At 63.4% G+C, this 57,531-nt stretch carries 52 protein-coding genes, 2 tRNA genes and 1 other RNA gene (1 of these 55 cut by a window edge); 42 read left to right on the top strand and 13 right to left on the bottom strand.

All coding sequences use genetic code 11. The features are described 5' to 3' along the window. From gltX to V6X73_RS00950, 4 genes are all read left to right on the top strand, one after another. A protein-coding gene (gene gltX / locus V6X73_RS00965; protein WP_367958194.1) for a glutamate--tRNA ligase crosses the window boundary here: on the top strand, positions 1–440 show its 3' end. 991 nt of this gene lie to the left of the window's left edge; 440 of the gene's 1,431 nt are visible here — the last part of the coding sequence; its start codon lies off the left edge, out of view; it ends in the stop codon at positions 438–440. Between the two features lie 42 nt (positions 441–482). After that, a tRNA-Ala gene (locus V6X73_RS00960) sits at positions 483–558 on the top strand. Between the two features lie 90 nt (positions 559–648). Further along, a tRNA-Glu gene (locus V6X73_RS00955) sits at positions 649–725 on the top strand. A gap of 71 nt (positions 726–796) precedes the next feature. Beyond that, entirely contained in the window at positions 797–1,111 is a 315-nt protein-coding gene (locus tag V6X73_RS00950; RefSeq protein WP_367958195.1) for a hypothetical protein, read from the top strand. On the opposite strand, the gene V6X73_RS00945 is transcribed toward V6X73_RS00950, so the two are convergent. Continuing rightward, positions 1,108–2,466, bottom strand: a complete 1,359-nt coding sequence (locus V6X73_RS00945; RefSeq protein WP_367958196.1) for a TrpB-like pyridoxal phosphate-dependent enzyme — start codon at positions 2,464–2,466, stop codon at positions 1,108–1,110. The genes V6X73_RS00950 and V6X73_RS00945 overlap by 4 nt on opposite strands. Before the next feature lie 74 nt (positions 2,467–2,540). Continuing rightward, complete coding sequence (locus V6X73_RS00940) at positions 2,541–3,917, bottom strand: 8-oxoguanine deaminase (protein ID WP_367958197.1); 1,377 nt, start codon at positions 3,915–3,917, stop codon at positions 2,541–2,543. A 120-nt stretch (positions 3,918–4,037) separates the two neighbouring features. Here V6X73_RS00940 and lon point away from each other — a divergent pair, with 120 nt between their 5' ends. Then, the gene (lon, locus tag V6X73_RS00935) at positions 4,038–6,479 is read left to right on the top strand and encodes an endopeptidase La (protein ID WP_367958198.1); all 2,442 of its coding nucleotides are present in this window, start codon (positions 4,038–4,040) and stop codon (positions 6,477–6,479) included. A gap of 34 nt (positions 6,480–6,513) precedes the next feature. Here lon and mdoH read toward each other — a convergent pair whose 3' ends face one another. After that, the gene (gene mdoH, locus V6X73_RS00930) at positions 6,514–8,328 is read right to left on the bottom strand and encodes a glucans biosynthesis glucosyltransferase MdoH (RefSeq protein WP_367958199.1); all 1,815 of its coding nucleotides are present in this window, start codon (positions 8,326–8,328) and stop codon (positions 6,514–6,516) included. A 45-nt stretch (positions 8,329–8,373) separates the two neighbouring features. Between mdoH and V6X73_RS00925 the strand changes: the two genes are divergently transcribed. Beyond that, positions 8,374–10,014, top strand: a complete 1,641-nt coding sequence (locus V6X73_RS00925; protein ID WP_367958200.1) for a sulfatase — start codon at positions 8,374–8,376, stop codon at positions 10,012–10,014. Positions 10,015–10,019: 5 nt separating this feature from the next. After that, entirely contained in the window at positions 10,020–11,198 is a 1,179-nt protein-coding gene (locus V6X73_RS00920; protein WP_367958201.1) for an FAD-dependent monooxygenase, read from the top strand. A gap of 7 nt (positions 11,199–11,205) precedes the next feature. Here V6X73_RS00920 and chrA read toward each other — a convergent pair whose 3' ends face one another. Next, positions 11,206–12,387, bottom strand: coding sequence for a chromate efflux transporter (chrA, locus tag V6X73_RS00915; protein ID WP_367958202.1), 1,182 nt, complete (start codon positions 12,385–12,387; stop codon positions 11,206–11,208). Between the two features lie 59 nt (positions 12,388–12,446). On the opposite strand from chrA, the gene ffs reads away from it, so the two are divergent. From ffs to V6X73_RS00885, 6 genes are all read left to right on the top strand, one after another. Beyond that, positions 12,447–12,543, top strand: an RNA gene (gene ffs, locus V6X73_RS00910) — signal recognition particle sRNA small type. Between the two features lie 47 nt (positions 12,544–12,590). Continuing rightward, a complete protein-coding gene (gene dnaX / locus V6X73_RS00905; RefSeq protein ID WP_367958203.1) occupies positions 12,591–14,243 on the top strand; it encodes a DNA polymerase III subunit gamma/tau in 1,653 nt (550 codons plus the stop codon). A gap of 9 nt (positions 14,244–14,252) precedes the next feature. Then, positions 14,253–14,573: a YbaB/EbfC family nucleoid-associated protein gene (locus tag V6X73_RS00900; RefSeq protein ID WP_367958204.1), complete on the top strand. Its 321-nt coding sequence runs from the start codon at positions 14,253–14,255 to the stop codon at positions 14,571–14,573. 10 nt (positions 14,574–14,583) lie between these two features. Beyond that, positions 14,584–15,183 carry a recombination mediator RecR gene (gene recR, locus V6X73_RS00895; RefSeq protein ID WP_367958205.1) on the top strand — a complete coding sequence of 200 codons (600 nt, stop codon included), beginning with the start codon at positions 14,584–14,586 and terminating at the stop codon, positions 15,181–15,183. Between the two features lie 206 nt (positions 15,184–15,389). Next, positions 15,390–15,821 (top strand): universal stress protein, encoded by a 432-nt coding sequence (locus V6X73_RS00890; RefSeq protein ID WP_367958206.1) that lies wholly within the window; start codon positions 15,390–15,392, stop codon positions 15,819–15,821. A gap of 21 nt (positions 15,822–15,842) precedes the next feature. Then, positions 15,843–17,501, top strand: coding sequence for a BCCT family transporter (locus tag V6X73_RS00885; RefSeq protein ID WP_367958207.1), 1,659 nt, complete (start codon positions 15,843–15,845; stop codon positions 17,499–17,501). Here the strand turns inward: V6X73_RS00885 and V6X73_RS00880 are convergent. From V6X73_RS00880 to V6X73_RS00865, 4 genes are all read right to left on the bottom strand, one after another. Beyond that, positions 17,498–18,214 (bottom strand): 3'-5' exonuclease, encoded by a 717-nt coding sequence (locus V6X73_RS00880; RefSeq protein ID WP_367958208.1) that lies wholly within the window; start codon positions 18,212–18,214, stop codon positions 17,498–17,500. The two genes, V6X73_RS00885 and V6X73_RS00880, sit on opposite strands and share 4 nt — an antisense overlap. Then, on the bottom strand, positions 18,211–20,133 hold the full coding sequence (locus V6X73_RS00875; protein WP_367958209.1) for a DUF294 nucleotidyltransferase-like domain-containing protein: 1,923 nt from the start codon (positions 20,131–20,133) through the stop codon (positions 18,211–18,213). Before V6X73_RS00875 ends, V6X73_RS00880 begins: the two co-directional genes overlap by 4 nt. After that, on the bottom strand, positions 20,134–21,117 hold the full coding sequence (gene cysB, locus V6X73_RS00870; RefSeq protein ID WP_367958210.1) for an HTH-type transcriptional regulator CysB: 984 nt from the start codon (positions 21,115–21,117) through the stop codon (positions 20,134–20,136). It lies immediately after the preceding gene. 106 nt (positions 21,118–21,223) lie between these two features. Then, positions 21,224–21,907, bottom strand: coding sequence for a Bax inhibitor-1/YccA family protein (locus V6X73_RS00865; RefSeq protein WP_367958211.1), 684 nt, complete (start codon positions 21,905–21,907; stop codon positions 21,224–21,226). Positions 21,908–22,054: 147 nt separating this feature from the next. Between V6X73_RS00865 and thrH the strand changes: the two genes are divergently transcribed. The 5 genes from thrH to lysS all read left to right on the top strand — a co-directional run bounded on the left by thrH (position 22,055) and on the right by lysS (position 29,650). After that, complete coding sequence (thrH, locus tag V6X73_RS00860) at positions 22,055–22,663, top strand: bifunctional phosphoserine phosphatase/homoserine phosphotransferase ThrH (RefSeq protein ID WP_367958212.1); 609 nt, start codon at positions 22,055–22,057, stop codon at positions 22,661–22,663. Continuing rightward, on the top strand, positions 22,660–23,247 hold the full coding sequence (locus tag V6X73_RS00855; protein ID WP_367958213.1) for a metallophosphoesterase family protein: 588 nt from the start codon (positions 22,660–22,662) through the stop codon (positions 23,245–23,247). The genes thrH and V6X73_RS00855 overlap by 4 nt, the downstream gene beginning before the upstream one ends. Beyond that, a complete protein-coding gene (gene hrpA / locus V6X73_RS00850; protein ID WP_367958214.1) occupies positions 23,240–26,995 on the top strand; it encodes an ATP-dependent RNA helicase HrpA in 3,756 nt (1,251 codons plus the stop codon). Before V6X73_RS00855 ends, hrpA begins: the two co-directional genes overlap by 8 nt. Positions 26,996–27,030: 35 nt before the next feature. Further along, a protein-coding gene (prfB, locus tag V6X73_RS00845) for a peptide chain release factor 2 (protein ID WP_367958215.1) occupies positions 27,031–28,126 on the top strand; the annotation gives its coding sequence in 2 pieces (ribosomal slippage) (positions 27,031–27,102 and positions 27,104–28,126; 1,095 coding nt in all). Between the two features lie 36 nt (positions 28,127–28,162). Then, entirely contained in the window at positions 28,163–29,650 is a 1,488-nt protein-coding gene (lysS, locus tag V6X73_RS00840; RefSeq protein WP_367958216.1) for a lysine--tRNA ligase, read from the top strand. Here the strand turns inward: lysS and ygfZ are convergent. Next, the gene (ygfZ, locus tag V6X73_RS00835) at positions 29,647–30,678 is read right to left on the bottom strand and encodes a CAF17-like 4Fe-4S cluster assembly/insertion protein YgfZ (protein WP_367958217.1); all 1,032 of its coding nucleotides are present in this window, start codon (positions 30,676–30,678) and stop codon (positions 29,647–29,649) included. The two genes, lysS and ygfZ, sit on opposite strands and share 4 nt — an antisense overlap. An 87-nt stretch (positions 30,679–30,765) precedes the next feature. On the opposite strand from ygfZ, the gene V6X73_RS00830 reads away from it, so the two are divergent. The 18 genes from V6X73_RS00830 to acpS all read left to right on the top strand — a co-directional run bounded on the left by V6X73_RS00830 (position 30,766) and on the right by acpS (position 45,144). Beyond that, complete coding sequence (locus V6X73_RS00830; protein ID WP_367958218.1) at positions 30,766–31,002, top strand: DUF1674 domain-containing protein; 237 nt, start codon at positions 30,766–30,768, stop codon at positions 31,000–31,002. A gap of 138 nt (positions 31,003–31,140) precedes the next feature. Continuing rightward, the gene (sdhC, locus tag V6X73_RS00825) at positions 31,141–31,521 is read left to right on the top strand and encodes a succinate dehydrogenase, cytochrome b556 subunit (protein ID WP_367958219.1); all 381 of its coding nucleotides are present in this window, start codon (positions 31,141–31,143) and stop codon (positions 31,519–31,521) included. A gap of 12 nt (positions 31,522–31,533) precedes the next feature. Further along, a complete protein-coding gene (gene sdhD / locus V6X73_RS00820) occupies positions 31,534–31,938 on the top strand; it encodes a succinate dehydrogenase, hydrophobic membrane anchor protein (RefSeq protein WP_367958220.1) in 405 nt (134 codons plus the stop codon). 4 nt (positions 31,939–31,942) lie between these two features. Then, positions 31,943–33,730 carry a succinate dehydrogenase flavoprotein subunit gene (sdhA, locus tag V6X73_RS00815; protein WP_367958221.1) on the top strand — a complete coding sequence of 596 codons (1,788 nt, stop codon included), beginning with the start codon at positions 31,943–31,945 and terminating at the stop codon, positions 33,728–33,730. A gap of 17 nt (positions 33,731–33,747) precedes the next feature. Continuing rightward, entirely contained in the window at positions 33,748–34,527 is a 780-nt protein-coding gene (locus tag V6X73_RS00810) for a succinate dehydrogenase iron-sulfur subunit (RefSeq protein ID WP_367958222.1), read from the top strand. 1 nt (position 34,528) lies between these two features. Further along, on the top strand, positions 34,529–34,795 hold the full coding sequence (locus tag V6X73_RS00805) for an FAD assembly factor SdhE (protein WP_367958223.1): 267 nt from the start codon (positions 34,529–34,531) through the stop codon (positions 34,793–34,795). Continuing rightward, positions 34,752–35,231: a protein YgfX gene (locus V6X73_RS00800; protein WP_367958224.1), complete on the top strand. Its 480-nt coding sequence runs from the start codon at positions 34,752–34,754 to the stop codon at positions 35,229–35,231. The genes V6X73_RS00805 and V6X73_RS00800 overlap by 44 nt, the downstream gene beginning before the upstream one ends. A 73-nt stretch (positions 35,232–35,304) precedes the next feature. Continuing rightward, complete coding sequence (gene rpoE / locus V6X73_RS00795) at positions 35,305–35,892, top strand: RNA polymerase sigma factor RpoE (protein WP_367958225.1); 588 nt, start codon at positions 35,305–35,307, stop codon at positions 35,890–35,892. A 5-nt stretch (positions 35,893–35,897) separates the two neighbouring features. Beyond that, positions 35,898–36,503 (top strand): sigma-E factor negative regulatory protein, encoded by a 606-nt coding sequence (locus V6X73_RS00790; RefSeq protein WP_367958226.1) that lies wholly within the window; start codon positions 35,898–35,900, stop codon positions 36,501–36,503. Then, entirely contained in the window at positions 36,487–37,533 is a 1,047-nt protein-coding gene (locus V6X73_RS00785; protein WP_367958227.1) for a MucB/RseB C-terminal domain-containing protein, read from the top strand. Before V6X73_RS00790 ends, V6X73_RS00785 begins: the two co-directional genes overlap by 17 nt. A 56-nt stretch (positions 37,534–37,589) precedes the next feature. Continuing rightward, positions 37,590–38,981, top strand: a complete 1,392-nt coding sequence (locus V6X73_RS00780; RefSeq protein ID WP_367958228.1) for a DegQ family serine endoprotease — start codon at positions 37,590–37,592, stop codon at positions 38,979–38,981. Between the two features lie 114 nt (positions 38,982–39,095). Next, the gene (gene lepA, locus V6X73_RS00775) at positions 39,096–40,892 is read left to right on the top strand and encodes a translation elongation factor 4 (protein ID WP_367958229.1); all 1,797 of its coding nucleotides are present in this window, start codon (positions 39,096–39,098) and stop codon (positions 40,890–40,892) included. 14 nt (positions 40,893–40,906) lie between these two features. Further along, a complete protein-coding gene (gene lepB, locus V6X73_RS00770; RefSeq protein ID WP_367958230.1) occupies positions 40,907–41,644 on the top strand; it encodes a signal peptidase I in 738 nt (245 codons plus the stop codon). A 19-nt stretch (positions 41,645–41,663) separates the two neighbouring features. After that, positions 41,664–42,368 (top strand): ribonuclease III, encoded by a 705-nt coding sequence (rnc, locus tag V6X73_RS00765; RefSeq protein ID WP_367958382.1) that lies wholly within the window; start codon positions 41,664–41,666, stop codon positions 42,366–42,368. Then, positions 42,365–43,273 carry a GTPase Era gene (gene era, locus V6X73_RS00760; protein ID WP_367958231.1) on the top strand — a complete coding sequence of 303 codons (909 nt, stop codon included), beginning with the start codon at positions 42,365–42,367 and terminating at the stop codon, positions 43,271–43,273. Before rnc ends, era begins: the two co-directional genes overlap by 4 nt. Further along, positions 43,270–44,022 carry a DNA repair protein RecO gene (gene recO, locus V6X73_RS00755; RefSeq protein ID WP_367958232.1) on the top strand — a complete coding sequence of 251 codons (753 nt, stop codon included), beginning with the start codon at positions 43,270–43,272 and terminating at the stop codon, positions 44,020–44,022. The genes era and recO overlap by 4 nt, the downstream gene beginning before the upstream one ends. Further along, positions 43,997–44,746 (top strand): pyridoxine 5'-phosphate synthase, encoded by a 750-nt coding sequence (gene pdxJ / locus V6X73_RS00750; RefSeq protein WP_367958233.1) that lies wholly within the window; start codon positions 43,997–43,999, stop codon positions 44,744–44,746. The genes recO and pdxJ overlap by 26 nt, the downstream gene beginning before the upstream one ends. Continuing rightward, positions 44,743–45,144, top strand: coding sequence for a holo-ACP synthase (gene acpS / locus V6X73_RS00745; protein ID WP_367958234.1), 402 nt, complete (start codon positions 44,743–44,745; stop codon positions 45,142–45,144). The genes pdxJ and acpS overlap by 4 nt, the downstream gene beginning before the upstream one ends. Here acpS and V6X73_RS00740 read toward each other — a convergent pair. Both V6X73_RS00740 and xseA read right to left on the bottom strand, forming a co-directional pair. Then, positions 45,141–48,626, bottom strand: coding sequence for an FAD-dependent oxidoreductase (locus V6X73_RS00740; protein ID WP_367958235.1), 3,486 nt, complete (start codon positions 48,624–48,626; stop codon positions 45,141–45,143). The genes acpS and V6X73_RS00740 overlap by 4 nt on opposite strands. Positions 48,627–48,713: 87 nt before the next feature. Then, entirely contained in the window at positions 48,714–50,072 is a 1,359-nt protein-coding gene (gene xseA, locus V6X73_RS00735; protein ID WP_367958236.1) for an exodeoxyribonuclease VII large subunit, read from the bottom strand. Between the two features lie 67 nt (positions 50,073–50,139). On the opposite strand from xseA, the gene guaB reads away from it, so the two are divergent. The 3 genes from guaB (at position 50,140) to V6X73_RS00720 (ending at position 54,756) form a co-directional block, all read left to right on the top strand. Then, on the top strand, positions 50,140–51,606 hold the full coding sequence (gene guaB / locus V6X73_RS00730) for an IMP dehydrogenase (protein WP_367958237.1): 1,467 nt from the start codon (positions 50,140–50,142) through the stop codon (positions 51,604–51,606). A gap of 4 nt (positions 51,607–51,610) precedes the next feature. Then, the gene (guaA, locus tag V6X73_RS00725; protein ID WP_367958238.1) at positions 51,611–53,194 is read left to right on the top strand and encodes a glutamine-hydrolyzing GMP synthase; all 1,584 of its coding nucleotides are present in this window, start codon (positions 51,611–51,613) and stop codon (positions 53,192–53,194) included. Between the two features lie 158 nt (positions 53,195–53,352). Continuing rightward, positions 53,353–54,756 carry a tyrosine-type recombinase/integrase gene (locus V6X73_RS00720; RefSeq protein WP_367958239.1) on the top strand — a complete coding sequence of 468 codons (1,404 nt, stop codon included), beginning with the start codon at positions 53,353–53,355 and terminating at the stop codon, positions 54,754–54,756. Between the two features lie 39 nt (positions 54,757–54,795). Here V6X73_RS00720 and V6X73_RS00715 read toward each other — a convergent pair whose 3' ends face one another. Both V6X73_RS00715 and V6X73_RS00710 read right to left on the bottom strand, forming a co-directional pair. Further along, positions 54,796–55,365 carry a tyrosine-type recombinase/integrase gene (locus V6X73_RS00715; RefSeq protein ID WP_367958240.1) on the bottom strand — a complete coding sequence of 190 codons (570 nt, stop codon included), beginning with the start codon at positions 55,363–55,365 and terminating at the stop codon, positions 54,796–54,798. 303 nt (positions 55,366–55,668) lie between these two features. Then, positions 55,669–56,208, bottom strand: a complete 540-nt coding sequence (locus tag V6X73_RS00710; protein WP_367958241.1) for a hypothetical protein — start codon at positions 56,206–56,208, stop codon at positions 55,669–55,671. Between the two features lie 62 nt (positions 56,209–56,270). On the opposite strand from V6X73_RS00710, the gene V6X73_RS00705 reads away from it, so the two are divergent. From V6X73_RS00705 to V6X73_RS09555, 3 genes are all read left to right on the top strand, one after another. Next, the gene (locus V6X73_RS00705; protein ID WP_367981190.1) at positions 56,271–56,642 is read left to right on the top strand and encodes a DUF6626 family protein; all 372 of its coding nucleotides are present in this window, start codon (positions 56,271–56,273) and stop codon (positions 56,640–56,642) included. After that, a complete protein-coding gene (locus V6X73_RS00700) occupies positions 56,635–57,207 on the top strand; it encodes a hypothetical protein (RefSeq protein WP_367958243.1) in 573 nt (190 codons plus the stop codon). Before V6X73_RS00705 ends, V6X73_RS00700 begins: the two co-directional genes overlap by 8 nt. A gap of 156 nt (positions 57,208–57,363) precedes the next feature. Then, a partial coding sequence (locus V6X73_RS09555; RefSeq protein ID WP_407826503.1) for a DUF1153 domain-containing protein occupies positions 57,364–57,531 on the top strand: 168 nt, incomplete at its 3' end.

Below are 57,531 nucleotides of genomic sequence, written 5' to 3'. Positions count from 1 at the left end.
TGGACATCGACCCGGCCGAGCCCGGCGCACCGGATATCGAGTTGGTCATCGAAGCTCAGGCCGAGCGCTGCAAGACACTCGTCGAAATGGCCCGCAACAGCCGATTTTTCTATCGGGAGCCGCAGGAATACGACGAGAAGGCGGCGCGAAAACATCTCCAGCCCTCGGGCGAGGTACTGCGCGGTTTGCGCGAGCGCCTTGCCATCATCGACGCGTGGGGTGGCGAGGCGGCCCATGAGGTGGTGGTCGCCGTGGCCGAGGCGATGGGCCTTAAAATGGGCAAGGTCGCCCAGCCGCTCCGGGTGGCCGTGGCCGGCGGACCGGTCTCGCCGCCCATCGACACCACGCTGGCGCTGCTTGGCCGTGAGCGCACGCTAGAGCGCCTGGATCGGGCCATTCAGTGGGTCGACGACCAGCGTGATCCGCCCACGACGGCTTGACACCAGGCCGGGGCGTTTCTAGACTCCCGTTTCTCGTTTGACGGGGCCATAGCTCAGCTGGGAGAGCGCCTGCATGGCATGCAGGAGGTCGGCGGTTCGATCCCGCCTGGCTCCACCAACCCAACCTCGCGTCAACCACCGACCACGCTCGATTACCTTGACGGCGTCACCCGGGCTGCCTATTATTCGCGGCGTCCGCAACGGCAGCGTCCCCATCGTCTAGCCGGCCTAGGACACCACCCTTTCAAGGTGGCGACACGGGTTCGAATCCCGTTGGGGACGCCATTCCACCCCCGGGTTCACATTTCTGTCATCGATGACCGGCACACTCCGGCAAAAGAATACAGGAGTGTGTCATGGGTGCGGAGGCCGAAAATCTCGAAATGGCGCTGCGCGGCGCCGATTTCCACCGTCTGGTGAGCGACGATAGCCGACTGAAAGTGCTCATGAGCCTTCGCGATGGCGGAGAGCTCGAGGCCGAGGAGCTGGCCATCGCCCTGATGCAGGATGTCCCTGATACCCGTCGCCGGTTGAGCGAACTCGCCGAAGCCGGGCTGCTGGCGGAGCGGCGCGAGCGCTTCCGGGTCCACTACCGCCTGGCCGACGGCCTGCCGGCATGGGTGAGCATCGCGCTGGGCGCCGCCGCCGATCCGGTTGTCGACCGCCGCTAGATGGTTGGCAACCCGGCAAGGGCCATGGACTGCTCGGCAGCACTTGGCGCTTCTTCCTTGAGGTTGCCGGCCAGGTAATCCGTGTAGGCCTGCATGTCAAAATGCCCATGGCCGCAGAGGTTGAACAACAGCGCCTTCGACTCGCCGGATTCCCGGCATGCCAGGGCCGCGTCGATCGTCGCCTTGACCGCATGATTGGCCTCAGGCGCCGGGATGATGCCCTCGGCCCGGGCAAACGTCAGTCCGGCGTCGAAACACTCGAGCTGACCATAGGCCCGTGGATGAATATATCCCAGTTCGGTCAGGTGGCTGATCTGCGGCGCCATGCCGTGGTAGCGCAGCCCGCCGGCGTGAAAACCCGGTGGGACAAAGCCTGACCCAAGGGTATGCATTTTGGTCAGCGGTGTCAGGTGACTGGTATCACCCCAGTCATAGGCAAAACGGCCCTTGGTCAGCGTTGGGCATGAGGCCGGCTCCACGGCGATAAACTCCGTGGCCGGCCCGCCGCGCAGCCGTTCGCCCAGAAACGGGAAGGCAAGGCCGGCGAAGTTGGAACCACCGCCGGTACAGCCGATGATCTTGTCGGGGTAGTCATCGAGTTGCTCGAGCTGCCGCATGGTCTCAAGCCCTGAGACGGTCTGGTGCAGCAGGACATGGTTGAGCACACTGCCAAGGGCATATTTGGTGTCATCCCGCTGGGCGGCCAGCTCGACCGCTTCGCTGATGGCAATACCCAGGCTGCCGGTGGACTCCGGGTCCTGCGCCAGCACGGCACGGCCGGCCTCGGTCACGTTGCTGGGGCTGGCCACGCAGCTGGCGCCGAAGCTCTCCATGAATGCCCGGCGATAGGGCTTTTGATTGAAACTGACCTTGACCATGAAGACTTCGATATCGAGCTCGAACATGGCGCCGGCCAGCGCCAGGGACGAGCCCCATTGCCCGGCCCCGGTTTCGGTGGTGATCCGCTTGACCCCCTCGGCTTTGTTATAGAACGCCTGCGCCACCGCGGTGTTGGGCTTGTGACTGCCCGCCGGACTGACGCCTTCGTATTTGTAGTAAATGCGCGCCGGGGTCCCCAGGGCTTTTTCAAGGCGCCGGGCCCGGTAGAGCGGTGATGGCCGCCACTGCCGGTAGGCATCGCGGACCGGTTCGGGAATCTCGACCTCCCGCTCGGTACTCATCTCTTGCTCGATGACCGCCTGCGGAAAAAGCGGCGCCAGATCCGAAGGGCCCACCGGCTGATGGGTGACCGGATGCAGTACCGGTGCCATCGGCTCGGGCAGATCGGCGTTGATGTTGTACCAATGTCTCGGGATCTCGGATTCGGGCAGGACGGTCTTGATCGATTCGCTCATTGGGTTCGCTCACCTTGTGCCGGAGGGATGACCGGCATTAACCATAGCATCCTGTCAGCGATCGTGGCGTGTACTCAGCCGAGACCGGCACGGGCCACCAGCGCGGTCGCCGCCTGGTTGTGGGCTGCCGCCAGCGCACCCAGATCGCTTCCCAGGACCTCGCCGCCGCGAATGGCCGGGCGGCCATTGATGACCACCAGATCGGCGCGCGGCGGCGGACAGAAGACCAGCGCCCCGACCGGGTCGTGCACCGCCGCCCCGCTCAACTCCAGGGCGTCCAGGCGAAAGCCGGCAATATCCGCGGCCATTCCCACCTCGAGACGGCCGATGTCGTCACGCCCCAGCACCTGTGCGCCACCCACCGTGGCCAGCGCCAGCGCCTGATGGGCGGTCATGGCGTCGGCGCCGGCGTTGACACGCTGCAGCAACATGGCCTGTCGTGATTCTGCCAGAAGGTCGGCCGCGTCGTTCGACGCGCCACCATCAACGCCCAGGCCGACAGCGATGCCGTGCTTGAGGTAATCGCCGATGGGTGCGATCCCGTTACCCAGCCGCATGTTCGAGCAAGGGCAATGGGCCACCCCGCAGCCGCTTGCGGCAAGGCGGGGGAGGTCACTGCTGCCCGGGTGGATGAGATGGGCGAACCAGACATCCTCGCCCAGCCAATCGAGTGCCTCGGCATGCAGCACCGGCGAGTGGCCATGGCGGCTGCGGCAAAACGCCACCTCTTCGCGGCTTTCCGCCAGATGGGTATGCAGCCGCACGCCGTGGCGCCGCGCCAGCGCAGCGGTCTCGCGCATCAGCGCTGCCGAGACCGAGTAGGGCGAACAGGGCGCCAGCGCCACCTGCTGCATGCTGCCCGGTTGCGGGTCATGCCAGCGCTGGATCACCCGCTCGCTGTCGGCGAGGATGTGGGCCTCGTCCTCGGCCACCGCGTCCGGGGCAACGCCGCCGTTGGATTGGCCAAGCGAGACCGAGCCCCGGGCCACATGAAAGCGCATGCCCAATCCGGCCATGACCTCGATCTGATCCTCGGCGCGGCAGGTGTTCGGCCAGAGATAATTGTGGTCGAAGACCGTTGTACAGCCCGATCGCATCAGTTCCACCGCCGCCTGGCGGGTGGCCACGCGCAGATCCTCGGGGCGGGCCTCGGCCCAGATCGGGTCATGCCAGGCGAGCCAATCCATCAACCCCGCGTTCTGGGCCTGGGGCATGGCCCGGGTGAGGCTCTCGAGGAAATGCTCATGGGTGTTGATCAGTCCCGGGATGAGGACCAGCCCCCGGGCGTCCACCGTCTCGGTGGCTTCGATGCGCAACGCCTCATCCGGTTCGATGGCCACGATCCAGCCATCGCGAATGGCGATGCTGTGATGAGCAAGCACCGGGCCACCTTCGGGGTTGGCCACGCGATCGGCGTTGCGGATCAACAAATCGGCAGGGGGTTGGCTCATGACAATGCTCCCGGTCACCGCGGGCCAGCCTAGGGCAGATCGCCGGGCACTTGAACCCGTCGGCTGTTGCCTCCACATCCACAAGAGCATGCGGGCGATCCAACCAGCCTGGAGGAATCAATGACGGAATCCGAATATCAAGATGGCACCCAGATCCCGGCAGCCGGCGGCGAGCCCGAGGCGCAGGCCGAAGTCTCGCCCTCGCGCAGCCTGGTGATCCCGCGGCTGCCTGACGATGCCCTGGTGCTGCTGCCGGTGCGCAATATGGTGCTTTTCCCGCACATGCTGGTGCCGGTGGGTGTGGGTCGGCCGAAATCCATTCTGGCCGCCCGGCAGGCCATACAGAACGAACAACCCATGGGTGTGTTGCTACAACGCGATGCCGAGGTGGAGGACCCGGGCCCGGATGATCTCTACCGGGTCGGGGCGGTCGCCAATGCCATGCGCTTTGTCTCCGGCCGCGAAGGCCACCATCATCTGGTACTACAGGGGGTTGAGCGCTTTCGCGTGGTCGAGTTCATCGAGGGCTACCCGTTTCCGGTCGCGCGGGTCGAGCGCATTGTCGAGGAACAGCCCAGCGGCCCCGAGATTGACGCCCGGATGCTGGCGTTGCGGGACAAGGCACTCGAGGCGCTGGAGCTTTTGCCCCAGGCACCCCAGGAGCTGGCCGGGGCCATCAGCAGTATCCAGGAGCCCGGCGTGCTGGCCGACTCGGTCGCCGGCTATCTGGACCTCGCCAGTGAAGAGCGCCAGGAGCTGCTCGAGACACTGGATATCGCCCAGCGGCTCGAGCGTGTGCTCTCGCTGGTGGACTACCGGGTCGAGGTGCTCAAGCTCTCGCAGAAAATCAGCGAACGCACCCACGAGACCATGTCCGAGCGTCAGCGCGAGGCGCTGCTGCGCGAGCAGCTGCGTTCGATCCAGCAAGAGCTTGGTGAATCCGATCAGAAGGGAGAAGAAATCCGAGAGCTCGAGGCGCGCATCGACGAAGCCGAGATGCCCGAGGCCGTGGACGCGCAGGCTCGCAAGGAGCTGCGGCGACTTGAGCGCATGCCCGAGGGCGCCGGCGAGTACTCGATGCTTCGCACCTACCTGGACTGGCTGTTGGAGCTGCCCTGGAATGTCACCCGCACCGAAGCCATCGACATCGACGAGGCCCGGGGCATCCTGGATGCGGATCACTACGGCCTCGAGCGGGTGAAAAAACGCATCCTCGAGACCCTTGCCGTGCGCAAGCTCAACCCCGAGGGCCGCAGCCCCATCCTCTGCTTTGTCGGCCCGCCGGGCGTGGGCAAGACATCCCTTGGTCAGAGCATCGCCCGGGCCACCGGCCGGGACTTCATGCGTGCCAGCCTGGGGGGTGTTCACGACGAGGCCGAAATCCGCGGCCATCGACGCACCTATCTGGGCGCGTTGCCCGGCAAGATCATCCAGAGCATCCACAAGGCCGGATCCCGCAACCCGGTAATGATGCTCGACGAGATGGACAAACTCGGCGGCGGGATTCAGGGCGATCCCTCGGCGGCGCTGCTCGAGGTGCTTGATCCGGCCCAGAACGGGACGTTTCAGGACAACTACCTGGGTGTGCCATTCGATCTCAGTGATGTCTTTTTTATTGCCACCGCCAATGTGCCCGATCAAATTCCCGGGCCGCTTCGCGACCGGATGGAAATCATTGAATTACCCGGCTATACCCAGGAGGAAAAAGTCGAAATCGCCCGTCGTTATCTGCTCGATCGTCAGCGCGAGTCGGCAGGCCTTGCAGCATCGCAGCTCGAACTCACTGATGCGGCACTCAACCGAATCGTGGCCGACTACACCCGCGAGGCGGGTTGCCGTCAGCTCGAGCGCGAGCTGGGTGCCGTGGCCCGCAATGTGGCGGTTCGAGTGGCCGAGGGCGGGATCGAATCCGCCCGGGTCGATGCGGGCGACCTGGCCGATATCCTGGGCGCTCCGCGATACGAGAACGAGGCGGCCATGCGAACGAGTGTGCCCGGGGTGGCCACCGGTCTCGCCTGGACCCCGGTGGGGGGCGATATCCTTTTCATCGAGGCCAACCGATCCCGCGGCAGTGGACGGCTTGTCCTGACCGGACAGCTGGGGGATGTCATGAAAGAGAGCGCCCAGACCGCCCTTAGCCTGATCAAATCACGGGCCGAGGCACTGGGTGTGGATACCGAGGCCCTGCAAGCCGATGACATCCATGTTCATGTGCCGGCCGGCGCCATTCCCAAGGATGGCCCCAGCGCCGGTGTCGCCATGTACAACGCGCTGGTCTCGCTACTGACCGATCGCTGTGTCAGGCCGGATGTGGCAATGACCGGCGAGGTGACCCTGCGCGGTCTGGTCCTGCCGGTGGGCGGCATCAAGGAGAAGGTGCTAGCCGCTCGGCGGGCCGGTATACAGACCGTCCTGCTGCCGGCCCGTAACCGCAAGGACTACGAGGATATCCCCGAATCGGCCCGCTCGGATATGGAATTTCACTGGATTGAGCATGTCGAGGAGGCCGCCGATATCGCCCTGGGGCTCGCCACCCCAAGCGGGCAAGCGGCCTCTGCCTAGCCACCGGCCGATCCGGTATGGTCGAGCGTTGGGCTCAGAGCGGTTGCAGCGGCATGGGCCGGTGACACTCTAGCGGCATGGGATCGGCGACGGGGGTTTTTGCGGCCGGTTGCTGCGCGACAGGCTGATGGTTGATGGGCACCAGCCCCCCCTGCTCGGCGGGGGTGGCCGGCAGCCAGGCCGGGGCGATGGCGCTGCTGGCTAAGATCAATACCGGGTAGAGCAGCGGGCCGGCGAGTGCCGGCAAGAGCCAGGGCAGCAAACCCGGTTCGGCAAGGGCGAGCGCTGCGGCGATGGCGAGCCCGGCGACGGTCATGGGCCAGCCCGCCTGCCAGGCCTGGCTGGTTGAGATACGGCGATGGACCCGGATGCCGGTGTCCCAGCCGGCGGGCTGACCGGCGAGCATGCGCAGGATGAATACCGTGTAGAGGACCATCATCACCGGGCCGCGGAGGATGCCAAAACCCAGGGCCAGCAGTCCGCCGCGCAGCATCGCCAGCCGTCGCTTGGGCTTTGCTGTGGCGGCTGCCATGAAAACGCCAATGAGTTGCGGGCCCAGGATGACCGCAAGGCTCAGGCCGACCAGGGTGGGCACGACCCCCTCGCCGGCGCCGGCGGCGGTCAACCAGCGACCGCTCTCCGGCGAGGCAACGGCATCACCCACGCCGAAGGCAATCATGAGTATCCATAACGGCGCGTTGACATAGGCGAGCCCGCCCAGCAGAAAGTTGATGCGGGTGACCGGTCGCCAGCCCCGACCGCCGAGCAGGCGCAGATGCTGCAGATTGCCCTGGCACCATCGGCGCTCGCGTTTGAGATCGTCCAGAAAATTTCCCGGCATGCCCTCGAAGCTGCCGCCGATTTCGGGCAATACATACACCCCGCGAGCGTGGCGGCGCATCAGCCCGGCCTCGACAAAATCATGGCTCATGATATCGCCACCCAGCGGTGGCCGGCCCGGTAGCGGTGACAGCCCGCAGTAACGTTGAAAGTCATCAATCCGGATAATGGCGTTATGGCCCCAGTAGTTGGTGCTGTTGCCCTGCCAGAATGCCAGTCCGGTGGCGATGTTGCGGGCATGGATGCCCGCGGCAAGCTGCTGGAGACGGCCCAGTACCGTGCGCTGCCCCACCGGCAGCGGCACTGTCTGGATGATGCCTGCCTGCGGGTTGGCCTGCATGCGCCGGACCAGTGTGATCAGTGCCTCGGCGGTCATGCGACTGTCGGCGTCCAGCACGATCATGTAGCGATAATGACCGCCCCAACGCTGGCAGAAATCACGGATATTGCCGGGTTTGCGGCCAGTGTTGCTGGAGCGGGCCCGATAGTAGAGCCGCAGCCCGGGGCCGAATCGCTGGCGAAGGCGGGCGACGGCGGTGCGTTCACGCTCGCGCTGCGCTGGCGCTGTGCTGTCACTGAGCAGAAAAAAGTCGAAGTACTGGCGCTCGTCGTGGGCGCGCAGTGACTGCCAGGTCGCGGTCAGGCAGTGGGCGACACCGGCCATATCCTCGTTGTAAGCGGGCATGACAATCGCCGTCGGGGCCATTGTCGGCGCTTGTGTCGCCGGCGGCGGGGCAAGGCCCAGTGTCACCGGATGGCGTCCACTGAGCTGCAGTAGAATGCCCACGGTCATGGTCCAGAAAGCCATGCACGAAGTCGTGAATGTCACCGCAAAAAGCCCCAGGACCATCCACTCCATCGGCGCGATTCCGCCCGGTGCAAGCAAGCGCGCGAAGGTCGCGACACCTGCCACGGCGGTCGCCGCCACGAGCACGGCCATGAGCAAGCGCCGCCAGGCCAGTGCCGGTGTGGTCAGCCGCCAGTCGGAATCACTCGGGTTATCCTGCATGCAGAAGTCGACAGCCCGGTGAGGTTGAAGTTGCAGCCACTAAAGATGATTGCGCGCGGATTGCCGGCTGTGCTGCTGGTCAATCTGTTGGTGGTCGGGCCCGAGTGGTTGATGCCCTATGCCGCGTTTCCCCATCCCTGGCTGGCGGCCGAGGCCTTGCTGGTTGCCGGTGTCATGCTGCTTGTCCCTCGGCCCTGGGCATGGATAGCGGCGGTGGTGCTGTCGCTGGCGGTGATGGTGTCGGTGGGGCTCGCGCTGTCGGATCTGGGCACCGGTTTGGCACTGGGCCGGCCCATGAATCTGCTAATCGACCTGCCGCTGGCGGCATCGGTGGAGCATCTTCTGCGCGGCGCCGTCGGGGGGCCGGCCGCCTGGGCCATCCTGGCAGCCGGGCTGGCCGCCGTCGGCTACGCGCTCTACGGATTGTCCCGCCTTTTGTACCGCATGGCGCCGGGGCAAGCCGGCATGGCGTCGGTGCTGGTGGGCGTGGCGATGGTCGGTGCCGGGCTTTTGCTGCAACACCACCGGGATGCGTGGCCCATCGGCCGGGCGGTGGATGCGCCGGCACTCATCCGCTATACCGACCAGGCAGATCGCGTCCTGCGCACGGCCGCCGAGCGACGGGCATTCGCCGATGCCCTCGCCGTACCCCAACAGCCGATACAACGGCGGATGGCCAGTTTACAGGGACGGGATGTCATCCTTGGGTTCATCGAATCCTATGGCGTGAGCTTTTTGCGTGACGCGCGCTACCGGGTCACGGGTCAGGCCGCGCTCGAGCACCTGGCCGGCGAGCTGGAGGCCGCCGGACTGCAGGCAGTGACGACATCGATGCGCTCGCCGGTCCAGGGCGGGCAGTCGTGGTTGGCCCACGGCAGTGTATTGAGCGGCCGCTGGATCAGTAACCAGATCCGCTATGATCTTTTTCTGGATACGCCCCGGCCTTCACTGATCCGCGATTTCCACCAGGCAGGCTACGAGACCGCCGCGGTGATGCCCGCCATCACCCGGACCTGGCCGGCGGGCAGGCAATGGGGCTACGACCAGATTCATGATCATGCCCGCATTGAATATGCCGGTCCGCCGCTCAACTGGGTGACGATGCCCGATCAATACACCTGGCATTACTTCCAGCGCGCCATCCGAGCGCCAAGCGCATCGCCGGTTTTTGCCGAGCTCGCGCTGATCAGCAGTCATGCACCGTGGACCCCGGTGCTGCCAACCATTGACTGGTCCCGGGTGGGGGATGGATCGGTGTTTCACCGCTGGGCGGAGGCGGGGCCGGCGCCCGGCGTGGTCTGGGCCGATCGCGACCGGGTCCGGCGGCACTATGCGCGGGCGGTGGACTATGCCCTGCGCACCGCCGGCGAATGGGCGGCGCGCGATCTGGGCGATGGGATCTTGATTCTTTTGGGGGATCATCAACCCGCGCCGCTGGTCACCGGCGAGGGCGCCTCCCGGGCGGTCCCTGTGCATATCATCGCTCGCGACAGGACACTGCTCGAGGCTTTCGTGGCGCGGGGCTTTCGCCGCGGTGTGATGCCACCGGCAAAGGCCCTTGGAACACTCGCTGATCTGCGCAGTCACCTGTTGGCCGTATTTGATGGTGAGCCAACGGCTGGCGCTGCCGTACCTGCCGCGGCCTCGGGTGCTGTGGCACCATCGCCGGAGGAGATAAAGGAGTAGCCGCGATGGACAACGAGGGCATTGTGATTGTCGGCGGTGGCATGGTGGGGGCTGCACTGGCGGTGGATCTGGGCCAGCGGGGCATTCCGGTGCGACTGCTCGAGGCCCGGCCGCCGCAGATGCCCACGGCTGATGAGCCGCCCAGACTCCGTGTCTCGGCACTCAATCAACGCTCCATAGAGTATCTGCAAAAGCTCACCGCCTGGCCGGCATTGCAAAGCGGCCGTGTCGCCGATTTCGACGAAGTTTTGACCTGGGATGTCAGCGGCAGCGGCCGGCTTCGCTTTACCGCCCTCGAGCTGGGGCTCGAGCGGCTGGGCGTTTTTCTGGAAAACGATCACCTGCAGGCCACCCTGTTGGAGATTGCCCGAACGCTGTCAGCGGTCCGGGTGGATGCGCCGGTCGAAGGCCTGGAGATCGAGTCCACCGAAGATGGGCCCCGGCTTGTGATCGATGGCGAGGGGCCACTCGATCCCGCCCTGATCGTCGCCGCCGACGGGGGTGGATCGCCCTTGCGCGAAGCGGCGGGAATCGGCAGCTGGCAGGGGGACTACCATCAACACGCGGTAGTGGCCAGTGTCCGTACGAATCCCCCGGCGGCGACCTGTACCTGGCAGCGGTTTACCCCGACGGGGCCGCAGGCCCTGCTGCCGTTGGCCGGTGGTGATGCCTCACTGGTGTGGTATGTCGACCCGGCGCGGGCCGAGTCGTTGGCGCAACTCGATGCCGATGCTTTTGTGCGCGAGCTCGAGACGGCCTTCCCCGAAGCGCTGGGCCTGGTCGAGACCCTCCACGGTCGGGCCCACTTCCCGATCCGCCGGCGCCATGCCCGTCGCTACTGGCAAGGCAATCTGGTGCTTGTGGGCGATTCGGCCCATGTCATTCATCCACTGGCGGGGCAGGGGGTCAATCTGGGTCTGCGGGATGCCCGGGACCTCGCCGGTCGCATCGCCGAGGCCCACCGCCTTGGCCTGCCGTCCTCGCATCCGCCACTGCTTGCCGCCTATGAGCGGGCAAGACGGCCGGACAATCAGCTCATGCAATCGACCATGACCGCCTTCCATTATGGATTTACAACGCCATTGGGTCCGCTGGCCGGTCTCCGCAGCGTGGGGCTTCGGCTGGCCGGGCATGGCGGCTGGGTCAAGCGCCGGGTGCTGCGTTATGCCCTTGAGGGGCGGTAGCGCCGCCCTAGATGCCAAGCGCCGGATAGATCCGCTGGGCAAGCCCACCGGCGATGGCGCAGCCGGCGACAACCCAGTAGACCGGCACCCGGGTTCGGGCGAGCATCACCAGGGCGACGGTGGCAATGATGGCATCCCCCGGCCCTTGCACCGCACGGGTGAGGATGGGGTCATAGAGCACGGCGGCGATCAGCCCGACCACCGCGGCGTTGACCCCCAGCAACGTCTGGCGCATGGCTCGATACTGCCCCAGGGTCTGCCAGAATGGCAGCAGGCCGGCGACCAGAAGCAGTCCGGGTGCGAAAAGCAGCACCACCGCCAGCAGTCCGGCCATCAATGGGGTTTGCGGCATGACCTGAGCGCCAAGAAAGCCGCTGAACGAAAAAACAGGGCCGGGGATTGCCTGGGCGGCTCCGTAACCGGCCAGAAAACGCTCCGAGTCGATCAACCCGGGGGCCACCAGGCCCGACTCCAGCAGCGGCAGCACCACATGGCCGCCGCCGAACACCAGCGAGCCGCTGCGGTAGAGCACCCCCCAAAGCGGTGACTGGCCGAGTGCCGAGAGACTGAAAACCGCCAGCCCCAGGCCGAAGATCAGCAGCAGCCCGGCACCCTGGCGGCGGCTGATGGGGACATTCAGCGTGGTCGGCGGCGTTGCCGGCGGTGAGAGAAAAAAACCGGCCAGTACGCCACCGGCCACGATCATGGTCAGTTGGCCGTAAACACCGGGTATCAGCAACGCCCCGGCGGCCGCGAACGCAGCAATGCCGGCCCTTCGGGCATCCGGGCAGAGTTGGTGGGCCATGCCGATCAACGCGTTGGCCACCACGGCGACGGCGCCGAGCTTCAGCCCATCGATCCAGCCGCCCCCTTGCCAGGCCTCGAGGCTTGTCAGCCCCATCCCGAGTGCGATCATCAGTGCTGCCCCGGGGAGGGTGAAGCCGAGCCAGGCGGCGATCCCGCCGATCAGTCCGCCGCGGTGGATGCCAATGGCAAAGCCGGTCTGGCTGCTCGAGGGCCCCGGCAGCATCTGGCATAGCGCAAGCGTCTGGGTGTAAGCCTCGTCGGTGAGCCAGCGGCGTTCTTCCACCAGCCATCGGCGATAAAACGCCAGATGCGCCACCGGACCGCCAAATGCCACGCATCCAAGGCGGAGGAAGACCCAGAAAATTCGCGCCGCCTCGGGCATGTTGTCATCGCTCCTCTCGTCGGCGAGCCGGACAAGCTGCTATCATTCGCCTGCGGTGGCGCTGGTCCCCTCGCGACGATAAACCGTCAACCCCGTCAGGCCCGGAAGGGAGCAGCGGTAGCGGTGGACTCGGGCGCCGGGGTGTGGCTGGCGCCCCGCCTTTTCCCATCCTCGTCGGTGCGCTCGATGCTATACTGCTGGGCATGAGTTATCAGGTGCTTGCCCGCAAATGGCGCCCGCGGACGTTCGCGGAAATGGTCGGACAGCGCCACGTCCTCCAGGCGTTGAGTAACGGGCTTGCCAACGGGCGGCTGCATCACGCCTACCTGTTCTCGGGGACGCGCGGCGTTGGCAAAACCACCGTGGCGCGCATCCTGGCAAAATGCCTCAACTGCGAGCGCGATGGTGTCACGGATACGCCCTGCGGGGAATGCGCTGCCTGTACCGAGATCGACGAGGGACGATTTGTCGATCTCATCGAGGTGGACGCCGCCTCGCGCACTAAGGTCGAGGATACCCGGGAGCTGCTGGATAACGTCCAGTACGCCCCCAGCCGAGGGCGGTTCAAGATCTATCTGGTGGACGAAGTGCATATGCTCTCCACCCATAGTTTCAATGCCCTGCTCAAAACCCTCGAAGAACCACCGCCGCATATCAAGTTCCTGCTGGCGACCACCGACCCGCAAAAGCTCCCGGTGACGGTGCTCTCGCGCTGTCTGCAGTTCAATCTCAAGCCATTGTTGCCGGGATTGATGACCGGACAGTTGCAGCATATCGCCGAGGCCGAGGGGATCGATGCCGAGCCCGCGGCGCTGGATCTACTGGCCCGTGCCGCCGATGGCAGCATGCGGGACGCCCTCAGCCTCATGGATCAGGCGCTTGCGTTTGGCAGCGGCCAGCTTCGGGCCGAGGCCGTTGGCGAGATGCTGGGGACGTTGTCGAGCGGTCTGCTTTTTGATCTGCTCGAGCGACTCCTCGACGGTGACGGCCATGCAATGCTGGCGGTCATCGATCAGATGGCCGGCACGGCACCGGATTTTGCCGATGCGCTGGCAAGGCTGTTGGATATCCTCCATCGCCTGGCGCTTTATCAGATGACACCCGAGGTCATCGACCAGTCCGACCCCGACGCCGAACGCCTCATCGCGTTGGCCGGTCGGCTGGACAGCGCCACCGTGCAGTTGCTTTATCAAATCGCGCTGCATGTCCGCCGGGATCTGCCCCTGGCACCGGACCCGCGCAGCGGGTTCGAAATGGGGATGATGCGCATGCTCGCCTTCTGGCCCGAGCCCGCCCCCTCGGCGGAGACGCCGTCGGCGGCGGCATCATCCGCGGGCGCGCCATCGCCAGCCGTGTCGCCGCCATCACCATCGGCATCGGGGGGTGGGTCACCGCTTCCAGCGGATGCGCCAGAGACCGCCGCCGGCCCCACACAACCCGCGCCGCCACAGCCATCGGCACAGCCACAGGATATCGATGCGCTGGACTGGCATCATCTGGCCGCTACGCTGCCGTTGAGCGGGATGGCCCAGGCACTGGCGGATCACTGCCAGTGGGGTGGCCGTGAGGGTGATCGGGTGACGTTGCATATCGACACCGCGCACCAGCACCTTGTCAACGAAACCGTCACCGGGCGACTGGCCGATGCGCTGTCCCGCCATTTTGGCACCCCATTCAAAGTCCAGGTGCGCGTCGCTCGCGTTGAGGGCGACACGCCGGCGGATACCGCCGCGCGGGCCGAGAACGAGCGTATGGCCGCCGCCCGCGAGGCGATCGAGCAAGACCCCAATATTGCAGCGCTGCAGGAAACCTTTGGCGCTGAAGTAATCGAAGATTCCATACGGCCACGGGACTAGGAGCGGCGAATGAAAGGCGGACTCGGCAACATGATGAAGCAGGCCCAGCGCATGCAGGAAGAGATGCAAAAAGCGCAGGCCGAACTGGCAGAAATGGAGGTGACCGGACAGGCCGGTGGCGGAATGGTCAGTGTAATCATGACCGGGCGCCATGAGGTGCGGCGAGTCAGCATCGACGAGAGTGTCTACGACGATCGGGAAATGGTCGAGGACCTGGTGGCCGCGGCCTGCAATGACGCCGTCCAGAAGCTTGAGCAGGTCACCCAGGAGCGGATGTCCGGATTGACCGACGGGCTCAATCTGCCCCCGGGCATGAAGATGCCGTTCTAGGCCCGGCGCTGTGTCCTACTCGCCCCTGGTTCAGCAGTTGATGGAGGCCTTTCGCTGTCTGCCCGGCGTAGGGCCCAAGTCGGCGCAACGCATGACTTTTTCGCTGCTGCAGCACGACCGACAGGGCGCCCGTTCTCTGGCCGCGGCGCTGCAGCAGGCCGCCGAGGCGGTGGGGGAGTGCCGATTGTGCCGTAACCTCACCGAGGCCGAGGTCTGCCCGCTTTGCCAGAGCGAGCGCCGGGATGGCCAGGTGCTGTGCATCGTAGAAAACCCCTCGGATGTTCAGGCGCTCGAGGAGGCGACCGACTTTCGGGGGCGATATTTTGTGCTCAAAGGCCGACTCTCGCCACTGGATGGGGTGGGGCCTGCAGAGCTTGGCCTGGATGTCCTCGAGCAGCGCCTCGCCGATGGCGAGGTGACCGAGCTGATCCTTGCCATCAGCCCCACGGTGGAGGGCGAGGCCACGGCTCAATACGTCGGCGAAATGGCGCGTCAGGCGGGGGTCGGGGTTAGCCGGATCGCCCACGGCGTGCCGCTTGGCGGCGACCTCGAGTATGTCGATGCGGGTACGCTTTCCCATGCATTCGCCGGGCGCACCAGTGTTGGCTGACCGCCGCCGTCCGCACAGGATCAATCCAATGGCCGGTTGACGGCCGGGGATGCTCTACCGCAGCCTGTAGAACGATTATTGATGGTGACGCGGGCGGTCGGGTTTAACACGCCCCAACGCGACACCGGTCCTTTTGCCTGACCGGCAGACCCTGACTTTCTCAAAACCGCCTGCTCACTCGTTTTTGAACGCAGGGAGCATGTGGAATGTTCAAAAAAATCCTCGTCCCGGTGGATCTGGCACATCTCGAGGCCATCGGTCGTTCGCTGACCGCCAGTGCTGACCTGGCACGCCACTACGGCAGTGAGGTCTGCTACCTGGGGGTGACGACCAGCACCCCGGGCAGTGCTGCCCGCAGCCCCGAAGAGTATGAGCAGCGGCTTCGCGAGTTTGCCGAGCAGCAGGCCAAGGTCCATGGCCAGGCGGTGCGTGTCCACTGTGTCAATTCGCCCGACCCGGTGGCCGATCTGGATGAAGTGCTGCTCAAAGCCATCAAAGAGACCGATACGGACCTCGTTGTCATGTCCACCCACCTACCCAAGCATCTGGACGCCGTGATTCCGGCCCACGGCGGCAAAGTCGCCGCGCATACCGATGTGTCGGTGTTTCTTGTCCGTCCTGAGGATCACTCGGCGTAAGGCAGCAAGGGAGCGAGCAAAGTGAGCGAATCGAATAACGAACTCGAAGAAAACCCCGCTGTGGGTGTCCCGGCCCCCGAAGGACCGTCGGATCTGATTGATACCGACTATGTCATCGGCCAGGACAATGTCACCGCCACCAAGTTCGGGATGGATCTGGACCTGCATGGCAAGGTGTTCACCATCTCGGCGCTGGTGATTCTTTTTTTCGTCATTCTTACCCTCGCGCTGCAAGACTCGGTTGCTCCGGTCTTTGATGGCATGCGCGTGTGGCTGACCAGCAACATGGCCTGGTTTTTCCTGCTTTCTGCCAACATCTTTGTGTTGCTGGCGGTGGCACTGATCTTCACGCCCCTGGGCCGCGTCCGCATTGGCGGCGCCCACGCCAGCCCCGACTTCAGCTACGGCGGCTGGTTCGCCATGCTCTTTGCCGCCGGCATGGGCATTGGTCTGATGTTCTATGGCGTCTCCGAGCCCATTACCCATTTCGGCACCGCGCTGGGTGGCACGACCGTGGAAGATGGCGTGCGCACCGACTGGGCGCCGCTTGGCGCAGCCGGTGGCGACGAACAGGCCGCGGTGTCGCTGGGCATGGCCGCCACCATTTTCCACTGGGGACTGCACCCATGGGGTATTTACGCGGTGGTCGCCCTGGCGCTGGCACTTTTCTCGTTCAACAAAGGGCTACCGCTGACTATGCGTTCGGTCTTCTATCCGCTGCTGGGCGAGCGGGTATGGGGCTGGCCCGGTCATGTCATCGACATTCTGGCGGTGTTCGCCACCCTCTTCGGTCTGGCCACCTCGCTGGGGCTCGGGGCTCAGCAGGCCACCGCCGGGCTGGAATATCTCTTTGGCATACCCGCTGGCGATACCACGATGGTTCTGCTCATTATGGGCATTACCGCGGTGGCGCTCTTATCGGTGATGCTTGGCGTGGACAAGGGCGTGCAGCGGCTCTCGCAGCTCAACATGAGCCTGGCCTTTCTGCTGCTGGCCTTCGTGGTGGTGGTCGGGCCGACGCTGCTGATCGCCACCGGATTTTTCGAATATCTTCTCGCCTATGTCACCCATCTGCCGGCGCTGTCCAACCCGTTCGGGCGTGAGGATGCCAACTTCACTCAGGGCTGGACGGCCTTTTACTGGGCATGGTGGATCTCCTGGTCGCCCTTTGTCGGGATGTTCATCGCCCGGGTCAGTCGTGGCCGCACAGTACGGGAGTTCCTCATTGCCGTGCTGGTGATCCCGACCCTGATCTCGGTGCTGTGGATGACGGCGCTGGGCGGCACCGCCATTGAGCAGTTCCTCGGCCAGGGCTTCAGCGGCGTGCGGGAGGCCGCCCTTGAGCTCAAGCTCTTTGTGATGCTGGGCGAGCTGCCGCTCACGGCGATCACTTCGTTTGTGGGCATCTTCCTGGTGATTGTGTTCTTTGTCACCTCGTCCGACTCCGGGTCGTTGGTGATCGATTCGATCACCGCTGGTGGCAAGGTGGATGCGCCCAAACCGCAGCGGATGTTCTGGGCCATCATCGAGGGGGCCATTGCCATCGCCCTGCTGCTGGGTGGTGGACTGGGGGCGCTCCAGGCCGCCGCCATATCCACCGGGCTGCCCTTTACGCTGGTGTTGCTGGTGGCCTGCTACGCGGTGATCCGCGGGTTGATGTCCGAACCGCGGGCCAGCTAGACCCAGAGCTCACCCACCGGCGTGGTCGCGTCGTAGTGGTGCTGGATCTGTGCCTGCAACAGCTCGGCGGTTGCCAGGGCATCCAGCACCGCGTGGTGGGTTCCATAAGCCGGCAGCCCGTAGCGCTGCCGGCAGTCGTTCAGGCGTAATGACGCCGGCGGCCGTCCCAGCCAGTGCCGCAGCCGGGCAAGCCCGCCGCGGCGGTGGCGGCGTGCCTCGAGCTCCATGGTGTCAATCAGGGGAAAGCGCAGCGGTTGCCGGAGCTCTTGTTCGAGGGCGCGCTGCAGAAAGCGCCGTTCGAGCGGGTGGTAATGCACAACGGGCAACCGACCGGCCAGCGCCGTGAGCAGATCGGTGAGAATCTCGGCCATGGTGGGCGCCTGTTCGGTATCGCTATGGGTGATGTTGTGAAAGCGCACCGATTCACCGCTCAACCCGGTGGGTGGGCGCAGTACCCAGTGCCGCCGATCGCTGAGTCGGATGCTCGACAGGGTGAAGGGCAGCAGCCCGATGCTCAGAATGGCGTGGCGGGCAGGGTCCAGCCCGGTCGTCTCCAGATCGATGGCGATCAGGGGCAGTTCGGCGACCGGCGCTGACGGGTCGTGGGGGAAATCCCGATAAAAGCCGGCCAGACGGGGGTCACGGGCCTGCTCGCAGGCGCCAGCCATCCAGCTCGCCCAGTCCGATGCAGCGCCGCGCGACTGGGTGTTCATCCGCGGCCGGTGCTTGCCGGTCGATCACTGGTCATGGGATAGCGAAAGCGCAAAAATTTCTGGGCCTGGCTGAGTGCGCGGAAGGCGTCCTTGATGGCCGCACGCTCGGCACTGGGGACATTCTCAGGTTCGATATTGTTGTCCGGCTGCCGGTCATTCTGGATGTCGATGGCCTGATGCCGAAGCCGGGTATGACTGAGGATTTCGAGCGCATCGCGCAGGCGATCGGCGACGCCGGGGCCGAGCAATTGGGTCTCGGCAATATCATCGAGCCGCTCGAACGAATTCTGCGCGCGTGAGCCGCAGGCCAGCGCATGAATGCGGATCAGATCGGTCAACGGCGCCGTGCCACGGCGCTTGACGTTGATGGAGTTGTTCTGGCGGCCATCCTTTTCCATGACAAAGTCGCGAAAAAAACCAATCGGCGGGGTGCGATTAAGGGCGTTGCGCGCCATGGCCGCCATGAACCGCGGGCTGCTGCCGGCATTCTCGGCAATCAATGCCTGCAGGCTCTCGACGTACCGCTCCTCGCCGTGGACATTGTCCAGGTCGAAAAAGATATTGCTATGCAGCAGCCGTTCCGGATTGGGATCATCGATCCAGCGGCAAAAATACCGCTGCCACTGGGCAAGGGGCTGACGCCAGCGGGGGTTGGTGGCCATGATGTCGCCCTTGCAGTAGCGATAGCCGCAGGCATCAAGCCCGTCACTGACGCGGCGTGCCAATCGACTGAAATACTCATCATGGGCACCGGGGTCGAACCGGTCATCAAGCACCAGCGCGTTGTCCTGATCGGTGACCAGGGTCTGCTCGCCCCGGGCCATCGAGCCCATCACCATGAATGCATAGGGCACCGGAGGCGGCCCCAGCTCGGCCTCGGCCAGCTCGATGATCCGGCGCATGAAGCTGCGGGCGATCGACGCCAATGCCGTACCGACGGTGCGCGAATCCGCTCCCTCATCGATCATTCGCACCGCCGACTGCCAGACATCCGGCTTTAGGGTGGCGAGGGCCTGAACGCTGTCGCTCGCCAGAATGCTGTCGATCAGATAAAGGCTGCTCCGGGTCTCGAACCGCACGACATCCTGGAGCTGAATCAGCCCGATCGGTCGCCGGCGATGCAGGACCACCAGATGGGCGACATTGTGGCGGAGCATCGCCAGCATGGCCTCCTGGACGGTCTCGTCGGACTGCACCGCGATGAGATCGTCATGCACGATCTCGCCGATGGGGGTTTGATGATCGCGGCCGGCGGCGATGATCTGGCTGCGTAAATCGGCGTCGGTGACAATGCCCTGAACCTGCCAGAGATGGCCGTCGGCATCGGCGTAGGTATATCGCGGGTCATCGCCTGGCTGGTCCACCACCAGCAAAGCGGCGCTGGGCTCGTCGGCCAGACGCAGCGCCGCGGTCTGTGCGCTCTGCCAGGCCTCGATGATCAGCGGCTCGCGGGTCAGCAGTTTGCGGATACGGGTGCTCATCAACTCGCTGCCCTGACCCGCCGTGCCGCCACCGGTCTCGAGCCGGGGGCGGCCCAGTTCGATGAAATCGGAAAACTCGTGACTGGCGTCACAAAGCGCATCGAACGTCGCGGCCGGGATGCGGTAGATCAGCGTGTCTTCGATGGCAACCGCCGGGTAACGGACCCGTCCGCCGCGCAGCAGGCCGTAGTGTCCGAAGATCCCGCCGGCGCCCAGTCGGTCAAAAAGATCGCCGCTGCGGCGGTAGACCTCGACCGCGCCGCTGCGCACATAATAGAGCGCGTCGATGGGCTGACTGGCCTCGAGAATCTGACTGCCGGCGCGGAAATAGGCGATCTCCACCGCCTCGGCGACCTGATCGAGCCATTCGTCATCGAGCGCATCAAACGGCGGGTACGCACTCAGATGCCGCCGGATTTCCAGGATCTCCGGGTCCATTCAGCCAACCGCTGTCATGGCCGATTCCAGCGCTGCCATGAGTCTCTCCCGCTCTTCAGGGTGACGACTATCGAGGACAGACTGAACCCGCTCGGCGTTCAGATGGGGGGCGAACATTTCGATGAAGGCGAGCATGTATCCGCGCAGGTAGGCATTGCGCCGAAAACCGATCCGCGTTGTGCTGGTCGCGAACAGGTGGCTGGCATCGAGGGCGACCAGACCGTGATCGCGCTCTGGCTCGAACGCCATGCTGGCCATGATGCCCACCCCCAGGCCCAGCTGGACATAGGTCTTGATGACCTCCGAGTCGGTTGCGGTAAAGACAACCTCCGGTGAGAGGCCCTCGGCGCGGAATGCCTCATCCAGCCGGGAGCGACCGGTAAACCCGAACACGTAGGTGACCAGCGGATGCCGGGCAATGGCCGCCAGGGTCAGCGGTTGTTCGTCGCAAAGCGGGTGGCCCTGCGGAACGATAATGCTTCGGTTCCAGCGATAGCACGGCAGCATCACCAGATCGTCGTAGTGCTCGAGCGCCTCGGTGGCGATGGCAAAGTCGACCTCGCCGGCAGTGGCCATCTCGGCGATCTGAACCGGCGTGCCCTGGTGGAAATGCAGTGTCACGTCGGGATAGCGCCGGCGGAATGCCTCAACGGCCGAAGGCAGGGCGTGCCGCGCCTGGGTGTGGGTCGTGGCGATGCTCAGACTGCCCTTTTGCTGATCCGAGAACTCTTCGGCGACCGCGGTGATGTTCTGCGTCTCGGTGAGTATCCGCTCGGCGATTTCGACCAGCGATCGGCCGGCCGGGGTGAGGCCGGTAAAGTGCTTACCGCTGCGCTCGAAGATGGGGACCCCAAGCTCGTCCTCCAGCAGCCGGATCTGCTTGCTCACCCCCGGTTGTGAGGTATAGAGCGCCTCGGCGGCGGCCGAGACGTTCAGCCCCCGACGGGTGACCTCGACGATGTAGCGGAGTTGATTGAGTTTCATGACGGCTCCGGTAATAAAGCCGCGATTATATATTCCCCAGGTCAATAAAAAACCCCGCCCGGCGCGCCGGACGGGGTCGGTCAAGCCGGCTGTCCCCGGCGGTCTGTCAGCGCTCGCCGGCGAAGGCCGAAAGCAGCTGCAACAGGCTGAGGAAGAGGTTGTAGATGGTTACATACAACGTGATTGTGGCCATGATGTAGTTGGTCTCACCACCGTTGATGATCTCGCCGGTCTGGTAGAGGATCAACGCGCTCATCAGCACCACGAATGCCGCGCTCACCGCGAGCGAGAGGGCGGGAATCGAGAAGATGATGGCGATGATCGAGCCGGCAAAGGCCACGAGGATCCCGGCAAAGATAAAGCCTCGCATGAAGCTGAAATCGCGCCGGGTGGTCAGCGCATAGGCCGATAGCCCCAGAAACACCATGCCCGTGCCGCCCAGGGCCATCATGACCAGCTCGGCCCCGTTGCTAAAGGCGCTCAGATACAGGCTGATGATCGGGCCGAGGGTGAAACCCATAAAGCCGGTCAGCGCAAAAACACTCACCAGGCCCCAGACGCTGTTGCGCAGCGTGGTGGTGAGAAACAGCAACCCGAAATAGCCCCCCAGCACAAGCAGCCAGTGCATGGGTGGGGCGTTGGTGGCCATCGCCACGCCGGCCATGACCCCGCTGAAGAGCAGCGTCATGGCCAGCAACGCATAGGTGTTGCGCAAGACCTTGTTGGTCGCAAGTACCGAGCCGCCGGCCGCTGGCCGGGTTGCGGTCACGGTCCTGAAATCCTGAGCCATGGGCGTTCCTCCTGAAAACGTATAAGGCACACACTGTCCAACATGCCATTAGATCGATGTGCTGTCACGTTGGTTCAATCGGTTGTGTTGCAGGGGGACGGTAAAAGCCTTAGTGTCCGCCGCTCTTTATATCGAGGGTGATTGCCAGTGAACATTGTCTGTCTCGACCTGGAAGGGGTGCTGGTCCCGGAGATCTGGATCGATTTCGCCAATCTGACCGGCATCGAGGCGTTGCGTGCCACGACCCGCGATATCGCCGATTACGACGAACTCATGCGCATGCGCCTTGCCGAGCTTGAGCGCCACGGGCTTGGCATGGCCGATATCCAGCGCGTGATTGCCGATATGGCACCGCTCGCCGGTGCCGCCGAATTCCTTGCCGACCTGCGGCGTCGCTATCAGGTGGTCATCCTCTCGGATACCTTCTACGAGTTCGCCCATCCGCTCATGGCCCAACTCCAGTGGCCGACGCTTTTCTGCCACACCCTCGAGGTCGAGGCCGATGGCCGGATCAGTGGCTATCGACTGCGCATGCCCGATCACAAACGCGCGGCGGTGGATGCCTTTCGGGCCCTGCGCTTTCGGGTGGTTGCCGCGGGTGATTCTTACAATGATACGGCCATGCTGGGCGCCGCCGACCATGGTGTGCTCTTTAGTGCGCCGCAGAATGTGATCGACGAATTTCCACAGTTTGCAGTGACCCATGATTACACCGCGCTGGATCGAGCCATTACCAGAGCCCTGGAGCTGTCATGAGCGACCCGGCGGTTCGCGTCGCCCTTCTGGCCGACACCCACGGGTTTCTGGACAGCCGCATCGCCGAGGTGGTGGCCGACTGCGATGTTGCCATTCATGCCGGCGATATCGGCGGCGCCGATATCCTGTTTGCCATGCACCCGCAGCGCGAGGTGATCGCGATCCGTGGCAACAACGATGACGCCGATCACTGGTCGGACACCGAGCTGGATACCCTGCAGAATCTGCCCGATGAGACGGATGTGGCGTTGCCGGGTGGGCGTTTGAAAGTCATTCATGGCGATGACGGCGGCAGCCTGGAGCAGCGTCACCGGCGCTATCGGCGGCGTTACGGTGATTATCAGGCGGTCGTGTATGGCCACAGTCACCGTCAGCGGGTTGACCAGTCGCAGCGGCCCTGGCTGCTCAACCCGGGTGCCGCCGGGCGGACCCGCACCTACGGCGGGCCCGGGTGTCTGATCCTGCGCTGCAACCCCGGAGGTTGGCAGCTCGAGGCGTGCCAATTCGAGGCCCGATCCCATCGGGCCAAGCACAGCCGGGCACGGCCCATCGATCCAACCGCCGCCGATGGGGCGAATGACTGAACGTCGCCGCCGCGCCAACTCTACCCCTCAGACGGCTGCCGAGCCGGCGCGGCTGGCCCGCGAATCCACGTGGCTCACGCCGGCTTTCGACCTGCCCTTGCCGGTGCTCGAGCACGCCGAGGCCATCAAAGCAGCGGTCGAGGCGAATCCGGTTGTCGTCATCTGTGGCGAGACCGGCTCGGGCAAGAGCACCCAGTTGCCGAAGCTGATGCTCGAGATGGGGCGCGGCATCGAGGGGATGATCGGCCATACACAGCCCCGACGGATCGCCGCGCGCAGCCTTGCCGCCCGGGTGGCCGAAGAGTGCCATACGGCCGTTGGCGATGGGGTCGGATACCGGATCCGCTTCAGCGACCGCACGGCGGCCGGGACGCGCATCAAACTCCTCACCGATGGCATGCTCCTTGCCGAGACCCAGGGGGATGAGGATCTCGCCGCCTATGACACCCTGATCATCGACGAGGCCCACGAGCGCAGCCTCAACGTCGATTTTCTGCTTGGCTACATCAAGCGTCTGCTGCCGCGGCGTCCGGATCTTCGGGTCATCATCACCTCGGCGACCATCGACCCCGAGCGCTTCTCTCAGCATTTTGGTGAGGCCCCGATCATTACGGTGTCGGGGCGCACCTATCCGGTCGAGACCCGGTATCGGCCACTGGGTGCCTCCAGCGAGGACGAACGCGACCGTAGCCTGCGCCAGGGGGTGGTGGATGCGGTGGACGAGCTCAGCACGCTGGGCCGGGGGGATGTGCTGGTGTTCCTGCCGGGCGAGCGCGAGATCCGCCAATGCGCCGAGTCGCTGCGCAAGCACCATCCGCCGCACACCGAGGTATTGCCGCTCTACGGGCGATTGTCCGTCACCGAGCAACAACGGGTCTTTGCCCCGCATCGGGGGCGTCGCGTGGTTCTGGCGACCAATGTGGCCGAGACCTCGCTGACCGTCCCGGGTATCCGGTATGTCGTCGACAGCGGCCTGGCGCGGATCAGCCGCTACAGCTATCGCACCAAGGTCCAGCGGTTGCCGGTCGAGCCGGTCGCTCAATCCAGTGCCGATCAGCGCGCGGGACGTTGCGGCCGCGAAGGCCCCGGAGTCTGTATCCGGCTCTACAGCCAGGCGGATTACGAACAGCGGCCACGATTCACCGATCCGGAGATCCTGCGTACCAACCTGGCGTCGGTGATTTTGCAGATGAAACACCTGCGGCTCGGCGAGGTGGCGTCGTTTCCGTTCATCGAGCCGCCGGATCCACGCTACGTCCGTGACGGGCTCAAGCTTCTGGACGAGTTGGGTGCACTCAACCGCCGCCAGCGACTCACCGGACTGGGTCGCAAGCTGGCGCGGCTGCCGGTGGACCCTCGGATCGCGCGCATTCTGCTGGCCGCCGAACGCGAGGGTGCGCTGCGCGAGGTATTGGTCATCGCCGCGGCGCTGTCCATCCAGGATCCCCGCGAGCGGCCCATGGATCGGCGCGAGGCAGCGGACAGCGCCCAGGCGGCCTGGCAGGATCGGCAATCCGATTTTGCCGGCCTGCTCCGGCTCTGGGACGCCTATCACGAGCAGGCCCGGCAGCTGTCACGCCGCAAGCTGCAGGCCTGGTGTCACGAGCACTTTCTCTCGTATGTCCGCATGCGCGAATGGGTGGATGTCCACGGCCAGTTACGGGGGCTGCTCCGCGGCATGGCGATGACCGAGAACGAGCGCCCGGCCGAAGCGGTCGCCTTCCACCGGGCCATACTGACCGGATTTCTCTCCAACATCGCCCGCCGCGAGGAGGGCGATGAATACATCGGCCCGCGGGGGCTCAAGCTGGCGATCCATCCCGGCTCGGGCGTGGCACGCAGACGGCCGCGCTGGATCGTGGCGGCCGAGCTGGTCGAGACCCGCCGCGTGTTCGCCCGGGGCGTGGCCGAGGTCCGCCCCGAGTGGATCGAGCCGCTGGCGCGCCACCTGCTCAAGCGCCGCTACTACGGCCCGTGGTGGGATGCCCGCCGGGGCAAGGTATTCGGCCGCGAAGACGCCACCCTCTACGGGCTGCCAGTGGTCAGCGCCCGCAAGGTTGATTACGCCCGCGTGGCACCGGAGCAGGCACGGGAGGTCTTTATCGCCGATGGCCTGGCCGGTGAGGCATCGATGCCGAAGATGCCGGATTTCCTCAAGGCCAACCGGGCGTTGATCGCCGAGGTCGAGGCGCTGGAAGCCAAGGCGCGGCGCCGCGATGTACTCATCGATGCCGAGGCGCTGGCGGCGTTCTACGATCAGGCATTGCCCGCGTCGGTGGTGGATGGTCCGAGTCTGCAGCAGTGGCTTGCCGGTGGCGGGGATGATCGCCCGCTGCGCCTGACCCGTGAGCAGCTCATGGCGCGCAGCGCCGATGCCGATGCCGCCGACTTTCCGGATCATCTGCCCGTCAATGGGCTGCGGCTGCCGCTGACCTATCACTTCTCACCAGGTGCCGAGGATGACGGTGTCACGGTGCGTATTCCCATGGCCGCGCTCAACGCGCTGCAGCCCGAGCCCTTTGAATGGCTGGTGCCCGGACTGCTTGAAGAGAAGGTGATCACCCTGATCCGTTCTCTGCCCAAGACGCTGCGCCGCAACTTCGTCCCGGTGCCCGATTTTGCCCGGGCGGTGCTGGAGTCGCTCCCGCCCCGGGAGGGCTCGCTCGAGGCTGCGGTGCGGTCCGATCTGCGGCGGATGACCGGCGTCGATCTGCCGGCGGATATCTGGGAGCAGGTCGAAGTGCCGGTGCACCTTCAGATGCGTTTTGCGCTGGTGGATGACGGCGGCCGCATCATCGATACCGGGCGCGATCTTGCCGCCTTGCAGCGACGCCATGGTGACCAGGCCAGCAGCCGCTTTGAGCAGCAGACGGACAACGGCTTTGATCGCAGTGGCATCACCGACTGGGACTTTGGTGAGTTGCCCGATCAGGTGGCGTTCGAGCAAGGGGGGATCACGCTGCAGGGTTATCCGGCCCTGTGTGCCGAGGACGGCGGCCTGGCGCTGCGCCTGCTGGATAGTGCCGAGCGAGCGGCGGCCGCGCATCGCGCCGGGGTCCGGGGGCTTTTGATGAAACGCTACGCCCAACAGGCGCGTCACCTGCGTCGCGGTATGGCGGGTCTGGATCGGATGGCGATCGACTATCGGGATGTCGATACCCCGGATGCGCTAAAGCGTGATTTCGCCGCCGCCGTTTTCGATCGGGTCTTTCTCGATGGCCATGCCATGCCTCGCGATCGCCAGAGCTGGCTTGCCTGCTGCGAGCGCGGACGCGAGGCGCTCATCCCCGAGGCTGAGCGCCTGCTGGCGCTGGTCTCTGATATCCTTTCGCGTCAAAAGCGGGTGCGGCGGCAACTCAAGGGCAATCTGCGGCTGGGGCTGATGGACAGTTATCAGGACATGGCGCATCAATTGGACGGGCTGGTCCATCCCGGGTTTTTGCTGGATACCCCCGGCGAACGGCTGGCTGATCTGCCGCGCTATCTCACCGCCATGGAAAAGCGCCTCGAGCGTCTGGAACGGGATCCGAACCGGGACCAGGCTGGCCTGGCGGCGGTCGCCCCGCATCAACGGCGGCTGGATGAGACCCTGGCCCGACATGACCGCCGGGCCATCCGCGATCCAGCACTGGCCGAGGTGCGGTGGTTGCTGGAAGAATACCGGGTCTCGCTTTTTGCCCAGGAGCTGGGCACCCGGGCGCGGGTTTCCGAAAAACGGATCACCCGGGCCTGGGAGGCGGTGCGCTGAGGCACCGATCGAGCATCAGACAGGAGACGGTTTTTTTGGATATCAATCCCATCGCCACACAACTTGAAGACCTCAAGGGACGCACCGAATCCCTGAGGGGGTATCTTTGACCTGCCGGTCCAAGAAGAGCGTTTCGAGGAGGTCAGCCGCGAGCTTGAACAGCCCGATGTCTGGAACGACCCGGATCGGGCCCAGGCGCTCAATCGGGAACGGGCGGCGCTCGAGAAGGTGGTCAGTGGCCTGAGGGCACTGATCAATGGGCTGGACGATGCCAGCGAGCTGCTCGAGATGGCCCGGGAGGAGAGCGACGAGGACACGCTGAGTGCCGTCGCCGCCGATCTGGCCGGCTACGAGCGGCAGATCGAGGCACTGGAGTTCCGGCGCATGTTCTCTGGCGAAATGGATGCTGCCAATGCGTTTGTCGACATCCAGGCCGGATCGGGTGGCACCGAGGCCCAGGATTGGGCGGAGATGCTGCTGCGGATGTATCTGCGCTGGATCGAACGCAAGGGTTTCAAGGGTGAGTTGATCGAGGCCTCCGAGGGCGAGCAGGCCGGGATCAAAAGCGCCACCATTCGTGTCGAGGGAGACCACGCCTTCGGCTGGCTGCGAACCGAAACCGGTGTCCACCGGCTGGTGCGTAAATCCCCCTTCGATTCGGGCAATCGCCGACATACCTCATTTGCCTCGGTCTATGTCAGCCCCGAGCTCGACGAGGACATCGAGGTCGAAATCGACCCCTCGGATCTGCGGGTCGACGTCTACCGCGCCAGCGGCGCCGGCGGACAGCATGTCAACCGGACCGAGTCAGCGGTCCGCATCACGCATTTGCCCACCGGCATCGTGGTTCAGTGTCAGAACGACCGGTCACAGCACAAGAACCGGGCAACGGCCATGAATCAGCTGCGGGCCAAGCTCTATGAGCGCGAAATGGAGGCCCAACGCGCCCAGGCGGCTGAGGTGGAGGAGTCCAAGGCGGATATCGGATGGGGCAGCCAGATCCGCTCTTATGTGTTGGATCAAAGCCGAATCAAGGACTTGCGAACGGGTGTTGAAGTTGGTAACACCCAGGCCGTGCTGGATGGCGACCTGGACGGCTTCATCGAGGCCAGTCTCAAGGCCGGGCTCTAGACAGTCGGGCACCACATGAAAAGCGAAGAGAAAACCATGGCCGAAGAGCAGGATGAGCATCGTCTGATCGCCGAGCGCCGGCGCAAACTCGATGAATGGCGACAAGCCGGGGGCGCGTTTCCCAACGATTTTCGCCGCGACAGCCTGGCCGGGGATCTACAGACCCGCTTCCACGACCACGACAAGGCCGCCCTCGAGGCGCAATCCATCCCGGTGCGCGTGGCCGGACGGATCGTCACCAAACGGGTCATGGGCAAGGCAAGCTTTGTCACCCTTCGCGATATGTCCGGCGATATCCAGCTCTTTTTGCGGCGTGACGATCTGCCCGAAGGGGTCTATCAGGATTTCAAGAGCTGGGATGCGGGCGATATCGTCGGGGCGAGTGGTGTGTTGATGCGCACCAACACCGGAGAGCTCTCGGTGCACTGCGATGCGCTCAAGCTGCTCACCAAGTCACTGCGCCCGTTGCCGGACAAGTACCACGGACTCGAGGACACCGAGGCCCGCTACCGGCAGCGCTATCTGGATTTGATGACCAATCCCCAGGCGCGGGCCATTTTTGATATGCGCAGCCGCATCGTGCGCTACATCCGCGAGGTCTTTCATCAGCGCGGCTTTCTCGAAGTCGAAACCCCCATGATGCAGCCCATCCCCGGCGGTGCCAGCGCTCGGCCGTTTGTCACCCACCACAACGCGTTGGCGCTGGATCTGTATTTGCGCATCGCCCCGGAGCTCTACCTCAAACGCCTGGTCGTGGGCGGCTTCGAGAAGGTCTACGAAATCAACCGCAACTTTCGCAACGAGGGGGTCTCGACCCGGCATAACCCGGAATTCACCATGCTGGAGTTCTACGAGGCCTATGCCGATTACAACGATGCCATGGACCTGACCGAGACCCTGCTACGGGGATTGGCAAAAGAAGTGGCCGGTGGCGAGCAGCTGGTCTGGCAGGGCGAGTCGATCGACCTGGCCCCGGCGTTCCGGCGACTGACGGTGCGTGAGGCGGTCATCGAACACAACCCCGATCTGGCCGACGGGGTTGATGACCGCGATGCGCTGGCGGCCCATGCACGGACGCTTGGCATTGCGGTGGAATCCCGCTGGGGCAAAGGCAAGATCCTGCTCGAGATATTCGAGAAAACCGCTGAGGGGGCGCTGCGGCAGCCCACCTTTGTCACCGACTACCCCACCGAGGTCTCGCCGCTGGCCCGGCCGCGGGATGATGACCCCGGCGTCACCGAACGCTTCGAGCTGATCATCGCCGGCCGGGAGATCGCCAATGGTTTCTCCGAGCTCAATGATGCCGAGGATCAGGCACAGCGCTTCCAGCGTCAGGTCGAGGACAAGGACGCCGGCGATGACGAGGCCATGCATTTTGACGCGGACTATATCCAGGCCCTGGAGTATGGCCTGCCGCCGGCGGTGGGCGAGGGCATCGGCATCGACCGGCTTGTGATGCTGCTCACCGACAGTGCATCGATTCGGGATGTGCTGCTGTTCCCGGCGATGCGCCCGCGCAGCTAACCACCGGCCGGTCGGTCAGCTTCGGCGGGCAGCGGGTAGGGTAGCGGTTGCGGGGTCGCCGGCTGGCCGTCCACGGTCAGCTGCCCAGCATTGGCCCGGTCGATGCGCAAGACCGCCAGGCATTCAACACGATCCTCCGCCGCCGGCGCCGCCGCCACGACGGTCCCTGCCTCGCTGCCGTCGCTATCCACTACCGCGGCGCCGGGGTCGGGGGCGGCATCCTCCAGGGCCAGGCGATACATCTGGCGCTTGAGCTGGCCACGGTAGTGCAGTCGCGCCACGACCTCCTGGCCGGGGTAGCAGCCCTTGTCGTAGCGGATACCGCCCAGTGCGTCGAGATTGAGCATCGTCGGGATGAAGGTCTCGCGGGTGTGGGTGTCGATCGCGGGCAGGCCGCTGCGGATATCCAGCAGTTGCCAGAACGCCTCATTGCCGGCGGTCAACGCCTCGCGATAGCGCGACCACAACGCGCCGATCTGTGTCAGGGGGCCGAGAACGGCATAGCGCAGGCCCGTCGGGGCGGGCAGGGCAACGATGTGCAGATCACCTGCTCTTACCATCGTATTGACCGCCCGCGGCAGCGACCCGGCCGTTTCGGTAAGCAGGGTCTCGGCGCTCGGGCCCGCCAGGCCGAGCAATCCCTCCTCGTCCGAGAGATCGGTCAGCGCCACCCGGGCGCGCAGGACAAACATCTGCAGGGTGGGCTGGATGGCGCGGATCAACTCGGCGTCGGCCATTAGCACCCAGCCGGTGTCGCTGGGGATGACACGAAAAACCGCCCGCGTCCGGCCCTTGGGATTACACCACGCCGCCAACCGGGTCTCGGTTGTCGCCATGTCGGTGATCGACTGAGTGAGCTGGTTCTGCAGGAACGTACCCGCGTCCTCGCCGGCGACATGAAGCACGCCAGTACCCGGCAAGGGGCAGACCACGCCAGAGTCGGTACAGGCCAGTTCCAGCGCAGCCGGCGTGGGCGCTGGCTCGTTGACGGACTGGGGGTCGAGTAGCTGTCTCCAGGGCTCGCGCATCGGGCCTCCCGTTGTAGCGATCGCAGGTGGAACCGCCGTAGGATGGCGCTAGTCTGACACGAATGACGACATCGATCAGGAGGGGCCATGGCCGAGGAAAAGCGAAACGACACCCGTGCGCCGGATGAAAAGGGGCAAGCGCCCGGGGCGGGTGCAACGGCGTCATCGGACGAGGGCGCAGGTGATCACCGGGATGAGCATCCATCGGCCGGGGTGGACTGGCAGAAGCCCGAGACCTGGCCCCGCGAAGTGGGCGGCAATGGCGGGCCGGAGCCGACGCGCTACGGCGATTGGGAGAGCAACGGCCGTTGCACCGATTTCTAATGCCGGCGGCCCCGCCGGCGCCCGCTGGCAGGCGGTTGGCCGGCATATGTTGCAGTGCCGCGATATTGCGTTGGAAGAGGTTTTCCCGTATTTTTTGCCAATAATTCCAAAAGACATCGTGCCCGGAGAGAGTCCCTGATGAGTACGGATAGTCGGCCGCTTTCCCCCCATCTTCAGGTCTACCGCCTGCCTTTTACGGCGTTGACCTCCATTAGCCACCGCATCTCCGGGGTATTGCTCTCCGCCGGATCGCTGGTGCTGGTGTACTGGGTCGTTGCCGCCGCCGCCGGCGAGCAGGCCTATCGCACTGCTGCTGCCATTCTCGGCAGCCTGCCGGTCCAGCTTTTGATGTTTGCCTGGACCTTCGTGCTGTTCTATCACCTGTGCAACGGCATCCGGCATCTGGTCTGGGACGCCGGATACGGTTTTGAGCTCGAGACGGCCAAACGTTCGGGACAGATGGCGATCGGCGGCGCCGCCGTGCTGACGCTCATCGCCTGGCTCATCGCCATTTTCTAAGGGAGAGGGCACATGGAATTCCGTACCCCCATCAAGCAGGCGCGGGGCCTGGGGGCCTCGCACCACGGCGCGGCTCACTGGTGGATCCAGCGCCTGACCGCAATCGGCATGGTGCCGCTCATGCTCTGGCTGGTCACCGGGATCGCCGCCAACGCTGGGGGCGGCTACCTGGACACCATCAGCTGGCTCGGCAGCCCGCTCAACGCCGTATTGATGGTCCTGGTCTTCGGTGTGCTCTTCTACCACGCCGCGCTGGGCCTGCAGGTCGTTCTCGAAGACTACGTAAGCCACAAGGGTGTCCGGCTCGCGCTGGTCATCGCGGTCCGCTTTCTGGCTATCGCCCTTGCCACGGCGGCGATTCTGGCGGTCGTCCGGATCGCATTCTTCGCCGATTTGAGAACTGCATTCGGAGGCTGAATCGATGACCACCGATTACGAAATTGTCGACCACAGCTATGACGTTGTGGTGGTGGGCGCCGGCGGCGCCGGGCTGCGGGCGACCTTTGGCATGGCCGAGAAGGGGCTGAGCACCGCCTGTGTGACCAAGGTCTTTCCCACCCGCAGTCACACCGTGGCCGCTCAGGGCGGAGTCAGCGCCGCGCTGGGCAATATGGGCGAGGACGACTGGCGCTGGCACGCCTATGACACCATCAAGGGGTCGGACTGGCTGGGTGACCAGGACGCCATCGAATACATGTGCCGTGAGGCCATCCCGGCGATCATCGAGCTCGAACACTACGGCGTGCCGTTTTCGCGCACCGAGGCGGGCAAGATCTATCAGCGGCCCTTCGGCGGCATGACCACCCACTTTGGCGAGGGGACCGCGCAGCGCACCTGTGCAGCGGCCGACCGGACCGGCCATGCCATTCTGCACACGCTCTATCAGCAGTCGCTGGCCCACCAGGCCGAGTTCTACATCGAGTACTTCGCCCTGGACCTGATCATGGAGGATGGCGCCTGCCGGGGTGTGATCGCGCTGGAGCTTGCCACCGGCAAGATCCACCGCTTCCGGGCGCACATCGTTGTGCTCGCCACCGGCGGATACGGGCGTGCCTGGTTCTCCTGCACTTCGGCGCACACCTGCACCGGTGACGGGGGCGGCATGGTCTTGCGTGCAGGGCTGCCGCTGCAGGATATGGAGTTCACCCAGTTTCATCCCACCGGCGTGTACGGCGCCGGCTGCCTGATCACCGAAGGCGTGCGGGGTGAGGGTGGGTATCTCACCAACTCCGAAGGCGAGCGTTTCATGGAGCGGTATGCACCCAACGCCAAGGATCTGGCCTCCCGCGATGTGGTCTCCCGCTCGATGACGGTGGAGATCCGCGAGGGGCGTGGCGTCGGACCCAATGGCGATCATATCCATCTGCATCTCGAGCATCTTGGCCCCGAGGTGATCAACCAGCGGCTCCCCGGTATCGCCGAGACGGCGCGCATCTTTGCCGGCGTTGACGTCACCAAGGAGCCGATTCCGGTGCTGCCGACCGTGCACTACAACATGGGCGGCATCCCGACCAACTACAAAGCCGAAGTGGTCGCCCCTCGGGATGGCGATCCGGATGCCGTTGTCCCCGGACTGATGGCGATCGGGGAGGCGGGCTGCATATCCGTCCACGGCGCCAACCGGCTGGGATCGAACTCGCTGCTGGATCTGGTGGTCTTTGGCCGCGCAGCGGCCATCCGCGCCGCCGAGGTGGTCGCCGATGCCGGCGAGCACAAGCCGCTGCCCAAGGACAGCGCCGACTTTGCGCTGAGCCGGCTGGATCGGCTGCGCCATGCCGATGGTGAAAACCCCACGGCACGGATCCGCGAGCGCATGCAAAAGGCCATGCAGGATTACGCGGCCGTTTTCCGCACCGAAGAGACCCTGCAGGAAGGCAGTAAACAGATCCATGAAATCCATGGCATGTTCGCCGACGTCAAACTGGCCGATCGGTCACTGATCTGGAATACCGATCTGGTCGAGACGCTGGAGCTCGAGAACCTGCTCGGCAACGCCGTGGTCAGCATGGACTCGGCGCTCAACCGCCAGGAAAGCCGCGGCGCCCACGCCCGCGAGGATTATGGCGAGCGCGACGACGAGCACTGGATGAAGCATACCGTCTCGTGGCTTCAGCAAAGCGGCGATGTCCAGCTTGATTACCGCCCGGTGCACATGACCACGCTCACCGATGAGATGGAAGTCATCCCGCCGAAGAAGCGCGTGTACTGACCGAGGAGATTGATCCCATGGCCCAGTTCATCCTGCCCCCCAACTCCCGTATCCAGCAGGGCGAGCACCACGGCGCTCCCAGCGGCGCGGCGAACATCAAGACGTTCAAGGTCTATCGATGGGAGCCGGATTCAGGCGAGAACCCGCGGCTCGACACCTATGATCTCGACCTCGACAGCTGCGGTCCGATGGTCCTTGATGCGCTGGTGAAGATCAAAAACGAAATCGACCCGACGCTGACATTCCGCCGCTCCTGCCGTGAGGGTATCTGCGGCTCCTGTGCGATGAATATCGATGGCAGCAACACGCTGGCGTGTACCAAAGCCATTGACGATATCGACGGGGATGTACGCATCTATCCGCTGCCATCCATGCGGGTGGTCAAGGACCTGGTGCCGGACATGACCCACTTCTACGCCCAGTATGCCTCGATCCGGCCCTGGATTCGCACGCAGACGCCGGCACCGCCGGACCAGGAGCGGCTCCAGAGCCCCGAGGACCGGGAAGCACTGGACGGGCTCTACGAGTGCATCCTCTGCGCGTGCTGCCAGACCTCCTGCCCCAGCTACTGGTGGAACCCGGATCGATATCTCGGGCCAGCGGTGTTGCTCCAGGCCTATCGCTGGATCGCGGACAGCCGTGACGAGGATACCGGCGGCCGGTTGGACGATCTTGATGATGCATTCAAGCTCTATCGTTGCCATACGATCATGAACTGCGCGTCGGCCTGCCCCAAGGGGCTCAACCCGGCCAAGGCAATCGCCGAGATCAAGCGCTTGATGGTCGCCCGGCAATAAGGTGGCCGAGCTCGATACCGCGCACATGGCCAAGCTGCGCTGGCGCTGCCGGCGCGGCACCACCGAACTCGACCGGCTGCTCAATCGCTTTCTGGATGACGATCAGGCCGGGTACGCCTGCCTCGATGCCGCTGGTCGGGAGGTGTTCGACCAACTGCTCAGCATCGAGGATGATCGGCTCATCGACTGGTTGTTGAAGGGCGAACCCGCCGGAGAACCGAGCCTTGAGAAGATCAGCCGACGCATCCGCGCCGCGTCTGGTCTTTGAACTGGCCAGCAGCCGTTTTCTTTGTCTTTATCTGATCGCGCTCCCGTCGTTGACGCTGCTCTACGGCCTGGCCGTAGAGGGCATCACGCCACTCTGGCGGAGCGTGGTGGTTGCAGGCGTGTTGCTCGCCACGCTGGTGACAGGCTACCGGCACTGGCCGGGGACACCGCGCGCGCCGCGGTCGCTGGTGCTCGATGGCGATGGCCAGTGCCTGGTTATCGACGGCGCGGGTCGTCGCTACCACGGGGCGATCGCCGATGCGCTGGTATCGCCGGTGGTGGTCGTCATCAGCCTGCGCACCCATCGTCGGCGGCGCGCCGTTGTCGTGCCGATGGATGCCATGGATCGCGAATCCCATCGCCAGTTGCGCCGCCGAGTCCGGTGGCTGTGTCGGGTTGGTCGTGGCCCGTCCAACGGGTTAGCCTCGCGGCAGTGAACTTCTACGATAAATCTCGGTCGATGCGTAGAGGCAGCGTCCGGCTGCCGGGGGCGCCGGGCGCGGAGGAAACATGAGTACCGCCAATGCGGACAAGGAGCTGGTAGAACGTGTACAGGCCGGCGACAAAAAGGCCTTTGACATGCTGGTCCTTAAATACCAGCACAAGCTCATCAAGCTTGTGTCGCGCTACGTTCACGACCAGGCCGAGGCAATGGACGTCGCCCAGGAAGCGTTTATCAAAGCCTACCGAGCGTTGCCCCGCTTTCGGGGTGACAGCAGCTTCTACACCTGGCTCTACCGCATCGGCATCAATACAGCCAAAAACCACCTGGTGTCGCAGGGCCGACGGCCGCCGGACAACGACATCGATGCCCAAGATGCGGAACGCTACGACATCGAATCACGTCTCAAGGACCAGGAGTCACCCGAAGCCCTCGCTCAGCGGGACGAGGTGGAGTCGACGGTCATGACAGCGATTGAGGCCCTGCCGGACGATCTGCGCACCGCCATAGTGTTGCGGGAGTTTGAAGGGCTTACCTACGAAGAAATAGCCGAGGCCATGGATTGCCCCATCGGGACGGTGCGGTCGCGGATCTTTCGTGCCCGTGAGGCGATCGACAAGCGGCTGCGGCCGCTTCTGAGCGGTACAAGCGAGTAACCACCATGCACAAAGAACACAAAGAGCAACTGTCGGCGTTGGTTGATGGCGAGCTGGACAGTGAGGCGGCGGCATTCATGACACGACGGGTCGGCGCCGATGATGAGGCGCGGGCGCTCTGGCAGCGCTACCAGACCGTCTCGGCCGTCGCGCGAGGCGAGTATACCCGCGACGGGTCGTTGCTGGCCGATCGGGTCGGGGCGGCGATTGCCGAAGAGCCGGCCCACGGCGATGGCGAAGACAGCGCCCGTGGCCGCGAGCCGGGCGTGGTGGCGACGTTACTCAAGCCGGCCGCCGGGATGGCAATCGCAGCGAGTGTTGCCCTGGCACTGGTCTCGGTGTGGCCCATGGTGGGCGAACAGCCCAGCGGAACCAGTCAGACCCAGGCGGTGGCGACCACACTGCAGGGGGCGCCCAGCGAAGGCCAGCTCTCCCGGGCACGGCTTGGCGCGCCCTCGACCAACGCGGCTGCGGGCGAACGGGCCATGGATGCCGAGGCTCGGCGGTGGCTCAATCCCTACCTGGTCAACCACAGCGAGCATGCCGCCAGCGGACAACTGGGCGGGACACTGAAATACGCCCGAATCGTTGGTCATGATGCCGAGGATTGAGCGACTGGTGCCGCTGGCCGCGGGCCTGGTCCTCGGTGCACTGGCGATGGCCCAGATGGCGGCAGCCAACGACGCGGCGCAGGCGAACGGTTCAATCCCTCAGACAGCTTCGGGCTGGATCGAGCGCGGCAGTGAGGCCCGCAGTCGCTACAGTTTCGTCGGTGATCTGGTGTATCAGCATGCCGACGAAATCGAGACCATGCGGATCTGGCGCTCGGCCAACCCGGAAACCGGGGTGCGGGAGCGGCTCCATTCGCTCTCGGGTGATGCTCGGGAAATACTCCGCGGCGACGATCGGATCACCTGCATACTGCCGAACAGCGATTCCATTCTGGTCGACCGGCGGCGACTCGACCGGCCTCTGGGGGTACGGGTGCCGGCGAATGCCAGCCGCCTCACTCCGCACTATGCGTTGCGCCTCACCGGCGAAGACCGTGTGGCCGATCGGTCCGCGGTGGAAGTTCGGCTGGAGCCGCAGGACACCCAGCGTTATGGCTACGCGCTGTGGTTTGACAAGCAGACCGGGCTGATGCTGCGGGCCGAGGTGCTCAATCCGGCCGGCCGCGTGATTGAACGATTGATGGTGATGAACCTGGATCTGCGGGATGCAATGCCGGAAGCCCTTCTCGAATCGACACTGGATGATGCCGGATTCACCCGGGTCGAGAAGCGCTGGGACCCCGACACCGCCAGTACCACTCAAGCCCGTGGCCGCTGGCGGGTTAGCAACCCGCCGGCCGGGTATCGGGTGAGCATGGATCGTCTCCAGAGCCTGCCGGGGCGTGCCGCTCCGGTCCGGCACCTGTTGCTCACCGATGGACTGGCCAATGTGTCGGTCTACATCGAACCGGCCGAGCAGGCGCCCGGCGTTGACGGGGCCATGCGGATGGGGGCGATGAACGCCTATGGACGGCGGATTGGCCAGCATCAAGCGATTGTCGTGGGCGAGGTCCCGGCGAACACCGTCCGGCGGATCGCCGCCTCGCTCGTCTCGGAATCAACTCCCGAAACAACAGGACAGCGACCATGAGAGACCTTTATGCGCCCAGGCGCCGTGCGGCTCAATGGCTCACGGCAGTTGCGCTGATGCTGGCCACCGCCGGCATGGCGGCTGCACAGGATCTGCCGGATTTCACCGGTCTGGTGCGGGATAACAGCCCGGCGGTGGTGAACATCAGCACCACCCAGGAGGCACGGACCCAGCGCAGCCGGATGCCCGATATCCCGGGGATGCCGGATCCGGATCAGCTCCCCGAAGGCCACCCGTTCCGGGACTTCATGGACCGGTTCATGGACGAGGACGGCCAGCCGGCGCCACGGTTCGATTCGCGCTCGCTGGGTTCGGGATTCATCATCTCCGAGGATGGTTACATCATGACCAACCACCATGTGGTGGAGCAGGCCTCGGAGATCATCGTTCGCCTCAACGACCGCCGCGAGCTCGAAGCAGAGCTGGTCGGCGCCGATGACCGCACCGACCTGGCATTGCTCAAGGTCGAGGCCGATGGGCTGCCGACTGTCGATACCGGTGCCTCGTCGGACCTTCAGGTGGGCGAATGGGTGCTTGCCATCGGCTCGCCATTTGGCTTCGAGTATTCGGTGACCGCGGGCATTATCAGCGCCAAGGGTCGGAGCCTGCCGACCGAGAACTATGTCCCCTTTCTGCAGACCGACGTGGCCATCAATCCGGGTAACTCCGGCGGCCCGTTGTTCAACCTCGATGGCGAGGTCATCGGGGTCAACTCCCACATCTACAGCCGCTCGGGCGGGTTTCAGGGCATTTCGTTCGCCATCCCGATCGAGCTTGCCATGGAAGTTGCCGAACAGCTGAGAAGCGGCGGTGAGGTTAGTCGCGCCTGGCTGGGGGTGGTCATCCAGGATGTGACCCGGGATCTTGCCGAGTCCTTCGGTATGGACCGCCCCGAGGGCGCGCTGGTGGCGCAGGTGCTGCCGGATAGCCCGGCGGCCAAGGCAGGGCTGGAGCCCGGTGATGTGATCGTCGAGTTCAACGGACGCGACATCCCCAGCTCTGGCTCACTGCCTCCGATCGTCGGCCGTGCCGGCGTCGGCTCCACCGCACCTGTGGTGGTGCTGCGGGACGGGGAGCGTCGCAGCATCGATGTCACCCTTGAGCAGTTGCCGGAGAGCGCTGGTCAGCCCAGTCGAGCACAGCCCGGCGGGCCCGACGGCGAGTTCGAGGAGCTGGGCATGGCGGTCGAGCCGCTCAACGATGAGCGCCGTGAGGCCCTGGAGCTGGACGATGCCGTCGAAGGGGTCGTGGTGACCGGTGTCAGTGGTGGTCCGGCTGCCGAAGCGGGGCTCGCGCCGGGCGATGTCATCACCCGGGTCAATCGCTCTCCGATCAGCGGGCTGGAGGCGCTGCAACAGGCGCTGGATGAGGCACCATCGGGCAGCAGCGTGCCGTTGTTGGTCTTGCGCGATCAAAGCCAGCGTTTTCTTGCCCTTCGGATGCCCTGATGGGTATCGTTAGCGGCTAGCCTATCCGACCGTCGGTCGGTGCGGCCGCAGCCGGTGCGTCCGGACTGCGGCCGCTGTTTTTTCCGCAGCCGGCACAGGCCGGGCCAGGATTTCATGGATCAAATCAGAAACTTCTCCATCATCGCGCATATCGATCATGGTAAATCCACGCTCGCTGATCGGTTGATCGAGCGTTCTGCCCACTACAACGCGCGGCAGTCCAGCGAGCAGATGCTCGACTCCATGGATCTGGAACGCGAGCGGGGCATCACGATCAAGGCGCAGAGTGTGAGCCTGGACTATACAGCGCGTGATGGTCAGACCTACCAGCTGAACTTCATCGATACCCCGGGGCATGTGGACTTCTCCTACGAGGTCAGCCGATCGCTGTATGCCTGCGAGGGGGCCCTGTTGCTTGTGGATGCCGCCCAGGGGGTCGAGGCCCAGAGCGTCGCCAACTGCTATACGGCCGTGGAACAGGGCCTCGAGGTCATTCCCGTACTCAACAAAATCGATCTGCCCTCCGCCGAGCCGGACCGGGTGATCCAGCAGATCGAAGAGATCATCGGCCTGGATGGCGCCGAGGTCGTGCCCATCAGCGCCAAAACCGGCATGGGTGTGGAGGATCTGCTCGAAGCGTTGGTGCACCGGATTCCCGCGCCACAGGGCAAGCCGGATGGGCCGCTCAAGGCCCTTATCATCGACTCGTGGTTTGACAACTATCTGGGCGTGGTCTGCCTGGTGCGCATTATCGATGGCACGCTCAACAAAGGCGATCGGATCAAGGTGATGTCGACCGGTCGGGAGTTCCAGGTCGATGACATGGGTATTTTCACGCCCAAGCGCACGCCCTGGTCATCGCTTACCGCCGGCCGGGTCGGGTTTGTGGTGGCGGGGATCAAGGATATCGACGGCGCGCCGGTGGGCGATACGCTGACCCAGGCCAGAGCGCCGACCGCTGAACCGGTACCCGGATTCAAACTCGTCCAGCCCCGGGTCTTTGCCGGGGTTTTCCCAACCAGCTCGGATGATTACGAGGCCTTCCGGGATGCGCTCGGCAAGCTGCGGCTCAACGACGCGGCACTGCACTACGAGCCCGAGAATTCCGAGGCGCTGGGTTTTGGCTTTCGCTGCGGTTTCCTGGGCATGCTGCATATGGAAATCGTCCAGGAGCGTCTCGAGCGCGAGTACGGGCTTGATCTGATCACCACCGCGCCGACCGTGGTCCACGAGGTCATCACCAAAGAGGGCGATTCACTGCGCGTGCACAATCCCTCCGAGCTGCCACCGGTCAGCGATGTTGAATCGATCCGTGAGCCCATCATCCAGGCCAGCATTCTGGTGCCACAGGCCTATGTCGGCGCGGTGATCAAGCTCTGCGAGGACAAGCGCGGCACGCAGAAGGGCATGCAGTATGTCGGCAATCAGATCTCGCTCGAATACGAGATGCCGATGGGCGAGGTGGTGCTCGATTTCTTTGACCGTCTGAAATCCGCCTCCCGGGGGTACGCCTCGTTCGACTACGAGTTCCGGCGCTTTCAGCCGGAAAACCTCGTCAAGCTGGACATTCTGGTCAACGGTGATCGCGTCGATGCCCTGTCGGTGATCGTCCACCGCGACCAGGCCGAGGGCCGGGGCCGCGAGTTGACCGAAAAACTCAAAGAGATCATCCCGCGGCAGATGTTCGAGGTGGCCATTCAGGCGGCGGTGGGTTCGAAGGTGATTGCACGATCCACCGTCAAGGCGTTGCGCAAGAATGTGACCGCCAAGTGCTATGGCGGCGATATTACACGCAAGAAAAAGCTGCTCGAGAAGCAGAAGCAGGGCAAACGGCGCATGAAGCAGGTCGGTCGGGTCGAGATTCCGCAGGACGCGTTCCTGGCCGTGCTGCAGGTTGACTCGGATCGCTGAGGGGGCGGGCAGACATGCTGGATTTTGAACTGCTGCTGGTGGTGGTGACGGCGATCAGCGGCATCATCTGGGTGTACGACCGCATTCGCCGACGTCGCCGGGCCGCCGATGCGCCGGTCAGCTATTGGGTGGATCTGGGGCGATCGCTGTTCCCGGTCATCCTGATCGTCCTGGTGGCGCGATCGTTTGTGATCGAGCCCTTCCGCATCCCCTCCGGGTCCATGCTGCCGACCCTGGAGTCCGGCGACTTCATTCTGGTGAACAAATTCGGCTATGGCCTGCGACTGCCGGTCTCCCACCAGCTGATTGCCCCGGTGGGCGATCCGGAACGCGGCGATGTCGTGGTGTTCCGCTACCCCCCCAATCCGGGACAGGACTACATCAAGCGGATTGTGGGTCTGCCGGGTGACCGGATCACCTATGCCAACCGCCGGCTTTCGATTAACGGCCGGCCGGTGCCCATGGAATCGCTCGGCGAATGGGCGAAAGACGATGCCTTTGCCCTGCTGCGCGAGCGCATCGATGATGACTGGCATGAGCTTTTGCTGCATCGCAATGGCAATCGCCGGGGGTTCTCGGCCCGGGTTCCGGAGGGCGAGTACTTTGTGATGGGCGACAATCGCGACCGCAGCAGCGATAGCCGTTTCTGGGGGACGGTGCCGCGGGATCACCTGGTGGGAGAGGCCTTTTTCATCTGGCTGAGCTGGAATGGTGGGCCCAATTGGTCAAGGATGGGGCAGCGCATTGACTGAGCACGGAGGTGCGGCGGCGATGATGGATCTTCAGCGCCTTGCCGAGCGCATCGACTGGTCCTTTGGCAACCCTGAGCTGTTGCGGCAGGCGGTTACGCACCGCAGCGCCGCCGGGCCAAACAACGAGCGACTGGAGTTTCTGGGTGATGCGATCCTCAATTTCGTGATCGCCTCCGAGATCTTCCAGCGCCGCCCGGATCTGCGCGAGGGCGAGCTCAGCCGTTTGCGGGCGGCGTTGGTCAACAAAAATGCCCTGGCCGGGATTGCCCGCGACATCGCCCTGGGCCCGCATATTGTCCTCGGCAGCGGCGAGCTCAAAACCGGCGGGCGTCGGCGCGACTCTATCCTCGCCGATGCGCTGGAGGCACTCATCGGTGCAGTCTATCTGGATGGCGGTTTTTCGGCCGGCGAGGCACTGATCCTCAGGCTCTACGAGGGGCATCTTGCCGAGCTGCCTGATATGGAGGCGCTCAAGGACGCCAAGACCCGACTCCAGGAGTATCTTCAGGCCAGGCATCTGGCGCTGCCGCATTATGCGCTGGAGGAAACCCACGGCCGCGCCCATGAGCAGACTTTTCGCGTGACCTGTCAATGCGAGGCCCTGGCGCCGGTGGGCGAGGGGGTTGCCGCCAACCGCCGTCAGGCCGAACAGGCGGCCGCCGAGGATTTGCTCGCACAGCTGCAGGCCGACGAACCAATGGACAGTGGAGACAAACGCCCGTGACTGCCTCGGATTCGAGCCACGTCGCCGGGTTCGTGGCCCTGGTGGGGCGGCCCAACGTGGGCAAATCGACCCTGCTCAACGCCATTCTTGGCCGTAAAGTAAGCATCGCCACCCGCAAGCCCCAGACCACCCGACATCGCATCCTGGGGATTCATCACCGGGACGATGCCCAGATTGTCTACGTCGATACCCCCGGCCTGCACCAGGGCGGGCGGACGGCCATGAACCGTTACCTCAATGACGCCGCCGGCAGCGCACTCGCCGATGTGGATCTGGTGGTGATGCTCAGCGAAGCGAATCGCTGGCTTGAGGCCGATGACGCGGTGCTCAGCCGGCTGGAGGGCATTAACGCCCCGGTGATCAGCGTTTTGAACAAGGTCGATCGGCTGCGCGATAAAAACCGTCTGTTACCCAGGATCGCCGAGATGGCAGAGCGACGGTCATTCGCGGCGGTGGTCCCGGTCTCGGCGAGCCGCGCGGATAATCTCGACGGGCTCGAGGCTGAGATCGTCAAACATCTCCCCGCAGGCCCACCGCTTTTTCCGCCCGAGCAGGTCACCGATCGGGGCGAACGGTTCATGGTCGCCGAGCTGCTGCGCGAACAGCTCACGCTGATGCTCGGCGATGAGCTCCCCTACGCGAGCACCGTCGAGATCGAAGCCCTCGAAAGCGAGGGGCGCTTGCGTCGCATCGCGGCGGTCATCTGGGTCGAGCGACCCGGCCAACGGCGCATTGTCATTGGTGAGGGGGGCGAACGGATCAAGCGAATCGGTGCGGCCGCGCGCAAGGAAATCGAGCGCTGTCTGGGCGTGCGGGTCTATCTGAAGACGTGGGTCAAGGTCCGTGAGGGCTGGTCGGATGACGCCCGCATGCTCCAGGCGCTGGGCTATACCGAAGCGCAATGAGTGGCAGCGTCACTCGGGTTGAACTGGAGCCGGCCCTGGTGCTCCACACCCGCGATTACCGCAATACAAGCCTGCTGCTCGAGCTGATCAGCCGCGATCACGGGCGGGTCGGGCTGGTGGCGCGTGGGGTGCGGGGCCGGCGCAGTCCATCGGCCGGTCTGCTGCAGCCCTTCCAGCCGTTGGCCGTCTCCTGGCGCCGACGGGGGGACCTGGGCGCGTTGCAGGCGGTGGAATCGGCCGGGCGTCCGCTTGTCCTGCGCCATCGGCGCCTTGTCAGTGGCTTTTATGCCAACGAGCTGCTCATGCGACTGCTCCACCGGGACGACCCCCAGCCCGGGGTCTTTGCGATCTATCTCCAGTTGCTGGAAGGCCTTGCCGGTGATCAGCCCGAGGCGTCGCTGCTGCGCCGTTTCGAGCGTGATCTGTTGGCCCTGTTGGGCTATGGCCTGCCTCTGCAGCGCGACGTCAATGATCAGGCGCTGGTGCCGGATCAAGCCTACCGGTACGATCCCGCCATTGGTGCGATGCCCGTTGGCAGTCCGACGGGTCGGGATGTCGTCACCGGCCGGGTGCTGATCGGTCTTGCCGCCACACCCATCGAGGATTGGGTGGCCCGGCAGACCCGCGACATCATGCGATTGGCGCTACGCGCGCACATCGGTGAGCGCCCGCTCAAAAGCCGCGAGCTTTATGCCCGCTACACTGTCAAAGGAGATCATGACAATGGCGCATCATCAGGGCAGCCTTGAGCCCCTGCTTGGCGTGAACGTCGATCATGTCGCCGGCCTGCGTCAGGCGCGCGGCACACGCTACCCGGACCCGCTGCTGGCCGCGCACCTCGCCGAACAGGCTGGCGCCGATGCCATTACCATTCATCTGCGCGAGGATCGGCGCCATATCCAGGATGGCGATGTCGTGCGCCTGGCGGATTCACTGCAGACGCGCATGAATCTCGAGATCGCCATCACCGCAGAAATGCTGGATATTGCCGCCCGCACGGCCCCCTCGGACTGTTGTCTGGTGCCAGAGCGACGCGAGGAGCTCACCACCGAAGGGGGTCTGGATGTCGTGGGTGACCCGCAACGAGTGGCCGAGGCCTGTCAGCGGCTGGCGGATGCCGGCGTCCGGGTCTCGCTTTTTGTCGATCCCACCGCCGAGCAGGTCAAAGCGGCGCAGGCCGCCGGAGCGCCGGTCATCGAGCTGCATACCGGTGGCTTTGCCGATGCCCGGAGTGATGCCGACATCCACCGTGAATTCCAGCGTGTTCAACAGGCCGCCGAGCTGGGGCGCTCGCTAGGGTTGCAGGTGAACGCCGGCCACGGGCTGCATTATCACAACGTCGCACCGATTGCCGCGCTGCCATCGATCACCGAGTTGAACATCGGCCACAGTATCGTGGCGCGCTCGGTGTTCACCGGCCTTGAGGAAGCGGTGCGCGAGATGAAGCGCCTGATCCGCGAGGCGCGCCATTGAGCATCATCGGGATCGGTACCGATCTTGTCTCGATTCCCCGTATGGCGGGCATTCACGCCCGTTATGGCGCCCGGCTTGTCAGCCGCTTGCTCGCCGACAGCGAACAGGCCGCTTATCGGCGCATCGTTGCCTCGTCGCCGGGCGGGGCACTGGCCGATGCCTACCTGGCGCGGCGTTTTGCCGCCAAGGAAGCCGCCGCCAAGGCGCTCGGTTGCGGGATCGGGGCCGAAGCGGCGTTCCCCGAGCTGGTGGTCGGGCATGACCGTCAGGGCGCGCCGTTACTGCGCTTCTGCGGCCGGGCCGCGGCCCGGGCGAACCAGCTGGGGGTAGGCCGGGCCCATCTGTCCATCAGCGATGAGCGCGACCAGGCCCTGGCGTTTGTCGTGCTCGAGGCCTAGGACGCCGCCTGCTGTAGCACCTGCTCGAGCCACTGCCCGTTGAGCCGGTCGCTGAGACGATTTTGCTGCTGCCGGGCGGCCAGGTTGTCCAGATCGATCCAGGTCAATGGCTGATCCTGGCCGGCGCAGGAGAACACCGGCCGCGTGCGCTCGCCGGTCTCCGGGTCGATCTGCCACTGCAGGCACTGGGCGCAGACGCCCTGCATCATGCACTGCATCGGGCTGCCCACCGTGCCGAAGGCATCACAATCGGCGGCGAAGCGCGCCTTGAGCTCGCCCTGGACCGCCGACTGAAAGCCCTTCAGTAGCCCGGTGCCGCCCATGACCATGATCCGGTCGACGTCCGACAGCGGGATAGCGCCCTCTGCCGGTCCGATGTCGCCGTCTCCGTAACGGCGGACCACATCGATCATGTCGGTCGCCTGCAGGCTGATGTCCTGGGGCCGCCGGGGCTGGATGCACTCATCCTTGGCGGTGCACCAGATCACCTGGTCGGCGCCGGCCTCGAGTTCATCCTGGTGGTCGACGTCCCCGGCCGCGCCGAACGCGGCGACGTAGAGCACCCGGTTACCCGCCGCTCGCAGCGCGGCACCGATATCGAGCATCACCGCCGCACCCCAGCGGCCGGCCACCACCATAATGGTCCGGCCGGTGGGCATATCGGTCGGGGCACCGGTTGGCCCCATCAGCACCATTGGGTCACCGGGCTGGAGTCGACCCACAAGCCGTGGGCCTGCGCCCCACTGCAGGATCATCAGCCGGATACAGTCGTCCTTGACGCCGGTGCCCGAGACGGTGATGAGCGGTATCTGCAGCCGTGTGTCGTCCACCACCGGCGAGAGCGATTCGAATGTCTGCAGGCGAAAGAATTGCCCGGGGCGAAAGTTGCGCGCGGCCATCGGGGCACGCACCCAGAGCTCGACCATGGCCGGGTTGTCCCGTCGCACCTCCACCACTCGCGCGGTGAAAAGGTCATCCATTTCTTCGAGGAAATCCTCATGCAACCGGCCGGTGGCGGGTGGCTCGTGTGTCATCGCCGCCAGGACATAGGGGTAGGTGCGCATGCCCGATGCGATCGCCTTGACCACGCTGCCATGGAACGCCGGGTGGGTATCGCCGATAAAGCTCACCCGCCGTCCGCCGTTATCGTAAGAGGTCAAGGGGCCGAATACCGGGGTTTTGCAGTGATCGGCGTCGTCGACGGGCTCCAGCCCCGCCGCGGTGGGCTGATGGGGCAGAAAGTGATTGCCCTGGAGCTGGAAGGTGCCGGCGTGCTCGCGTTCGTAGATGGTATTGGGCACGGTCCCGGCGGCGATAAAAATGGCGCGGGCCGGCAGGCGACGCTCGGTGCCGGTGGCGGCCCAGTGACCGTCCTGCCTTTGCAGCTCGCGGCAGACCAGGGCGCTGACATGGTTGTGTTCATCCACCTCGGCCCGCAGCGGCTCAAGCCCCTCGGCGTAGAAAAGCGCCTCTTCGGTGGCCTTGGTGACCTCTTCGTGATTGCGCACATAGGCGGGCGAGTCGGTTATGCCCTTGCGATAGGCCACGGTGACACCGCCCCAGGCGCGCAGCAGGGGATTGAAATCGGGCTCGCGCTGGGCCCTGGCGGCTGCCTCGCGCTCCTGGCGAATGGCGCGGCCGTGTTCGAGAAACTCCGCCAGGGTGGCCGCGTCCTCGTCGTTGAGCCCGGCAGTTACTGCCTCGGTGCCCAGGCGTTCGCTCAGCCGCTCGTAGCGCTCGAGGATCTTCTCGACCTGCTTGATGTAATACGCCTGCACCTCGGTGGCGGTGTCGATGCCGGTCAGACCGCCACCGACCACCACGGCGGGCAGCCGGACCTGCAGGCTGGCCAGGCTCGATGCCTTGGCCGCGCCGGTCAGCTGCAATGCCATGAGAAAGTCGCTGGCCTGACGCATGCCGCGGGCGAGGCTGTTGCCCATGTGCACGACCCGCGGCAGTCCGGCACCGGTGGCGTTGACCACATGATCGAAGCCCAGTGACCAGGCATCCTCGAGGGTGACCGTGCCACCCAGGCGCACGCCCCCGAAGACCCGGAAGTTGTGCCGCCGCGCGAGCGTCAGATAGATGAGCTTGAGAAAGTTCTTGTCCCAGCGAACAGTGATCCCGTATTCGGCCACCCCGCCAAAGCCCATGAGGATACGCTCGTCGAGGTCTTCCTGAAGATCCGACCAGCGCTGGACGGGCTGTTGCAACAGCGCCTCGGGCAGGGGCTCGATCTTGAGTCCGTCGACGCCGACCACAGCGGTGCCCGACATGGTCAGGTGGTGTGCCATGGTAAAACCGGCCGGCCCCATCCCGGCGACCAGCACACGCCGGTTGTTGTCCGGTTGCTGGATGTATTGCTCGCGACGCAGCGGGTTCCAGCGCGTGAGCAGGTGATAGAGCTCGACACCCCAGGTCAGATCCAGGCTGTCGGTCAGCACCCGGGTCTCGATCTGGGGGATATTGACCGGGTCCTGCTTTTGGTAGATGCAGCCTTTCATGCAGTCATTGCAGATCCGGTGGCCGGTGGCCGGCACCATGGGGTTGTCCACCATGATCATGGCAAGGGCGGCGAGGTTGTACCCGTCGCGCCGCAGCACGTGCATCTCCGAGATTTTCTCTTCGAGCGGACAGCCGGTCAGCGTCACCCCCAGTGGGTCTTTCTTGAAACCCTCATCCGGGCTGCCCTTTTTCTGCGGGAATCCCCGCGAGCAGAAATCGCCCTGGTGATCGTGGCAATAGATGCAGTAGTGCACCTCGCTTTGCACATCCCGTGGGGTCATGCGTGCATCGGTGAGTGAAAACCCGTCGCGTTGACGCCATTGCCCGGGGTCGGCCTGAAGGCGCGTCACCCCGTCGACCTCGACGGACTCGGTGGGCACGCGGTCGAAGTGATCCACCCGCTCGGGCAGTCGAAAGCTTGCCCAGCCGGCCACCCGGCGCTGGCCTTCAGGCGTCTGCCGGGCCAGCTTGCACCAGGCGGTCAGGGTCTCGATGACCTCGGCATTGGCGGTCTCGTCATCCAGCAACGCCATGGCAAACCGCGCCAGTGCCCGCTCTTCGTCGCCCTCTTCGATATGCCCCACGCCGGCGTGCACCGCGGCATCCAGCTCGGCAAAGCTGTATTCAATGGGTTTGCGGTACTTTTTGACGCGCTTCTGGACGTAGGCCTGCTTGAACTGCATGACCACGTCCTCGGCGAGGATGGATTCACGCAGTCCGGCAAGTTCGGACTCGATCCCGAAAAGCCGCCCCAGGAAGGCCTCGACGTGGGGGGCAAGGCTGATCAACAACTCGCTGTTCTGAGTGCCGGGTAGATCCTCGTCGCGTTGCCGATAGGCTTTCAACGCCTCGGCCAGGGCCGGCGCGCTGGCGGTCAGCTCGTTGACAAAGGCCTCATCCAGTCGAGCGAGGCCGGCGGGCGTCTGGATGGTGGCGAAGTCCAGATCGTAGCGAGAAAGCGCGGTGTTGAGATCCATGGGTTCCCTGAAACTGAGTTGGGAAAGTGGGCATGATGCGCGTGCCCTGTCGGAGCAACAAGCCAGCGCGCATACGGTTTTGTCCGATCACTCGGTTCGTTCGTCGTCATCGACTCGCTGCACGATGGCATCAAGCCGGCCACTGGCCAGTCGTGCATGGATCGCGGCGCCGGGCTGAAGATCGCTGGCTCGCCGCAGGATGTGCCCCTCGGGGCTTTGAACAATGGCGTAGCCCCTTTGCAGGGTCGCCAGTGGGCTCATCGCCTCGAGCGCCCGGGCGCTGGCGGTGAGTTGCGCCTGGCGGCGAGCAACGGCTTCGCGGGTCTGGCTGCCGAGGCGTTGTCGCAGTGTTTCGACCCGACGCTGGCCCTCGCGCACCCGTTGGCCGGGGTTGGCGGCCCGTAGGCGCCTGCGGGCGCTTACCAGTTGCTCGCCACGGCCTTGCAGCCGACGGTTTATCGCGTGGCGCAGCCTTTGATCGAGCTCATCCAGCCGCTGGCTGCGGTCGCGCAGCCGACGTCCGGGGTGTTGCGAGTCCAGTCGACGACCGAGCTGCAAAAGCCGCTCCTCCTGACGCTGGAGCAACCGCTGCAGGGTGCCTGCCAGCCGCGCCGACCGATCGACGAGGCGCTGATGGATGGCCGTGCCATCGGGCGAGAGACGTTCGGCGGCCGCCGATGGGGTGGCAGCGCGCTCGTCGGCGACAAAATCGGTGATGGCCATATCCACCTCGTGGCCAACGGCACTGACCACCGGCAGCTGCGAGGCGGCGATGGCCCGGGCGAGATGCTCGTCGTTGAAGGCCTGGAGGTCTTCCAGTGATCCCCCGCCGCGGGTGATCAAAAGCACATCCACTTCGGCGCGTTCGTTGGCAAGGCGAATTGCCGATGCCATCTCGGCCGCGGCGTGATCGCCCTGGACCGCGGTCGGGTATATCAGCACGGGCAACGCCGGAAAACGTCGCTTCAAAACGCTCAGCACATCCCGAATGGCCGCCCCGGTGGGTGAGGTGATGACCCCGATGCGACGGGGCAGGGCAGGTATGGGTTGTTTGGCCTGTTCGGCGAACAAGCCCTCGGCCGAGAGCCTGGCTTTCAGCGCCTCAAAGGCGCGTTGCAACTCGCCGTCGCCGGCCGGTTCCATATGCTCGACGATCAGCTGATACTCGCCACGCGGGGCATAAAGACTGATCCGCGCACGCAGCCGCACCCGCTGGCCGTTGTCGGGGCTGAATCGAAGCCGCTGGGCACGGTTGCGAAAAAGCGCACTGCGAACCTGGGCGGCTTCATCCTTGAGGCTGAAATAGCAGTGTCCCGACGCCGGTCTTGCCAGGTTGGAGATTTCTCCTTCGACCCAGATCAGCGGGAAAGCCTGTTCCAGCAGCTGCCGGACGGCCTGGTTGAGGCGGCTGACGGTGTAAATCTCTGCTTGGGCGGGCGCGTCCATGGCGACAAGGGTATCAGTCCGAGTACAATGATCGGTTAATCAATCGCTGCCAGATGAGGACGTCCCCATGCAGATTGCCCAGGAAGCCCTGACATTCGACGACGTCCTGCTGCTGCCCGACTACTCCGAGATCCTGCCCAAGGATGTCGATCTGACCACCCGTATCACTCGCGAGATCGCGCTGAACATCCCGTTGCTCTCGGCGGCCATGGACACGGTCACCGAGGCCCGACTGGCCATTGCGCTGGCCGAGCAGGGCGGCATCGGGGTCGTCCACAAGAGCATGGACATCGAGGCCCAGGCCCGCGAGGTGCGCACCGTCAAAAAGTTTGAAAGCGGCGTGATCAAAGAGCCCATTACCGTGGGGCCCCAGGCCAGCATCCGCGAGGTGCTGCTGCTCATGGGTCAGCACGGCATCTCCGGCGTCCCGGTGGTGGAGGGTCGTCGACTCAAGGGGATTGTCACCAGCCGCGATCTGCGGTTTGAAACCCGACTGGATATGCCCGTGACCGAGGCGATGACGCCGGAAGGCCGGCTGGTGACGGTCCAGGAGGGTGCCGAACGCGACGAGATCCTCACATTGCTGCACCGTCACCGCATCGAAAAGCTGCTGGTGGTCAACGGCGATTTTCAGCTGCGCGGCATGATCACCGTCAAGGACATCCAGAAGGCCGAGGACTTCCCCAACGCCTGCAAGGACGAGCAGGGACGGCTTCGGGTCGGGGCTGCGGTCTCGACCGGGGTTGGCACCGAGGAGCGGGTTGAGGCACTGGCCGAAGCGGGGGTGGATCTGCTCGTGGTCGATACCGCCCATGGTCACAGCCGTGGGGTGATGGATCGGGTGGCCTGGGTGAAAAAACACTTTCCGGATGTCCAGGTGGTTGGCGGCAACATCGCCACCGGCGACGCCGCGACGGCGCTGGTCGAAGCGGGCGCGGACGCCGTGAAAGTGGGCATCGGTCCGGGATCGATCTGCACCACCCGGGTTGTGGCAGGCGTGGGCGTGCCGCAGATCAGTGCCATCGACAATGTGGCCACCGCGCTGCAGGGCCGGGATGTGCCGATTATCGCCGATGGCGGGATCCGCTATTCGGGGGATATGGCCAAGGCCATCGCCGCCGGGGCCCACTGCGCGATGATGGGCAGCATGTTCGCCGGCACCGAAGAGGCACCCGGTGAGGTGGAGCTCTACCAGGGACGCAGCTACAAGTCCTATCGCGGGATGGGGTCGATCGGCGCCATGGCCGGCAGTCAGGGGTCATCGGATCGCTACTTCCAGGAAAACGCCGATGATGTCGAGAAACTCGTACCCGAGGGCATCGAAGGCCGGGTCCCCTACAAGGGGCCGGTTGGTGTCATCATCCACCAGCTTCTGGGCGGGCTGCGGGCGAGCATGGGCTATTGTGGCTGCGCGAGCATCGACGCCTTCCGTACCCGGGCGCGCTTTGCCCGCATCACCAACTCCGGCGTTCGCGAGGGCCATGTCCACGACGTGAGCATTACCAAAGAAGCGCCTAACTACCGCAGCGATTGAGGCCATGACCCGCGACATCCATGACGAGCGGATCCTGATACTGGACTTCGGCTCGCAGTACACCCAGCTGATCGCCCGGCGCGTCCGAGAAGCCGGCGTTTATTGCGAAATCCGTCCCTGGGATGTGGATGGTGCGGCCATCCATGACTTCGCCCCCCGCGGCGTGATCTTGTCCGGCGGGCCGGAGTCGGTGCACGAGGACAACGATGAGACCCCGCGGGTGGATGATGCGGTTTTCGCCACCGGGGTGCCGGTGCTGGGGATCTGCTACGGGATGCAGGCACTGGCCCACCAACTGGGCGGCGCGGTCGAGGCCTCGTCCACCAAGGAGTTCGGCTATGCAGAGGTGCGCGCCCGGGGGCATTCGGTACTGCTCAGGGACATCGAGGATCGCACCAATGCCGAAGGCCACGGACTGCTTGATGTCTGGATGAGCCACGGCGATCGGGTCGCTGAGCTTCCTGGCGGGTTCAAGGTCATCGCCAGCACGCCCTCGGCGCCCATTGCCGGGATTGGCGATGATCAACGCGGCCTCTACGGGCTGCAGTTCCATCCCGAGGTGACGCACACCCGGCAGGGTCAGCGGATACTGGCACGCTTTGTCCACGAAGTCTGTGGCTGCAAGGGCGATTGGACGGCCGGCAACATCATCGACGATCTGGTCGCCCGCGTCCGCCAGGAGGTGGGCGACGAGAATGTGCTGCTGGGGCTTTCCGGTGGTGTCGACTCCTCGGTGGTGGCGGCGCTGCTTCACAGAGCCATTGGCGATCAGCTCACCTGCGTTTTCGTCGACAACGGGCTGCTGCGACTGGCCGAGGGTGACGAGGTCATGCAGACCTTTGCCCGCCACATGGGCATCCGGGTCATTCGGGTCGATGCCGAGGATCGCTTTCTCGACGCCCTGGCCGGTGAGGCCGACCCGGAGGTCAAGCGCAAGATCATTGGCCGGACCTTTATCGAGGTCTTCGACGAAGAGGCCGGCAAACTCGATGACATCCAGTGGCTTGCCCAGGGCACCATCTACCCCGATGTCATCGAATCGGCCGGCGCCAGCACCGGCAAGGCCCACGTCATCAAATCCCACCACAATGTCGGCGGGCTGCCGGCGCGCATGAACCTCAAGCTCCTCGAGCCGTTGCGCGAACTTTTCAAAGACGAGGTACGCCGCATCGGCCTCGAGTTGGGACTGCCTGCCGAGATGATCCACCGCCACCCCTTCCCCGGCCCGGGCCTGGGCGTGCGCATCCTCGGCGAGATCCACAAGGCATATGCCGATTGCCTGCGACAGGCCGACGCCATCTTCATCGAGGCGCTGCGCGAGAGCGGCTGGTACGAAAAGACCAGCCAGGCCTTCGCGGTCTTTCTGCCGGTGAAGTCCGTGGGAGTGACCGGCGATGGCCGGCGTTATGAGTGGGTGGTGGCGTTGCGCGCGGTGGAAACCATCGACTTCATGACCGCTCGCTGGGCGCATCTGCCCTATGATTTTCTCGATCATGTCTCGCGGCGGATCATCAACGAAATCGAGGGCGTCTCGCGGGTGGTCTACGACATATCCGGCAAGCCGCCGGCGACGATCGAGTGGGAATAGACTCGGCCCGGTAAGCCATTGTTTTTAAACAAAATGCTACATACACAAAACTTTCACACGGCCGTAAGTGATTGATTTTTATATGCCAGCAAGCTAATGTTGCACAAAGTGTGACACACGGACGCACTTATCGCGTCTCATAGTCCCGGTACGCCCAAATGCCAATAAAGAATAAGCCAGACGGTGAGTCGGAGATATCAATCTTTGATGAAGCAGTCATCTACAAGAGAGGGGATTATTGGCAGTTTAGGATGTGGCTTAACAAGGAAGGTCGTTACCTAAGGCAATCACTAAAGACCAAAAAGGTTGCAACAGCCAAAGATTTAGCCCAAAAGATATTCTATCGGATTAAGCACGATGAGGAAGTAGGTCGTAGGCAGTTCTCCAAGACTGCGAAGCAGGGCGTTGAGGAGTATCTTCAAAGCCGGTGTGAGGATGTAGAAATTGGTGTCATTAAAAAAGGTAGGTACGGCACCATTAAAACTCACTTGACGCACTGGTTGGACTTCATTGGCAGAGATGAAAAACTACGAGATCTGAGACAGCTGGATTGTGAAGGATATGTGAGTTTTCGCGTTAAAAACAACAAAAATTATTCTGTCTCAAAATCTACCATTGCGAATGAGCAATCCACTATAAATGCAATGGTCGGCTGGCTTTACCGAAAAAAAGAAGTAGAGATTCCGCGGTTTGAGTTTCAAAAGGTTGCCAAAAGAAAGGATGCCAAAGACACCGTAGAAAGGAGTGTTTTTACTATAGAAGAGCTGAGTGCTTTGGAAGAAATCCTTCTTAGTCTAATTGCAGAATCAAAAAAAGATCTAACAAATCAAAAAAATATCCGGAAGCTTGTTGCTTGTTACTACCTTTATATTTCAATGCAAACTGGGTTGCGTCGTGGGGAGGCTTTGCAATTGACTTGGGGGGACATAGAGTTCAAAGAATTGCCAGTACGCTATGGGTATTTTGACAAAGCATTGCCAATTGCACCGCAGATTGCTCGTCTTAAAATTAACGCAAGTCGTGAAAGCAGCAAAAGCAATTCAAAAAAAGCGATTAGGGGCGATGTTGATTGTGTCCAAGATACAGTTGAATATGCAAATGTTACTGTTCGTGAAGATACGACCAAGGTTAAAAGTGAGCGAACTTTTATAGCTCCGGCGGAGCCATTCTTAGAACTTCAAAATGCTCAGCTGAGCCTTTCCCTAGAAAAAAACAATAGCACTGAAGTTGAGCGTCCAACCACCAAAACACTAATATTTTCTACGGTTGCAGGGAAGCACCTTTCTTATAGAGCCATTGCGTACTGGTTCTCCTATGTGATCCACCAAGCGAAGATTGAAAATCTTGATAAAAGGAATATCGTTCCTTATAGTTTCCGACATACCTACATTACAAATAGAGTAAATGCTAATCATCCTCCAATGGCTATAGCCGAAGATTGTGGTACCAGTCTTGAGCAAATAACTAATACATATTACCACACCACAGATAGGAAACGGATCGCAAACGCTTTCCCAGATTCCTATTTTGATGGAAGTGCTTTATACCCTTACGATCACTGACGCGAAAAATTTTCCTTGTGGTCGGGGTTATTTTGATTTTTATATCAACTCTGCTGCATTCCTCTTCATCTCATCATTGACTGTTACATATTTCATTGTGGTTTGTAATTGCTGGTGTCCTGCCATATCAGCCAATACGAATACGCTCACACCTTTCTGACTCAGCCGGGTAAGCCAAGTACGCCTACCGCTGTGAGATGTTGCCCCAGTGATGCCGGCACGCTCATATAGGCGTTTGAGATGCTGTGCGGCAGTGTTAGGTGTGAAGTGGCTGGCCTTCTGAGTAGAAAATAGATAGCCGTGTGCCGGAATACGCTCTAATGCATTCGTGTATTGCTGCAGGTGGCGTTGCATCTGTCTTGGAAGAATCGCTTTCCGGGCACACTTGCTCTTGGTCTTCTCTGCACTGAGAGTGATTTCATCCAGCACCTTGCCACTGGTGTCCATCACTTCATCAAATGTTAAAGTAGCCACTTCACCCACCCTTAGACCACAAAGATGTGTCAGCAATATCATTGATGTATCTCTCAGGGGATATCTGCTGCACGAATTAGTGACATCAATCACCTGTTTCAGTTGGGTCTTTTTAAGCGTTCGTGCTTGAGGCATATATTCTTACCTATATGTCATTTTAATATTCTGTGGAAGTGTTATTGTTATATTTTATTTGAACAGGAAGATAAAACGATATCAAGTGGCTCTTGGAATCAATGAGTTAAGTGGATATGTCACTCTTTACTTCTTTCTAAACATTTCTTTGATTGCTCACCATCATTGAGTGGTTCTTATCATTGAGATGTTTGAGTTGATAGTTGAAGAGTGGTTATGTGAGTAAGAATTCATTTATTCTGGGTGAAAATCAAACTACGCTCTGCGGAACGCATCTCAATATATGTCAATCTTCGCTAACCTTCAGTCTGCGAAGAGAGGGCTTCGTGGCAAGTGTGTTGCTTCCAGAGCCAAGGAATCAGATATAGAGCCGGGTTGGGTGTTTTCTTTACAGATATAAAAAGTCAAATCAGGCCTATCATCATAATTCTGCGTCATAATGTTGCGACGCTGTCCGCACTTATCTGCCCAGCAATACTCAAACAGCGTCGCAAGCCGAGCCGGATTCCGCCACTTCTCTGGTAAATTCCCAATCATCAGGTTTATATGCACGGAAACCTTTCCCATTTCACTGGGCTTGAGTCCTTCTATGGTGGCGATTGTGGCTGGACGATACTCGTCTGGTCTTCTTGTAACCCTGTTGCCGTGTCCCTTATGAATTCTTTTGGCCATTCTGTTGAGGGCGTGGTTTAGGTACTGTCCGGTCTTGGACTTTATGTCTTCAATGGCCACTATTGGCTTGTCTTTGGCGGAGTACTGGGTATGAGCCACTATGTAGTGCGTCATTATGTGTCTTTCGTTGTTCAGCCAATCGGTCACATCCTTATTTGTATAATCTCTCATTGTCTTTCCTATAAATAACAGTGCGTGGTCGCACTTGCGGTTATTTATGAATGGAGAAAGAAATGGCGATAAATTTTTTGGACGAGGTTTATACCCAGTTGGAACAACTGGATTTGGTTAGCAGCAGGAGGGAGTTCTGTGAGCAGTGGTTAGGAAGGGCAGAGGGATATGTGCGGACGCTGCGGTTCTATCGTTATCAGCCGAGTGTTGATGTGCTGTCAGTGTTGGCTAACCGACTGGACCACTATGCAAGACACTTTTCCAAGTCTGATGTGGTCGTGCAGGAGCGGTTGGAGACGCTTAAAGGCGACTGCTGGCGTGATATTGAGCAACGTAGTCGGCTTGCGTGGATGAGGGCTGAAGCCAGTCGGTCACGAGAGCGGCGTCAGGGTGATGATGTAGAGACCCAATACAAGGAATCCATGAATGGCTGAGCAAGGTACCACTCCTCGCGAACAACTCGTCCTCAGGCATAGAGCCGATAGTGATGGGGACTGGCTGGTAGAGGTTGGCAAGAACAATCCTCGTCGCTGGCAATCAGTGGTTGAGGACATAACGCTAACGCTCACCTCGGTTAGGGCTTTTGTTGAGCGTTCTTTTGTATCAGGTGACCCCATTGCGGGGGCTGACACCAGCGTGGATGCAGATTTCGGTGATGCTTTGACGCTAAGCGGCGTTTCCCAGCAGGCGGATGATGGAACGCAGGTTTATGGGATTGATATCTCTGAGGACGATGCGGAGTACCTAATCGCTCAGCGAGTAGATAGCAACATTGGGATAGACCTTATAGGCAGGACACCAGAGGCGTTCCAAGAGGATAGCCCAAAGAGTCCTTACATCTCGGAGGTCTTCGTGAGCACAGATGGTTGGTACTACGGCGATGCTGAAAGCGTGCAGTTGCTTTTTGATGTTCCAGAAGCCGACTTGAGACAGTTATACGATGTTTTCGGTGATGGGAAGACGGAGAGGCTTGAACTCCAGATTTCGCTGAAGAGATGAAGTGACCCCCTCCAGAACTGCACAGGTTAGAGTGCAGATGACAGGAGGGCATCATGAACGACGAAGCACCCGTCAAACGCTGGACCGCCAAACGCAAATCTGAAGTGACCCCCTCCAGAACTGCACAGGTTAGAGTGCAGATGACAGGAGGGCATCATGAACGACGAAGCACCCGTCAAACGCTGGACCGCCAAACGCAAATCGGCGGTGGTGATCGATATCTTCAAGGGCAAGACCACGCCAGTTGAGGTAGCCCGGCAGCATGACCTCACCGTTGCCGAGGTCGAGCGTTGGGTTGAGGAAGCCGAGCGGAGCATGGAGAAC

This window comes from Spiribacter pallidus, from assembly GCF_040838495.1.
Taxonomy (GTDB): domain Bacteria; phylum Pseudomonadota; class Gammaproteobacteria; order Nitrococcales; family Nitrococcaceae; genus Spiribacter; species Spiribacter pallidus.
Note: the sequence above shows the minus strand (reverse complement) of the source record. Positions and strands in the feature narration are given on the sequence as shown.

Bases quoted from the DNA above. Each gene is read 5' to 3' on its own strand.
- V6X73_RS00900 (WP_367958204.1), top strand. From the start codon at position 14,253: ATGAAAGGCGGACTCGGCAACATGATGAAGCAGGCCCAGCGCATGCAG.
- V6X73_RS00940 (WP_367958197.1), bottom strand. From the start codon at position 3,917: ATGAGCCAACCCCCTGCCGATTTGTTGATCCGCAACGCCGATCGCGTG.
- V6X73_RS00880 (WP_367958208.1), bottom strand. From the start codon at position 18,214: ATGAACACCCAGTCGCGCGGCGCTGCATCGGACTGGGCGAGCTGGATG.
- lon (WP_367958198.1), top strand. From the start codon at position 4,038: ATGACGGAATCCGAATATCAAGATGGCACCCAGATCCCGGCAGCCGGC.
- lepA (WP_367958229.1), top strand. From the start codon at position 39,096: ATGGATCAAATCAGAAACTTCTCCATCATCGCGCATATCGATCATGGT.
- ygfZ (WP_367958217.1), bottom strand. From the start codon at position 30,678: ATGCGCGAGCCCTGGAGACAGCTACTCGACCCCCAGTCCGTCAACGAG.
- xseA (WP_367958236.1), bottom strand. From the start codon at position 50,072: ATGGACGCGCCCGCCCAAGCAGAGATTTACACCGTCAGCCGCCTCAAC.
- sdhC (WP_367958219.1), top strand. From the start codon at position 31,141: ATGAGTACGGATAGTCGGCCGCTTTCCCCCCATCTTCAGGTCTACCGC.
- V6X73_RS00890 (WP_367958206.1), top strand. From the start codon at position 15,390: ATGTTCAAAAAAATCCTCGTCCCGGTGGATCTGGCACATCTCGAGGCC.
- V6X73_RS00945 (WP_367958196.1), bottom strand. From the start codon at position 2,466: ATGAGCGAATCGATCAAGACCGTCCTGCCCGAATCCGAGATCCCGAGA.
- V6X73_RS00780 (WP_367958228.1), top strand. From the start codon at position 37,590: ATGCTGGCCACCGCCGGCATGGCGGCTGCACAGGATCTGCCGGATTTC.
- hrpA (WP_367958214.1), top strand. From the start codon at position 23,240: ATGACTGAACGTCGCCGCCGCGCCAACTCTACCCCTCAGACGGCTGCC.
- V6X73_RS00715 (WP_367958240.1), bottom strand. From the start codon at position 55,365: ATGCCTCAAGCACGAACGCTTAAAAAGACCCAACTGAAACAGGTGATT.
- guaB (WP_367958237.1), top strand. From the start codon at position 50,140: ATGCAGATTGCCCAGGAAGCCCTGACATTCGACGACGTCCTGCTGCTG.
- V6X73_RS00810 (WP_367958222.1), top strand. From the start codon at position 33,748: ATGGCCCAGTTCATCCTGCCCCCCAACTCCCGTATCCAGCAGGGCGAG.
- V6X73_RS00830 (WP_367958218.1), top strand. From the start codon at position 30,766: ATGGCCGAGGAAAAGCGAAACGACACCCGTGCGCCGGATGAAAAGGGG.
- guaA (WP_367958238.1), top strand. From the start codon at position 51,611: ATGACCCGCGACATCCATGACGAGCGGATCCTGATACTGGACTTCGGC.
- V6X73_RS00855 (WP_367958213.1), top strand. From the start codon at position 22,660: ATGAGCGACCCGGCGGTTCGCGTCGCCCTTCTGGCCGACACCCACGGG.
- mdoH (WP_367958199.1), bottom strand. From the start codon at position 8,328: ATGCAGGATAACCCGAGTGATTCCGACTGGCGGCTGACCACACCGGCA.
- V6X73_RS00700 (WP_367958243.1), top strand. From the start codon at position 56,635: ATGGCTGAGCAAGGTACCACTCCTCGCGAACAACTCGTCCTCAGGCAT.
- lysS (WP_367958216.1), top strand. From the start codon at position 28,163: ATGGCCGAAGAGCAGGATGAGCATCGTCTGATCGCCGAGCGCCGGCGC.
- lepB (WP_367958230.1), top strand. From the start codon at position 40,907: ATGCTGGATTTTGAACTGCTGCTGGTGGTGGTGACGGCGATCAGCGGC.
- V6X73_RS00720 (WP_367958239.1), top strand. From the start codon at position 53,353: ATGCCAATAAAGAATAAGCCAGACGGTGAGTCGGAGATATCAATCTTT.
- V6X73_RS00950 (WP_367958195.1), top strand. From the start codon at position 797: ATGGGTGCGGAGGCCGAAAATCTCGAAATGGCGCTGCGCGGCGCCGAT.
- sdhA (WP_367958221.1), top strand. From the start codon at position 31,943: ATGACCACCGATTACGAAATTGTCGACCACAGCTATGACGTTGTGGTG.
- sdhD (WP_367958220.1), top strand. From the start codon at position 31,534: ATGGAATTCCGTACCCCCATCAAGCAGGCGCGGGGCCTGGGGGCCTCG.
- rpoE (WP_367958225.1), top strand. From the start codon at position 35,305: ATGAGTACCGCCAATGCGGACAAGGAGCTGGTAGAACGTGTACAGGCC.
- V6X73_RS00705 (WP_367981190.1), top strand. From the start codon at position 56,271: ATGGCGATAAATTTTTTGGACGAGGTTTATACCCAGTTGGAACAACTG.
- V6X73_RS00920 (WP_367958201.1), top strand. From the start codon at position 10,020: ATGGACAACGAGGGCATTGTGATTGTCGGCGGTGGCATGGTGGGGGCT.
- V6X73_RS00865 (WP_367958211.1), bottom strand. From the start codon at position 21,907: ATGGCTCAGGATTTCAGGACCGTGACCGCAACCCGGCCAGCGGCCGGC.
- V6X73_RS00740 (WP_367958235.1), bottom strand. From the start codon at position 48,626: ATGGATCTCAACACCGCGCTTTCTCGCTACGATCTGGACTTCGCCACC.
- V6X73_RS00925 (WP_367958200.1), top strand. From the start codon at position 8,374: ATGATTGCGCGCGGATTGCCGGCTGTGCTGCTGGTCAATCTGTTGGTG.
- recO (WP_367958232.1), top strand. From the start codon at position 43,270: ATGAGTGGCAGCGTCACTCGGGTTGAACTGGAGCCGGCCCTGGTGCTC.
- V6X73_RS00875 (WP_367958209.1), bottom strand. From the start codon at position 20,133: ATGGACCCGGAGATCCTGGAAATCCGGCGGCATCTGAGTGCGTACCCG.
- chrA (WP_367958202.1), bottom strand. From the start codon at position 12,387: ATGCCCGAGGCGGCGCGAATTTTCTGGGTCTTCCTCCGCCTTGGATGC.
- V6X73_RS00785 (WP_367958227.1), top strand. From the start codon at position 36,487: ATGATGCCGAGGATTGAGCGACTGGTGCCGCTGGCCGCGGGCCTGGTC.
- V6X73_RS00790 (WP_367958226.1), top strand. From the start codon at position 35,898: ATGCACAAAGAACACAAAGAGCAACTGTCGGCGTTGGTTGATGGCGAG.
- cysB (WP_367958210.1), bottom strand. From the start codon at position 21,117: ATGAAACTCAATCAACTCCGCTACATCGTCGAGGTCACCCGTCGGGGG.
- rnc (WP_367958382.1), top strand. From the start codon at position 41,664: ATGATGGATCTTCAGCGCCTTGCCGAGCGCATCGACTGGTCCTTTGGC.
- pdxJ (WP_367958233.1), top strand. From the start codon at position 43,997: ATGGCGCATCATCAGGGCAGCCTTGAGCCCCTGCTTGGCGTGAACGTC.
- V6X73_RS00710 (WP_367958241.1), bottom strand. From the start codon at position 56,208: ATGAGAGATTATACAAATAAGGATGTGACCGATTGGCTGAACAACGAA.
- dnaX (WP_367958203.1), top strand. From the start codon at position 12,591: ATGAGTTATCAGGTGCTTGCCCGCAAATGGCGCCCGCGGACGTTCGCG.